The sequence below is a fragment of the Streptomyces sp. DH24 genome, assembly GCF_029813775.1.
GTDB lineage: Bacteria > Actinomycetota > Actinomycetes > Streptomycetales > Streptomycetaceae > Streptomyces.
Window position 1 is genome coordinate 57,672 of record NZ_JARVKW010000023.1, and the last position, 57,375, is coordinate 115,046.

48 protein-coding genes and 1 riboswitch (1 of these 49 cut by a window edge) are annotated in these 57,375 nt (G+C 72.2%); of the genes, 20 read left to right on the forward strand and 28 right to left on the reverse strand.

Translation table 11 applies throughout. The features are described from left to right. The 5 genes from ligA to QC282_RS19690 all read right to left on the reverse strand — a co-directional run. Window positions 1-268, reverse strand: partial view of an NAD-dependent DNA ligase LigA gene (gene ligA, locus QC282_RS19670; protein WP_279550811.1) — the 5' portion only. 1,928 nt of this gene lie to the left of the window's left edge; only the first 268 of its 2,196 coding nucleotides appear in the window; the start codon lies at window positions 266-268; its stop codon lies off the left edge, out of view. A gap of 15 nt (window positions 269-283) precedes the next feature. Continuing rightward, window positions 284-1,240 (reverse strand): methionine synthase, encoded by a 957-nt coding sequence (locus QC282_RS19675; RefSeq protein ID WP_279550858.1) that lies wholly within the window; start codon window positions 1,238-1,240, stop codon window positions 284-286. A 142-nt stretch (window positions 1,241-1,382) separates the two neighbouring features. Then, the gene (locus tag QC282_RS19680; protein ID WP_279550812.1) at window positions 1,383-2,081 is read right to left on the reverse strand and encodes an SDR family oxidoreductase; all 699 of its coding nucleotides are present in this window, start codon (window positions 2,079-2,081) and stop codon (window positions 1,383-1,385) included. 17 nt (window positions 2,082-2,098) lie between these two features. Then, window positions 2,099-2,638: a TIGR00730 family Rossman fold protein gene (locus tag QC282_RS19685; protein ID WP_279550813.1), complete on the reverse strand. Its 540-nt coding sequence runs from the start codon at window positions 2,636-2,638 to the stop codon at window positions 2,099-2,101. Next, the gene (locus QC282_RS19690) at window positions 2,635-3,438 is read right to left on the reverse strand and encodes a class I SAM-dependent methyltransferase (protein ID WP_279550814.1); all 804 of its coding nucleotides are present in this window, start codon (window positions 3,436-3,438) and stop codon (window positions 2,635-2,637) included. Before QC282_RS19690 ends, QC282_RS19685 begins: the two co-directional genes overlap by 4 nt. A 75-nt stretch (window positions 3,439-3,513) precedes the next feature. On the opposite strand from QC282_RS19690, the gene QC282_RS19695 reads away from it, so the two are divergent. Together QC282_RS19695 and QC282_RS19700 are read left to right on the forward strand one after the other, a co-directional pair. Then, on the forward strand, window positions 3,514-3,837 hold the full coding sequence (locus QC282_RS19695; protein WP_279550815.1) for a DUF427 domain-containing protein: 324 nt from the start codon (window positions 3,514-3,516) through the stop codon (window positions 3,835-3,837). A gap of 54 nt (window positions 3,838-3,891) precedes the next feature. Continuing rightward, window positions 3,892-4,671: an alpha/beta hydrolase gene (locus QC282_RS19700; RefSeq protein ID WP_279550816.1), complete on the forward strand. Its 780-nt coding sequence runs from the start codon at window positions 3,892-3,894 to the stop codon at window positions 4,669-4,671. A 66-nt stretch (window positions 4,672-4,737) separates the two neighbouring features. On the opposite strand, the gene mnmA is transcribed toward QC282_RS19700, so the two are convergent. Next, window positions 4,738-5,871, reverse strand: coding sequence for a tRNA 2-thiouridine(34) synthase MnmA (gene mnmA / locus QC282_RS19705; protein WP_279550817.1), 1,134 nt, complete (start codon window positions 5,869-5,871; stop codon window positions 4,738-4,740). A 60-nt stretch (window positions 5,872-5,931) separates the two neighbouring features. On the opposite strand from mnmA, the gene QC282_RS19710 reads away from it, so the two are divergent. Continuing rightward, the gene (locus tag QC282_RS19710; RefSeq protein ID WP_279550818.1) at window positions 5,932-6,597 is read left to right on the forward strand and encodes a peptidoglycan recognition family protein; all 666 of its coding nucleotides are present in this window, start codon (window positions 5,932-5,934) and stop codon (window positions 6,595-6,597) included. Window positions 6,598-6,712: 115 nt separating this feature from the next. Here QC282_RS19710 and QC282_RS19715 read toward each other — a convergent pair whose 3' ends face one another. From QC282_RS19715 to QC282_RS19725, 3 genes are all read right to left on the reverse strand, one after another. After that, complete coding sequence (locus QC282_RS19715) at window positions 6,713-7,876, reverse strand: cysteine desulfurase family protein (RefSeq protein WP_279550820.1); 1,164 nt, start codon at window positions 7,874-7,876, stop codon at window positions 6,713-6,715. A 116-nt stretch (window positions 7,877-7,992) separates the two neighbouring features. Next, window positions 7,993-8,259, reverse strand: coding sequence for a DUF4190 domain-containing protein (locus tag QC282_RS19720; protein WP_279550821.1), 267 nt, complete (start codon window positions 8,257-8,259; stop codon window positions 7,993-7,995). A gap of 44 nt (window positions 8,260-8,303) precedes the next feature. Further along, window positions 8,304-8,471, reverse strand: coding sequence for a hypothetical protein (locus tag QC282_RS19725; RefSeq protein ID WP_279550822.1), 168 nt, complete (start codon window positions 8,469-8,471; stop codon window positions 8,304-8,306). Window positions 8,472-8,586: 115 nt separating this feature from the next. On the opposite strand from QC282_RS19725, the gene QC282_RS19730 reads away from it, so the two are divergent. After that, window positions 8,587-9,213, forward strand: coding sequence for a TetR family transcriptional regulator (locus QC282_RS19730; RefSeq protein ID WP_279550823.1), 627 nt, complete (start codon window positions 8,587-8,589; stop codon window positions 9,211-9,213). A 201-nt stretch (window positions 9,214-9,414) separates the two neighbouring features. Here QC282_RS19730 and QC282_RS19735 read toward each other — a convergent pair whose 3' ends face one another. From QC282_RS19735 to QC282_RS19780, 10 genes are all read right to left on the reverse strand, one after another. Further along, the gene (locus QC282_RS19735) at window positions 9,415-10,260 is read right to left on the reverse strand and encodes a thioesterase family protein (RefSeq protein WP_279550824.1); all 846 of its coding nucleotides are present in this window, start codon (window positions 10,258-10,260) and stop codon (window positions 9,415-9,417) included. A gap of 69 nt (window positions 10,261-10,329) precedes the next feature. After that, window positions 10,330-11,010 (reverse strand): trimeric intracellular cation channel family protein, encoded by a 681-nt coding sequence (locus tag QC282_RS19740; protein WP_279550825.1) that lies wholly within the window; start codon window positions 11,008-11,010, stop codon window positions 10,330-10,332. Window positions 11,011-11,073: 63 nt separating this feature from the next. Beyond that, window positions 11,074-12,321: a dipeptide ABC transporter ATP-binding protein gene (locus QC282_RS19745; protein WP_279550826.1), complete on the reverse strand. Its 1,248-nt coding sequence runs from the start codon at window positions 12,319-12,321 to the stop codon at window positions 11,074-11,076. Between the two features lie 23 nt (window positions 12,322-12,344). Beyond that, on the reverse strand, window positions 12,345-13,442 hold the full coding sequence (locus QC282_RS19750) for an ABC transporter ATP-binding protein (RefSeq protein ID WP_279550827.1): 1,098 nt from the start codon (window positions 13,440-13,442) through the stop codon (window positions 12,345-12,347). After that, window positions 13,439-14,437, reverse strand: coding sequence for an ABC transporter permease (locus tag QC282_RS19755; RefSeq protein WP_279550828.1), 999 nt, complete (start codon window positions 14,435-14,437; stop codon window positions 13,439-13,441). Before QC282_RS19755 ends, QC282_RS19750 begins: the two co-directional genes overlap by 4 nt. 113 nt (window positions 14,438-14,550) lie before the next feature. Beyond that, window positions 14,551-16,332: an ABC transporter substrate-binding protein gene (locus QC282_RS19760; protein WP_279550829.1), complete on the reverse strand. Its 1,782-nt coding sequence runs from the start codon at window positions 16,330-16,332 to the stop codon at window positions 14,551-14,553. Window positions 16,333-16,402: 70 nt separating this feature from the next. Next, on the reverse strand, window positions 16,403-17,410 hold the full coding sequence (locus QC282_RS19765; protein ID WP_279550830.1) for an ABC transporter permease: 1,008 nt from the start codon (window positions 17,408-17,410) through the stop codon (window positions 16,403-16,405). Window positions 17,411-17,722: 312 nt separating this feature from the next. After that, on the reverse strand, window positions 17,723-18,520 hold the full coding sequence (locus QC282_RS19770; RefSeq protein ID WP_279550831.1) for an enhanced serine sensitivity protein SseB C-terminal domain-containing protein: 798 nt from the start codon (window positions 18,518-18,520) through the stop codon (window positions 17,723-17,725). Between the two features lie 148 nt (window positions 18,521-18,668). After that, window positions 18,669-19,460 carry an enhanced serine sensitivity protein SseB gene (locus QC282_RS19775; protein ID WP_279550832.1) on the reverse strand — a complete coding sequence of 264 codons (792 nt, stop codon included), beginning with the start codon at window positions 19,458-19,460 and terminating at the stop codon, window positions 18,669-18,671. Window positions 19,461-19,529: 69 nt separating this feature from the next. Next, window positions 19,530-20,198, reverse strand: coding sequence for an AAA family ATPase (locus QC282_RS19780; protein ID WP_279550833.1), 669 nt, complete (start codon window positions 20,196-20,198; stop codon window positions 19,530-19,532). 179 nt (window positions 20,199-20,377) lie between these two features. After that, window positions 20,378-20,472: riboswitch (glycine riboswitch) on the forward strand. Between the two features lie 154 nt (window positions 20,473-20,626). Here QC282_RS19780 and gcvT point away from each other — a divergent pair. The 5 genes from gcvT (at window position 20,627) to QC282_RS19805 (ending at window position 26,850) form a co-directional block, all read left to right on the forward strand. After that, window positions 20,627-21,754, forward strand: a complete 1,128-nt coding sequence (gcvT, locus tag QC282_RS19785; protein ID WP_279550834.1) for a glycine cleavage system aminomethyltransferase GcvT — start codon at window positions 20,627-20,629, stop codon at window positions 21,752-21,754. Window positions 21,755-21,961: 207 nt separating this feature from the next. Beyond that, a complete protein-coding gene (gcvH, locus tag QC282_RS19790) occupies window positions 21,962-22,339 on the forward strand; it encodes a glycine cleavage system protein GcvH (protein WP_279550835.1) in 378 nt (125 codons plus the stop codon). Between the two features lie 15 nt (window positions 22,340-22,354). Next, window positions 22,355-23,617, forward strand: coding sequence for a serine hydroxymethyltransferase (glyA, locus tag QC282_RS19795; RefSeq protein WP_279550836.1), 1,263 nt, complete (start codon window positions 22,355-22,357; stop codon window positions 23,615-23,617). A gap of 74 nt (window positions 23,618-23,691) precedes the next feature. Further along, on the forward strand, window positions 23,692-25,059 hold the full coding sequence (locus tag QC282_RS19800) for an L-serine ammonia-lyase (RefSeq protein ID WP_279550837.1): 1,368 nt from the start codon (window positions 23,692-23,694) through the stop codon (window positions 25,057-25,059). A 27-nt stretch (window positions 25,060-25,086) separates the two neighbouring features. Then, window positions 25,087-26,850 (forward strand): hypothetical protein, encoded by a 1,764-nt coding sequence (locus QC282_RS19805; RefSeq protein ID WP_279550838.1) that lies wholly within the window; start codon window positions 25,087-25,089, stop codon window positions 26,848-26,850. 13 nt (window positions 26,851-26,863) lie between these two features. On the opposite strand, the gene QC282_RS19810 is transcribed toward QC282_RS19805, so the two are convergent. Beyond that, window positions 26,864-29,284: an NB-ARC domain-containing protein gene (locus QC282_RS19810; RefSeq protein WP_279550839.1), complete on the reverse strand. Its 2,421-nt coding sequence runs from the start codon at window positions 29,282-29,284 to the stop codon at window positions 26,864-26,866. A gap of 210 nt (window positions 29,285-29,494) precedes the next feature. On the opposite strand from QC282_RS19810, the gene QC282_RS19815 reads away from it, so the two are divergent. After that, window positions 29,495-30,052, forward strand: coding sequence for a glycoside hydrolase family 25 protein (locus QC282_RS19815; RefSeq protein WP_279550840.1), 558 nt, complete (start codon window positions 29,495-29,497; stop codon window positions 30,050-30,052). A 49-nt stretch (window positions 30,053-30,101) separates the two neighbouring features. On the opposite strand, the gene QC282_RS19820 is transcribed toward QC282_RS19815, so the two are convergent. The 7 genes from QC282_RS19820 to QC282_RS19850 form a co-directional block, all read right to left on the reverse strand. Next, window positions 30,102-30,314 carry an EF-hand domain-containing protein gene (locus QC282_RS19820; RefSeq protein ID WP_279550841.1) on the reverse strand — a complete coding sequence of 71 codons (213 nt, stop codon included), beginning with the start codon at window positions 30,312-30,314 and terminating at the stop codon, window positions 30,102-30,104. 97 nt (window positions 30,315-30,411) lie between these two features. Then, on the reverse strand, window positions 30,412-31,029 hold the full coding sequence (locus QC282_RS19825) for an ADP-ribosyltransferase (protein ID WP_279550842.1): 618 nt from the start codon (window positions 31,027-31,029) through the stop codon (window positions 30,412-30,414). Between the two features lie 95 nt (window positions 31,030-31,124). Further along, window positions 31,125-32,336 (reverse strand): hypothetical protein, encoded by a 1,212-nt coding sequence (locus tag QC282_RS19830; protein ID WP_279550843.1) that lies wholly within the window; start codon window positions 32,334-32,336, stop codon window positions 31,125-31,127. 105 nt (window positions 32,337-32,441) lie between these two features. Continuing rightward, entirely contained in the window at window positions 32,442-32,945 is a 504-nt protein-coding gene (locus QC282_RS19835) for an ATP-binding protein (protein ID WP_279550844.1), read from the reverse strand. A 300-nt stretch (window positions 32,946-33,245) separates the two neighbouring features. Beyond that, entirely contained in the window at window positions 33,246-34,013 is a 768-nt protein-coding gene (locus tag QC282_RS19840; RefSeq protein WP_279550845.1) for an enoyl-CoA hydratase/isomerase family protein, read from the reverse strand. A gap of 77 nt (window positions 34,014-34,090) precedes the next feature. Next, window positions 34,091-35,338, reverse strand: coding sequence for an Ig-like domain-containing protein (locus QC282_RS19845; RefSeq protein WP_279550846.1), 1,248 nt, complete (start codon window positions 35,336-35,338; stop codon window positions 34,091-34,093). A gap of 164 nt (window positions 35,339-35,502) precedes the next feature. Beyond that, on the reverse strand, window positions 35,503-36,741 hold the full coding sequence (locus QC282_RS19850) for an Ig-like domain-containing protein (RefSeq protein ID WP_279550847.1): 1,239 nt from the start codon (window positions 36,739-36,741) through the stop codon (window positions 35,503-35,505). A gap of 151 nt (window positions 36,742-36,892) precedes the next feature. Here QC282_RS19850 and glgX point away from each other — a divergent pair, with 151 nt between their 5' ends. From glgX to QC282_RS19890, 8 genes are all read left to right on the forward strand, one after another. Then, window positions 36,893-39,157 (forward strand): glycogen debranching protein GlgX, encoded by a 2,265-nt coding sequence (glgX, locus tag QC282_RS19855; protein WP_279550848.1) that lies wholly within the window; start codon window positions 36,893-36,895, stop codon window positions 39,155-39,157. A gap of 60 nt (window positions 39,158-39,217) precedes the next feature. Next, a complete protein-coding gene (locus tag QC282_RS19860) occupies window positions 39,218-41,026 on the forward strand; it encodes an ABC transporter ATP-binding protein (RefSeq protein WP_279550849.1) in 1,809 nt (602 codons plus the stop codon). Further along, window positions 41,023-42,882 (forward strand): ABC transporter ATP-binding protein, encoded by a 1,860-nt coding sequence (locus tag QC282_RS19865; protein WP_279550850.1) that lies wholly within the window; start codon window positions 41,023-41,025, stop codon window positions 42,880-42,882. Before QC282_RS19860 ends, QC282_RS19865 begins: the two co-directional genes overlap by 4 nt. Continuing rightward, complete coding sequence (locus QC282_RS19870) at window positions 42,879-44,672, forward strand: ABC transporter ATP-binding protein (RefSeq protein WP_279550851.1); 1,794 nt, start codon at window positions 42,879-42,881, stop codon at window positions 44,670-44,672. Before QC282_RS19865 ends, QC282_RS19870 begins: the two co-directional genes overlap by 4 nt. Beyond that, entirely contained in the window at window positions 44,669-46,510 is a 1,842-nt protein-coding gene (locus QC282_RS19875; protein WP_279550852.1) for an ABC transporter ATP-binding protein, read from the forward strand. The genes QC282_RS19870 and QC282_RS19875 overlap by 4 nt, the downstream gene beginning before the upstream one ends. Before the next feature lie 351 nt (window positions 46,511-46,861). Further along, the gene (locus QC282_RS19880; protein ID WP_279550853.1) at window positions 46,862-48,913 is read left to right on the forward strand and encodes a M4 family metallopeptidase; all 2,052 of its coding nucleotides are present in this window, start codon (window positions 46,862-46,864) and stop codon (window positions 48,911-48,913) included. Between the two features lie 288 nt (window positions 48,914-49,201). Further along, complete coding sequence (locus QC282_RS19885) at window positions 49,202-50,860, forward strand: M4 family metallopeptidase (RefSeq protein ID WP_279550854.1); 1,659 nt, start codon at window positions 49,202-49,204, stop codon at window positions 50,858-50,860. A gap of 69 nt (window positions 50,861-50,929) precedes the next feature. Continuing rightward, window positions 50,930-51,439, forward strand: coding sequence for a DUF1990 domain-containing protein (locus QC282_RS19890; RefSeq protein WP_279550855.1), 510 nt, complete (start codon window positions 50,930-50,932; stop codon window positions 51,437-51,439). A 1-nt stretch (window position 51,440) separates the two neighbouring features. Here the strand turns inward: QC282_RS19890 and QC282_RS19895 are convergent, their stop codons facing one another. Next, window positions 51,441-54,050, reverse strand: a complete 2,610-nt coding sequence (locus QC282_RS19895) for a glycosyltransferase family 1 protein (RefSeq protein ID WP_279550859.1) — start codon at window positions 54,048-54,050, stop codon at window positions 51,441-51,443. Window positions 54,051-54,422: 372 nt separating this feature from the next. Here QC282_RS19895 and QC282_RS19900 point away from each other — a divergent pair, with 372 nt between their 5' ends. Next, window positions 54,423-56,552: an alpha-1,4-glucan--maltose-1-phosphate maltosyltransferase gene (locus QC282_RS19900; RefSeq protein WP_279550856.1), complete on the forward strand. Its 2,130-nt coding sequence runs from the start codon at window positions 54,423-54,425 to the stop codon at window positions 56,550-56,552. After that, window positions 56,549-57,375: alpha-amylase family glycosyl hydrolase (locus tag QC282_RS19905; protein ID WP_279550857.1), on the forward strand; the 827-nt coding region annotated here is incomplete at its 3' end. The genes QC282_RS19900 and QC282_RS19905, both read left to right, overlap by 4 nt.

Consider the following 57,375-nt stretch of genomic DNA (forward strand, 5'->3'; position numbering starts at 1 on the left):
GCTGCCGGTGCTCGACCGCCGTGAACTCCGTCTCGTAGGACCCGGCGACCTTCTGCGTCGGCGAGTCCGGGGTGCGCAGCTCCGGGTACTGATCCTCCAGCGCCTCCAGGGACTTCAGGAGCCGGTCGAACTCGGCGTCGCTGACGACGGGAGCGTCCTTCACGTAGTACCGGAAGCGGTGCTCCTCGATCTGCTCAGCGAGCTGGGCGTGCTTCTCCCGCGCCTCGGCGGGCACCGCCGTGGTTTCCGCTTGCTTGTCGCCGGCCACCGTGTTGTCCTCCCGTTACTCAGGGTTGTCCGCGAGGGATCTCGCCGCCCGGGCGCAGTGGGCGAGAGCCCGGCGCGCGTACTCGGGGGACGCGCCCGCGAGTCCGCACGACGGCGTGACCGTGACCGCCTCCGCGAGAAGCCCCGGATGCAGCCCCAGCCTGCGCCACAGCGTCCTGACACCCATGACGCTACCGGCAGGGTCTGACAATGGGCCGTCCGTGCCCGGCACGACACCGGCGAAGAGCCGGGTGCCGCCTTCCACCGCCTCGCCGATGGTGTCGTCGTCACGCTCGGTGAGGAGCGCGAGGTCGAAGGAGACCGCCGCCGCGCCCGCCCGGCGCAGCAGGGCGAACGGGACGTCCGGCGCGCACGAGTGGACGACGACCGGCCCGCCGTCCTGGACGGCGACGACGTCGCGCAGCGTGGCCTCGACGGTCTGCCGGTCCACGGCCCGGTGGGTCCGGTAGCCGCTGGCCGACCTCACCCGGCCCTGCAGGACGGCGGTGAGGGAGGGCTCGTCCAGCTGGAGCACGAGCCGCGCGCCGGGCACGCGGCGGCGCAGCTCGGCGAGGTGCAGGCGCAGGCCCTCGGCGAGGGACGCGGCGAGGTCGCGGGTGGCGCCGGGGTCGGAGAGGGCGGCCTCGCCGTTCCTCAGCTCCAGGCCGGCGGCGAGCGTCCACGGCCCGACGGCCTGCACCTTCAGCGGGCCCTCGTAGCCCTGGGTGAACTCCTCCAGGGCGTCGAGGTCCTCCACGAGCCAGGCCCTCGCCCGCTTGGTGTCCCGTCCCGGCCGGTCCCCCAGCCGCCAGCCGCTGGGTTCCACGCGCGCGTACAGCTCGACGAGCATCCCGGCGGTCCGCCCGACCATGTCGGCGCCGGGCCCCCTGGCGGGCAGCTCGGGCAGGAACGGGAAGTCCTCGAAGGTCCCCGTCACGGTCTTGACGGCCTCGCGGACGTCACCGCCGGGCATGGAGCCGATACCGGTGGCCCCACCGAAGTGCGTGTTGTCGCTCGTGTCGCTCACGGTGGAAGCCTACGGTTCGCCGCGCCGGGCGGTCGGAGGTGCCCGGTCCTCCCGGCCGGCCGGACGTCCGGGCCCGGCCGGCGGGACGTCAGCGGCCCGGCCGCACCGTCAGGTCGTTGACCTCCGCGTCCCTGGGGAGGTCCAGTGCCATGACGATCGTCGTCGCGACCGACTCGGGGTCGATCCACTTCGACGCGTCGTACTCCTTGCCCTCCTGCTGGTGCACCCTCGCCTGCATCGGGCCGGCCGTGCGCCCGGGGTAGACCGACGTGACCCGGACGCCGTTCGGGTGCTCCTCGTGCCGCAGCGAGTCCGCCAGCGCCTTCAGCCCGTGCTTGGACGCCGCGTACGCGGACCAGTCCGCGTGGGCGTTCAGTCCCGCTCCCGAGTTCACGAACACGACGTGTCCGCGCGAGGTCCGCAGCTGGGGCAGGAACAGCCGGGTCAGCTCGGCGGGCGCGACGAGGTTGACGTTGAGCTGGTGCCGCCACGTCTTGGGGGTCAGCTCGCCGACCGGCCCGAGGTCGACCACGCCCGCGATGTGCAGCAGCGTGTCCACCCGTTCCGGCAGTGTCTGGTGGGAGAGCGCCCAGCTCAGCCTGTCCGGGTCCGCCAGGTCGCCGACCAGGGTGCGCGCCCCGGGAAACTCCGCGGCCAGTTCCTTCGCCCGGCCCGCGTCACGCGCGTGCAGCACGAGTTCGTCCCCGCGCGCGTGCAGCCGGCGGGCGACGGCCGCGCCGATGCCGGACCCGGCCCCGGTGATCACATGTGTAGCCATGCCCGCCATGCTCGCACCACCGGCGCTCAGGCCACGCCCCGGCTCTCCTCCAGGTAGGCCAGCGCCCCGACCGGCTCCTCGGCGAAGAACACCAGCTCGGTCAGGGGGCGGGGCAGGAAGCCCTCGTCCTCCATGCGCCGGAACTGTTCCTTCAGGCCGTCGTAGAAGCCCGCCGTGTTGAGCAGCACGACCGGCTTGTCGGTGTGGCCGTGCTTCTTCAGCTCCAGGATCTCGGTGGCCTCGTCGAGGGTGCCCGTGCCGCCCACCATGATCACGACGGCGTCGGCCTTCTCCAGCAGCAGCCGCTTGCGCTCGGCGAGGTCCTTGGCGATCACCATCTCGTCGACGCCGGGGCGTGCCTTGGCCGCCAGGAACTCCACGGAGACGCCGGTGAGACGGCCGCCGGCCTCCTGCACGCCGTCCGCGACGACCTTCATCAGGCCCACGTCGGAACCGCCCCACACCAGCGTGTGGCCGCCCTTGCCGAGCAGCTCCGCGAACTCCCGCGCGGGGCGCGTGTAACGGTCGTCGAGGTCGGCGGCGGAGAGGAAGACGCAGATGTTCATGGCGCCACCGTACGCGCCGCCCGGGACGCGGCCGTCACGCGCAGCTTCGACTGCCGGTGCGGCAGGTCCTCCCAGTCGTCCATGAACCGGGCGGTCAGGCCGTGCCGGGCGGCGAGGTCCACCAGGGTCTCGGTGCGGTAGTAGAAGTCCTCGTGCAGCACCTGGTGCTCCTCGCCCTCCGTGCGGTCGAAGGTGAAGTCGAAGAAGCCGCCGGGCGCGAGGATCCGGCCGACGTGCGCGAAACACTCCTCGATGACGTGCCGGGGCGAGTGCGAGAAGACGCTGTGCGCGTGGACGACGTCGAAGTGCCCCTCGGGCAGGAACGCGAAGGTGAGGTCGTCGGCGAGCGTCAGGTGCGGCAGCTTGGCCTGCAGCCCCTCCCGTACGAGGGTGTCCTGGGCGGCGAGCAGGATGGCCGGGGAGATGTCGATGCCGTAGTAGTTGCCGCTGTCCAGGTGGTCGATGAACAGCCGCCCGGCCCGCAGGTTGCCGCAGCCGATGTCGAGCATCCGGTGCTGCGGCTTCAGCCCGTGCCGCAGCAGGTAGTCGAACTGCATGCGGCCGATGCGTTCCCAGGACTCGGCCGACGGGTTGTGGCCGACGGCGGCCCTGGGGTCGCGGGCGGCGTCCGAGGCCATGACGGCCCGGTAGTACGCGATGTGGTCGCGGTGCCTGAGCCGCAGCCACGTGTCGCGTGCCATGCGCCGGACGTGGGCGGGGACCCTGTCCGGGTGGGACAGGGCGTACCGCACCTGATGGGCGAGGCTGCTGCGGTTCCTGGCCGGTCGGGTGGTCGCCATGGGGCCTCCTGCGGGAAGAACTCCGCTTCAGGGTGCGCTGTGCGGAAGGACTCGGCTACCCAAGGAGGGACGATCGTGACCGAAGGACACCGGATCACCGTCGAGAAGAGCGACCGGCACGTGCGCGTGGTGCACGGCGGCCAGGTCCTCGCGGAGAGCGACGAGGCGCTGGTCCTGCGGGAGACGGGCTGCCCGGACCGCTACTACCTGCCGCCCGTGGACGTCCGGCTCGACCTGCTGACGCCGTCCCGCACGCACACGTACTGCCCCTTCAAGGGCACCGCGTCCTACTGGTCCCTGCCGGACGCGGCGGACCTCGTGTGGGCGTACCCGGACCCGAAGCCGGCCGTGGCCCCGATCAAGGACCACCTGTGCTTCTACGAGGTGGAGGTGGGCTGACCGTCGCGGTGTCGTGAGGGGTGAAGCGCCCGCCGTAGGGCAGTCTGCACAGGCATGGACAAGAAGACGCTTTCCAAGGACGGCACGTCCATCGCGTACCGGCGCACCGGCCAGGGGCCCGCGGTGATCCTCGTGAGCGGTGCGATGTCGACGGGCGCCACGGTGGCACCGCTGGCCGGACCGCTCTCGCGGCACTTCACCGTCGTCGTCCACGACCGCAGGGGCCGCGGCGAGAGCGGCGACACGCAGCCGTACGAGGTGCGCCGCGAGGTGGAGGACCTGGCGGCGCTGATCGACGAGGTGGGCGGGGAGGCATCGCTGTACGGCGTCTCGTCGGGCGGCGCGCTCGTCCTGGAGGCGGCGGCGAGCGGACTGCCGGTGCGCCGGGTCGCCGTCTACGAGGTGCCGTACGCCATGGACGAGGACGCCGTGCGGCAGCGGCGGGAGTACACCGCGCGGCTGACCGAGGCGCTGGGGCAGGGCAGGCCCGGGGACGCGGTGGAGCACTTCCTGCGGCTGACGGGGCTCGCCGAGGAGATGATCCAGGGCGCGCGGCAGTCCCCGATGTGGGCCGCCATGGAGTCGATCGCGCCGAGCCTCGCCTACGACGACGCCTGCATGGGCGACGGCCGGGTCCCCCGCGACAAGCTGGCCTCGCTCACCCTGCCGGTGCTGTCGCTGGCGGGCGGGGCGAGCCCGGCGTGGATGCGGGAGGCGGCCAAGGAGATCGCCGGGGCCGCCGCGCGGGGCACGTACCGCTCCCTGGAGGACCAGACCCACGTGGTCGATCCGAACGTGCTGGCGCCGGTGCTGGCGGAGTTCTTCGCGGACTGACCGCCCGGCCGGCGGGGTCGCCTCGGCGGAGGGCCGGCACCCGTGCCGTAAGCCCGTAGGTGCCGCTCAGGCGACGCCCGCCGCCGTCGCCCGTACCGTCGACGCGATCGTCGCCGAGCCCACCACGCGCGTGCCGTCGTACAGGACGATCGCCTGGCCGGGCGCGACGCCGCGGACCGGCTCGGCGAAGCGCACCTTCAGCCCGCCGTCGGACGGCTCGGCGGTCACCTCGGTCTCGTCGCCGTGCGCGCGGAGCTGGGCCGTGTAGGTGCCGGGGCCGGTCGGGGCGGCTCCGCACCAGCGGGGCTTGATCGCGGTGAGCGCGGTGACGTCGAGCGCGGACGCGGGACCGACGGTGACCGTGTTGTCGACGGGCGAGATGTCCAGGACGTAGCGCGGCTTGCCGTCGGGGGCCGGGGTGCCGATGCGCAGGCCCTTGCGCTGGCCGATGGTGAAGCCGTACGCGCCCTCGTGCGTGCCCAGCTTGGCGCCGGACTCGTCGACGATGTCGCCCTCGGCCTTGCCGAGCCGGTTCGCGAGGAACCCCTGGGTGTCGCCGTCGGCGATGAAGCAGATGTCGTGCGAGTCGGGCTTCTTGGCGACGGCGAGGCCGCGCCGCTCGGCCTCCGCGCGGATCTCGTCCTTGGTGGTGACCGTGTCGCCGAGCGGGAACATGGCGTGCGCGAGCTGCCGGTCGTCCAGCACGCCCAGCACGTACGACTGGTCCTTGGCCATGTCGGAGGCGCGGTGCAGCTCGCGCGTGCCGTCCTCGTTCACGACGACCTTGGCGTAGTGACCGGTGCAGACCGCGTCGAAGCCCAGCGCCAGCGCCTTGTCCAGCAGGGCGGCGAACTTGATCTTCTCGTTGCAGCGCAGGCACGGGTTCGGGGTGCGGCCGGCCTCGTACTCGGCGACGAAGTCCTCGACGACGTCCTCGCGGAAGCGGTCGGCGAGGTCCCACACGTAGAACGGGATGCCGATGACGTCGGCGGCGCGGCGGGCGTCGCGCGAGTCCTCGATGGTGCAGCAGCCGCGCGCGCCCGTGCGGAACGACTGGGGGTTCGCCGAGAGGGCGAGGTGGACGCCGGTGACGTCGTGGCCCGCCTCGGCCGCGCGTGCCGCGGCGACGGCTGAGTCGACGCCGCCGGACATGGCGGCGAGGACGCGGAGGGGTCGGGTGCGCTGCGGGGTGTCAGTCATAGCCCCTCCAGGGTACGGGGGCCCGGGAACCTGGACTCCCGGGTATCCGTTCACGATCACATGGGGGAGAGACGAGCATCCAAGGACACCGACCGGCGCATGGGGCGGCGGGCGCTGATCGTCGGCGGTGCGGCGGCCGCCGTCGGCACGGCGGCGCTGGCGCGCGACGAGCTGGCCCGGCTGTGGTGGCGGACACCGGGCGTGGAGAAGCCGCGCGAGGCGGGCGAGGTGGACTTCCGGGGTGCGCGCTGGGTGGCGGCGTCGGACGCGAACTGGCGCCGCGCGGACCGGCCCGACGACTACGGCATCGACATGGTGGTCGTCCATGTCACGCAGGGCAGCTTCGACAGCGCGGTGAGGGCGTTCCAGGACCCGGGGCACCGGGCGGCCACGCACTACATCGTCGGCCAGGACGGCCACATCGCGCAGATGATCCGCGAGCTGGACGTGGCGTACCACGCGGGCAACCGCGCCTACAACGAACGCAGTGTCGGCATCGAGCACGAGGGTTTCGTGGACCGGCCGCAGGACTTCACGGACGAGATGTACGAGGCGTCGGCCCGCCTCACTGCCCGGATCTGCGCCCGGTACGAGATACCCGTGGACCGCGAGCACATCATCGGCCACGTGGAGGTGCCGGGCACCGACCACACGGACCCGGGCCCGCACTGGGACTGGGACCGCTACCTGAAGCTCGTCCGGCGGGCACGGACCGCCGTGGCGTGAGCCGGCCGGGGGCGGCGGCGAGGAGGGCGCGGGCGAGCCCTGACGGGGCATCCGTCCCGCCGCTCATCCTGAGCGCCCCGCCACTCACCCTGAGGCGGCCCGGCCCGCCGCTCCGCTACGTCAGCCCCGCCGCCCGTGCCCGCTCCACCGCCGGTCCGATGGCTTTGGCGAGCGCCTCGACGTCGGCCTGCGTGGAGGTGTGGCCGAGGGAGAAGCGCAGGGTGCCGCGGGCCAGTTCCGGGTCGGTGCCGGTGGCGAGCAGGACGTGGCTGGGCTGGGCGACACCCGCGGTGCAGGCGGAGCCCGTGGAGCACTCGATGCCCTGGGCGTCGAGCAGCAGGAGCAGCGAGTCGCCCTCGCAGCCGGGGAAGGTGAAGTGCGCGTTGGCCGGGAGGCGGTCCTCCGGGTCCCCGCCCAGGATCGCGTCGGGCACGGCGGCCCGGACCGCGGCCACCAGGGCGTCGCGCAGGGCGCCGATCTCGCGGGCGAACCACTCGCGCTGCTCGGCGGCGAGCCGTCCGGCGACCGCGAACGAGGCGACGGCGGGCACGTCGAGGGTGCCGGAGCGCACGTGCCGCTCCTGGCCGCCGCCGTGCAGCACGGGCACGGGCGTGTACTCACGGCCGAGCACCAGGGCGCCGATGCCGTACGGGCCGCCGATCTTGTGCCCGGACACCGTCATCGCGGCGAGCCCGGAGGCGGCGAAGTCGACGGGCAGCTGACCGAAGGCCTGCACCGCGTCGGCGTGCAGCGGGACGCCGAACTCGCTGGCGGCGTCGGCGAGTTCACGGACCGGCATGATCGTGCCGATCTCGTTGTTGGCCCACATCACGGTGGCGAGGGCGACGTCGTCGGGGTCGCGGGCGATGGCCTCGCGCAGCGCGTCGGGGTGGACGCGGCCGTAGGAGTCGACGGGCAGGTACTCGACGGTGGCGCCCTCGTGTTCGCCGAGCCAGTGCACGGCGTCGAGGACGGCGTGGTGCTCGACGGGGCTCGCGAGGACGCGGGTGCGGGCCGGGTCGGCGTCGCGGCGGGCCCAGTACAGGCCCTTGACCGCGAGGTTGTCGGCCTCGGTGCCGCCGGAGGTGAGCACGATCTCGCTGGGGCGGGCGCCGAGGGCCTCGGCGAGGGTTTCCCTGGCCTCCTCTACGGTGCGCCGCGCGCGGCGGCCCGCCGCGTGCAGCGAGGAGGCGTTGCCGGTGACGCCGAGGTGTGCGGTGAGTGCCTCGACCGCCTCGGGCAGCATCGGGGTGGTCGCGGCGTGGTCGAGGTAAGCCATGGTGAGCCCGATTCTACGGGGCTGCTCCGCGCGCCCTTCCGGCCCTGCCCCGCCCGCCCCCCCCGTGCCGCCCCGCGGTCCTCGCGGCCGGGGCCCGCAAGCTCCCGGTGACGGGCTCAGAAGCTCCAGGAGATGGTGTGGTCGGCCTGCATGAACGCCGCCAGGACGACGAGGTCGGCGACGCCGAGTCCGAGGCCGAGGAAGGCCCGGCCGCGACGGGCGGTGCCGCGCCGCAGGGCGACGCCGGCCAGCGCGATGGCGATCGGCCCGAGGAACACGTTGAGGACGAGCAGACCGAGCAGGCCGAGGACGAAGGACGCGACGGCCATGCCGTCGGTGTCGCGGATGCCGGTGCGGTGCGTGGCCGGTGCGGTCAGGTGCATGGCGGGTCAGCTCCCGAGGGTCGGTTCGGGGTCGGACGTGCGGGTCAGCCGGCGGAGGTGCCGCGGCGGCGGGCGTGGCGCTCACGGAGGGCGAAGACGCCCAGCCACGCGGCGATCACGACGGCGGCGACGAGGGTGAAGGACAGGGGCGCGTGGGCGACGGTGCCCAGCACGACGCCGAGCAGCAGGAGCGCTGCGACCAGGAACAGCATGGAATTTCCCCCTACGGTCGGGTGAACAACATGCAGTTACACTTGTTCACTGACTTCCCAGTCTAACGCGGCCCATGACTTTCCCCTTGCGGAGAACGGTTGTTAACTGCATGTCATGAGTCACACCCTCGGCGTCCGGCAGGCCCGGAAGCAGAAGACCCGGCAGGCGCTGCTGGACGCGGCGTTGGGGCTGCTGGAGGAGCAGAGCCTGAGCAGCCTGGGGCTGCGCGAGGTCACGCGGGCCGTCGGCGTCGCCCCGACCGCCTTCTACCGGCACTTCCGCTGCACGGCGGACCTGGGCGTGGCGCTGGTCGAGGAGGCCCTGGGCAGTCTGCACCCGATGATCCGGACGACGGTGGCCACGACGGGCGACAGCGACGAACGCATCGACCGCGCCGTCGGGTTGATCGCCGGCCACGTGGCCGCGCACCCGGCGCACGTCCGGTTCGTCGCGCGCGAGCGGCACGGCGGCGTACAGCCGGTGCGGGAGGCCATCCGGGCCCAACTGGCGCGGTTCGCCGGGGAGGTGAAGGCCGAGCTGGCCAAGGACCCGGTGTCGGCGGGCTGGAACGACGACGACCTGCTGATGCTCGCGCACCTCTACGTCGACCAGATGCTCGTCACGGCGTCACTGTTCCTGGAGGCGCTGGAGGCCCCGGCCCCGGAACGCGAGCGCGTCAGACGGCTCGCCGCCCGCCAGTTGAGACTGATCAGCCTCGGGCGGCGGCACTGGCTGGACTGACGCCCACTGCCCGGCCGGCGGCAGCGGGACGAACGCACCGGCCGAGCCGCACCCGCCGCGCGGCACGCGGCACGCGTACGGCCACGCCCGCCGAGCCGGCACACACACGCGGCACGCGTACGGCCACGCCGACCGCGCCGCCCGGCCGACCACGCCGATGCCTGCGTCACACCGGCAGAGCCGCCGCTCCCCCGCGCCTCCTCAGCCGAGCCGGACCCGCGCGAGCTGGCGGGACTGGGCCACCAGCCGGTCGGCGCCGTCCCAGACCTCGGCGTCCTCCTCCAGGAAGCCGCCGGCGAGGTTGCGCGTGGTGATCGCCACCCGCAGCGGGCCCGGCGCCGGGCGGCACCGCACGTGCACGGTCAGCTCGACCGTGGGCACCCAGCCGGACAGTCCGAGCTCGAAGGCGGTGGGCGGCAGCGCGTCGACCGCGAGGAGCAGCGAGAAGGGGTCGGCGTCCCGGCCGTCCTTGAGGCCGAACCAGGCGCGCATCTCGCCCTTGCCGGACGGCTGCCCGAGCGCCCAGCCGAGGGTGGCCGGGTCCAGCTTGATCATCAGCCGGTCGGCGATGGCCGAGCTGCCGGGCACGGGCGCCGGTCCGTCCTCGGGTCCGAAGCACTGGTCCATCGGCGGGATCGCGGGCGGCAGCGCCGAGGTGCGGACGTCGTCGGGGAGTGCGTCGAGGTCGCCGTAGGAGGCGAGGACGCGGATCCGCTCGACCTCGTTGCCCTCGTCGTCGTACTGGAACAGCGAGGCCTGGCCGGTGGAGAGGGTGCGGCCGGTGCGGACGGTCTCGGTGCGCACGACCGCCGGGCCAGGCCGGGAGGCGGTGAGGTAGTGCGCGGAGACGGTGAACGGGTCGGGATGCGGCAGCGCGTCCGAGAGGGCGCGGCCCAGTACGGCCAGCAGGTAGCCGCCGTTGACGGCGTTGATGATCGTCCAGCCGGCGGACAGGTCGATGTCGTAGACGCCTTCCGCGCGCCGGGTGACGGCGGTGTCGCGGTCGAACTCGCTGCTGCCGATGGTCGCCTGGGATGCCTGAGCCATGGCGGTACGGTACAACAAGTAACTACTGAGCGGTAGCTTTCTGTATGTCGGCCGTGTGAACGCCGGTGGTCAGGTGAACGACGAGGCCCCGCGGTCCTCCTCGCTCACCGTCGACCTGCGGTTCCAGGCGCGCGGCGCCCGCCAGTGGTAGCGCATCGCGAGCAGCCGCAGCACGAAGGCCGTGACGACCGCGAGGCCGCTGGTGACCGGCGTGAGCACGTCGTGGCGGATGCACAGCGCGACCATCGTGGCGCCCACGATCGCCGGGACCGCGTACAGGTCACGGTCCCAGCGCAGCAGGGACGGCACCTCGTTGGCGAGGACGTCCCGCAGCACGCCGCCGCCCACCGCGGTGGCGAGGCCGAGGCAGGCGGAGGCGGTCAGGCCGAGCCCGTACTCGTACGCCTTCGTCGTCCCGGCGACGCAGAACAGGCCGAGGCCCGCCGCGTCGAAGACGTTCACCCCGGCCTGGATGCGCTCGACCTGGGGGTGCAGGAAGAAGACCAGCGCGGCGGCGAGCAGCGGGGTGAGGAAGTAGCCGAGGTCGGTGAAGGCGGCGGGCGGCACGGCCCCGATGATCAGGTCGCGGAACAGCCCGCCGCCCAGCGCGGTGACCTCGGCGAGGACGGCGATGCCGAACACGTCGAAGTTCTTCCGGACGGCCAGCAGGGCGCCGGAGATCGCGAAGACGAAGATGCCGATCAGGTCGAGCGTGTGCTGGACGGACGGGCTGAACAGTTGCTGAAGCACCCTGCCATTCTCACCCGACAGCGAGCCCCCGCCTTACATTGCAAGGCGGGGGCTCGGTCAGGCTTACTTCTCGGTGGAGTCCTCGGAGGAGGCGTCCTTGGCGGGAGCGTCCTTGGAAACGGCGTCCTCGGGCGAGCTGTCCGCGGAGGCGGTGTCCCTGGTTGCCTCGGCCACCGCAGCCGACGTCTCCGCCGACTCCTCCAGCACCGCCTCGCCGACCAGCTCGCCGGCCTCCTTCGCGGCCGACAGCAGGACCGTGTCCTGGGGCGCCTGGTCCGCGAAGTTCTCCGGGTGGTGGCAGGCGACGCGCTGTCCGGGCCGCAGCTCCAGCAGCGGCGGCTCGGTCGTACGGCAGATCTCCGTCGCCTTCCAGCACCGGGTGTGGAAGCGGCAGCCGCTCGGCGGGGCGATCGGCGAGGGCACGTCGCCCTTGAGCAGGATGCGCTCGCTCTTGGCGGCCCTGCGCCGCGGGTCCGGGATCGGCACCGCCGACATCAGCGCCTTCGTGTACGGGTGCATCGGCGCCCTGTACAGCGAGTCGCGGTCGGCCAGCTCGACGATCTTGCCGAGGTACATCACCGCGATACGGTCCGAGACGTGCCGGACGACGGAGAGGTCGTGCGCGATGATCACGTACGTCAGGCCGAGCTCCTGCTGGAGGTCGTCCAGCAGGTTCACCACCTGCGCCTGGATCGACACGTCCAGCGCCGACACCGGCTCGTCCGCCACGACCAGCTTCGGGTTGAGCGCCAGGGCGCGGGCGATGCCGATGCGCTGGCGCTGGCCGCCGGAGAACTCGTGCGGATAGCGGTTGTAGTGCTCGGGGTTGAGCCCCACGACCGACAGCAGCCGCTGCACTTCCTTCTTGATGCCGCCCTCGGGCTCGACGCCCTGGAGCTTGAAGGGAGCGCCGACGATCGTGCCGATGGTGTGCCGGGGGTTCAGCGACGAGTACGGGTCCTGGAAGATCATCTGCACGTCGCGGCGCAGCGGGCGCATCCCGCTCACACCGAGGTGCGTGATGTCCTTGCCCTCGAACTCCACCGTGCCGGCGGTCGGTTCGAGCAGCCGGGTGATGAGCCGGCCCATCGTCGACTTGCCGCAGCCCGACTCGCCCACGACGCCCAGGGTCTCGCCCGAGCGGACCTCGAAGTCGATGCCGTCGACCGCGCGCACCGCGCCGACCTGCCGCTGGAGCAGGCCCTTGCGGATCGGGAAGTGCTTCTTCAGGCCGGTCACCCTCAGCAGGACCTCGCCGGGGGCGGCGTCCTTGGTGAGCGTCGCACCGTCGCTCTTGGCGGGAGTGGTCACCACTGTGTCCTCGGAGTTCTCGCTCACAGCTTCGGCGCAATCTCTTCGGTCCAGATACGCTCCCGCTGCTCCGTGCTCATGTGGCAGGCGGCCCAGTGCCGGCTGCCGACCTCGGCCAGCTCGGGACGGACCGTGCGGGTGACGTCGTCCTTCGGGACGTCCGCGTAGGGACACCGCGGGTTGAAGGCGCAGCCCGACGGGATGTTGATCAGCGAGGGCGGGGAGCCCTTGACCGGGATGAGCCGGTCCTGCTGCTCGCGGTCCAGGCGCGGCATCGAGCCGAGCAGCCCCCAGGTGTAGGGGTGGCGCGGCTCGTAGAAGACCTTCTCGGCGGGCCCGCGCTCGACGCAGCGGCCGCCGTACATCACCAGGATGTCGTCGGCCAGTTCGGCGACGACGCCCAGGTCGTGGGTGATGACGATGACCGCGGAGCCGAACTCCTTCTGCAGATCGCGGATCAGGTCGAGGATCTGCGCCTGGACGGTGACGTCCAGGGCGGTGGTCGGCTCGTCCGCGATGAGCAGTTCGGGGTTGTTCACCAGCGACATGGCGATCATCGCGCGCTGGCGCATGCCGCCGGAGAACTCGTGCGGGTAGCTGTCGACGCGCTTGTCCGGCTGCGGGATGCCGACCCGGTCGAGCATCTCGACGGCACGCCGCTTGGCGGTCTTCTTGTCGACGTCGTGGTGGATGCGGTACGCCTCCACGATCTGCGCGCCGATCGTGTAGTACGGGTGCAGCGCGGACAGCGGGTCCTGGAAGATCATCGCCATCTCGCGGCCGCGCAGCCGTCGCACGTAGTCCGGGTCGGCGGACAGCAGTTCGGTGCCGTCCAGCCAGATCTCCCCGGAGATCTGCGCCTTGCGCTTGCCGTACTGGCCGGCGGTGTGCAGGCCCATGATGCCGAGCGAGGTCACCGACTTGCCGGAGCCGGACTCGCCCACGATGCCGAGGGTCTTGCCCTTCTCCAGCTGGAAGCTGAGCCCGTCGACGGACTTGACCAGGCCGTCGTCCGTCGGGAAGTGCACCTTGAGGTCGCGCACCTCCAGGAAGGCGCCGGGCGCCCGCGAGGTGCCGGTGGGCTCGCCCACGGCCGCTCCGGTCTTGCTGAGTCCGGTCATGAGAGCCTCACTCGGGGGTCGATCACGGCGTACAGGATGTCCACCACGAGGTTGGCGATGAGCACGGCGAGGGACGTGATCAGGGTGACGCCCAGGATGAAGGGCAGGTCCTGGTTCTTGATCGCGTCCAGCACCTTCTGGCCGAGGCCGGGGAGGCTGAACGTGGTCTCGGTCAGGATCGCCCCGCCCATGAGGGCACCGATGTCCATGCCGAGCATGGTGAGGATCGGCGTCATCGTCGAGCGCATCGCGTGCTTGCGGATCACGACCTGCTCGCGCAGGCCCTTGGCACGGGCCGTGCGGATGTAGTCCTCGCCGAGGATCTCCAGCATGGTGGCGCGGGTGATACGGGCGTACATCGCCGCGTACAGGAACGCCAGGGTGACCCACGGCAGGATCATGCCGCCGAGCCAGCCGGTGAGGCTGTCCTCCAGCGGCACGTACTCGCCGTCGATCCAGCCCAGTCCGTAGGAGAAGATCGCCAGGCTGAGCAGACCGGTGAAGTAGATGGGGAGGGAGACGCCCGCCAGGGCAACGACCATCGCGCTGCGGTCCCACACGCTGCCCCGCTTGAGCGCGGAGAGCACGCCGGCCGCGACGCCCATGAGCAGCCACAGCAGGGCGGCGCCGAGCGCGAGTCCCAGGGTCACCGGGAAGCGGTCGGTCAGCACCGGCCAGACGGCCTGTTCACTGCGGAAGGAGTACCCGAAGCAGGGCGCGGCGCACTGGGTGACGTCGCCGCCGGCCGCGTAGGTGCGGCCCACGAAGATGCCCTTGAAGAACTCCCAGACCTGGACGTAGACCGGGTCGCTCAGGCCCAGCTTCTGCCGCACCGCCTCGACGGCGGCCGGGTCGGCCTGCTTGCCCACGAAGCTCGTGGCCAGGTCGACTCCCGCCCACTTGGGGACGAGGAAGAAGATGCTGAAGACCACCAGGATGATGACGACCAGCATCACTGCGGCGGCGAACAGCCGCCTGATGAGGTAAGCGAGCACAGCTCTCGGCCCGGCGGCGGACCGGGGCCACCGGAGGTCCTCCGGTGGCCCGCGGTCACACCGCCCCGGCCTTCACCTGCCTTTCGTGCCGTATGGCGGGTGTGCCGGCCGGGTTACTTCTTGACGCCCAGGTTCACGAAGTCGTACTGGCCGTTGTAGGCATCGGTCGTGTACACGTTCGCGAGCTCGGACGAGCGCCAGTTGATGAACTTCTCGAACACGAAGGGCAGGTAGTACGCGCCCTCCATGACCTTGTGGTTGATCTCCGTGGCGATTTGGGCCTTCTTCGCCTCGTCGAGCTCCGTAACGTAGTCGTCGAAGAGACCGTCGATCGTCTTGTCCTTGATCAGGGCGTAGTTGTTGTTGCCGCTTTCAAGGATGTACTTGCTGCTCCACAGCGGCAGACCGAAGCCCTGCACCGTGGCGAAGTCCGGGCCCCAGCCCATGACGATGATGCCGTAGCCCTTCTTCTTCACGTTCGAGGGGCTGCCGATGATGCCGGAGGTCTGCGAGCCGTCGTACTGGTCGATCTCGGCCTGGATGCCGACCTTCTTCAGCGACGCCTGCATCGACTCCGCGGTGGCCACCTCGACCGGCTTGTTGTTGCGGACCGCGATGCGGGTCTTGAAGCCGTTGGGCTGACCGCAGGCCTTCAGCTCTTCCTTGGCCTTGGCGATGTTGCCCTTCTTGTTGGCACCGGCCATCTCGTACGGGTCGTACTTCTGGCCCTCGGAGCCCGGCACCGACGGGGGCAGCATGTTGGTGCCGATGTCACCGCCGGCGATGGGGCCGCCGCGCGCGTTCTGCAGCGAGACGTGGTCGGCGCCGTACAGCACGGCCTTGCGGCAGTGGATGTTGTCGAACGGCTTCACGCTCTGCGGGAAGACCGCGTAGCGGATGTAGCCGGTGACCGGGTTGTCCAGGTTCTCCTTGTGCTGCTTCAGGGCGGTGGTGCGGCCCTGCGGAGACATGCCGGTCTGGTTGATGTCCAGGTGGTAGTCGCCGTTGATGAGGCGCTGGTCCATGTCGTTGGCGTTGGTGAAGAACCGGACGCTGATCTTGTCCGGCAGCGCCTTGCGGATCGGGTCCGAGTCCTTCTTCCACTCCGCGTTGCGGACGAGGGTGAGGGACTTGCCCGGGGAGTACGACTGGAACTTGTACGGGCCGCTGGAGAACGGCTTCAGGCCGTACTTCGACTTGGTGTCCTTGTCCTGGCGGACCGGGGACGCCGACGGCATCGCGAGCATCTCGGGGAAGTCGCTGTTGGCCGAGGGGAGCTTGAAGACGATGGTCTTCTCGTCCGGCGTCTCGATGGCCTTCAGGCCGAGCTTGTCGGCGGACTTGTCCTTGTACGGGCCCGGGTACTCGCCCTTCGGGTCCAGGATGTCCTTCAGGTAGACCGGACCGCCGGACAGCACGTCCTGCGCCCACTGGCGCTCGATGCCGTACTTCACGTCCTGGGACGTGATCGGCTTGCCGTCCTCCCAGGTGATGCCGTCGCGCAGGGTGAACGTGTAGGTCTTGCCGTCGTCCGAGACCTTGCCCGCGTCGGTGGCCAGGTCCGGCGTCAGCTCGGCGCCCGTCTTGCCCGGCTCGGTCTTGAAGCTGAGCAGCTGGCGGCTGTAGTAGCGCATGAAGTTCCAGGCGAAGCCGTAGTAGCCGCGCGTGGTGTCCCACGAGTCGGCGTCCTGGGCGCCCGCGAACTTCAGCTCGCCACCCTTCGTGGTGGACGCGTTGGCCAGCTTGTTGTTGGCCGCGTCGAAGCCGGCCGCCTTCGTGCCGTCGCCGTCGCTGTCGTCGCCGCCGCCGCACGCTGCCGTGGCCAGCAGCGCGGCGACCACGGCGGCAGCGGCCATGGCCTGCTTGCGCCGCCCTGAGGTGCGTTGGGTAGTCACGATCTCGGATCCTCCGGTTTTGATGAGAGGTCCCGTGCCAGATGCCACGGGTCGCTTGGGGTACGGCAGTTCAGCGGGAGCCCTTCGGGTCGAGCGCGTCACGCACGCCGTCGCCGAAGAGGTTGAAGGCAAGAACGGTGATGAAGATCGCCACGCCCGGGATCACCATGTACATGGGGTCCGAGTCGTAGTAGTCGATCGCGCTCGAGAGCATCTGGCCCCAGGAGGCCGTGGGCGGCTTGACGCCCACGCCCAGGAAGCTGAGTGCCGCTTCGGTGAGGATGTTGGTCGGGATCATCATCGTCGTGTAGACGATGATCGGCGCGACGAGATTCGGCAGCAGTTCCTTGAAGAGGATGTAGAACCGCCCCGCGCCCAGCGATCGGGCCGCCTCGACGTACTCCCGTTCGCGCAGGGAGAGCGTCTGGCCGCGCACCACGCGTCCGATGTAGGGCCAGCCGAAGAAGCCGATGACGAGGATCATCACGAACAGGCGGACGCCCGTACCGGTCAGTCCCAGCATCTCGTTCGGCATGACGGAGACCAGCGCGATGATGAACAGCAGCTGCGGGAAGGCCAGCAGACCGTCCATCACACGGCTGATCGCGGCGTCGACCCACCCGCCGAAGAAGCCGGCGAGAATACCCAGCACCGTACCGATGACCACCGCCACCAGCGCCGACAGGAAGCCGACGAGGAGCGAGATCCGGGCGCCGTAGACGATGCGGGCGAAGATGTCGCGGCCGTTGACCGGCTCGACGCCCAGCAGGTGCTCACTGCTGATGCCGCCCCAGGAACCCGTCGGCGTGCCGAACAGCGGGTCGATCAGCTCCTCGTGGTGCGCCTCGGGATCCTGCCCGACGAGGCTCGTGATCACGGGCGCGAGTAGTGCGACGGCGATCAGGAACAGCACGACGACGCTGCCCGCGAGGGCGAGTTTGTCCCGTTTCAGGCGCTCCCAGGCGATCCGGCCCAAGGAGCGTCCCTGCACGGCCTTCGCGTCGGACTTGCCTACCGCCGCTTCCTCGGCCGCACTCGGGGCCGCTTCCGCGGTCGGCTCGTGCAATGGTGCCGTCATCTGGCAGGGACCCCTCTCAACCGGCGGTGGCCGGCCCGCACTTGCCGCTGTGGCGGCGATTCAGTCCGTCGTACACAGGGGTGAACACCCCTGGTGCGGGAGTCTTCAACGCTTCGGCGTTTTGTTGCCAGACTTGACGGAGAAAGGATGCGCAACCGTGATGCTGTCCGGGGGTTTCCGTTATCCGAACAGACGGTTGCGGCCGTCGGACGCAGGCGAGTCAGGACATTCGGCACAGACCGGAACCTACCGCCCTTCTCTACGCGCGGAGAGTCGGCCCGGCCGACCCGCCCGCTCGTTGTCCGGAACGGATCAGTAGCGGCCCTGCGCCGGCGGGAATCCGTACCCCGCCGCGGGCGCCTGGGCCGGGCTCGCGTGCGCCTCGCGGTCGTAGAAGGGCCGGGCGTTCGCGCGCAGCCACATCGCCACCGGGTCGTGCTCGTCGGACAGCGCGACCGTCGACACCGGCAGGCCCTCCGGGACCGCGCCGATCGACTGCTGCATCATCGCGCGCACCGCGTCCACGGCCGGCGGGCTCGTGTCGTACACGTCGAGACCGATGGCGAGGTACGGCGCGCCCAGCGCCGGCTGCACCCACGCGCGGCGCAACGAGCGGACCGCCGGGGTGCGGTGGGCGTTCTGCGCGATCAGGGCGTAGAACTGCGGGATCTCGATGGCCGGTTCGGACAGCCGCAGCGGGCCCGCGGGCTGCCGGTCCAGGCCGGTGGCGATGCGGCGCAGATCGAGCCACGGGATGCCGACGCCGCCGCCCGGGGCGTGCGGGTTGAGCCAGAGGCCGAAGTGGTCCGGGTAGAGCGCGCGGGCCACCTCCAGGCCGTCGACCACCTCGTACGACCGGTTCCAGCCGCTGGCCGACAGCTCCTGGGCGGAGGTCACGCAGGGCGCGTAGCCGTGGCCGTCGACCTCCATGTTTCCGTACTGGGCGTCCGGTGAGCCGGCCTGGCCGTGCCACAGCAGCATCCAGATCTGGCCGGAGGACGGGCTCGCGAGCGCGCGGAGCAGCGCCTCGTAGGCGTCGTAGCGCCCGGGCGTCACCTGGCGCAGCATGTGCTCGACCTGTCCGGCCGCGGCTGTGCCGCTCGCGCTCACGTTGTGCCCCTTCGGAAAAGTGCCGTGGGTTATGAAACCAGATTAAGTGTGGCCGACGCCGGTGTGGGAGTTCGGTGCCCGGTGGTGTGCTCCGGGCGCCGGTCGTGAAGGTCTCGTCGCGCCCTTCGGGACGTCCGGCGCGCGTTCCTCACATGGCCCGCTGGTAGAAGGGCCGTACGTTCTCCCGGAGCCAGTCGCCCACCGGGTCCTGCGCCACGTCCAGGAGGACCAGGTTGACCGGCCACTTGACCGGGGACGTGCCGAGCGCGCGGCCGAGGGCGTCCATGGGCAGGGCCCGCAGGTCGCCCTCCCACTGGGAGAGTTCGACGCCGACGAACATGACCGGGTCGGCCGTCTCGATGGCGGCGAGGCAGCGGCGGGCCGTGCGGACCACACCGATGCCCTCGAACTCGGTCCCGGCGGCGGACAGGAAGTCGACCGGGTCCTCCTGCCAGTCGGGCTCGAACAGCCGGACCCGGCCGCCGCTCGCGGGACCGTCCAGCGGGGTGCGCCCGGCCCGGCACAGCTCGGCGACCGCGGGCGGCGGCAGGGGTATGCCGACCACACCGCCCGGGTTGACGGCGATGCCCGCCTGCGGGGGCAGACCACGCGCGAACTCCACGGCGGGCGCGACGGCGTACGACATGTGGGCGCCGACGACCTGGCGGAACTGCTCCTCGGAGCTGAACACCGGCACATAGGCCTGGCCCTCCAGCTCCAGCGTGGGCAGGTCCAGCGGGCCGGTGTGCGGACCGCCGCCGCCCGGCAGCGGGACCCAGAGGAAGCTGCGGCCGAGCACCTCGACGATCCGGCCGCCGGCCGAGGGGACGCCGAGGGAGGCGGAGAGCACCTCCTCCAGTTCGTTGCCGGGCCATCCACCGTGCGGATGGGGGTGCGCCTGCGCCGGGAAGTCCGCGGAGAATTCCGCCGGGAAGTCCATCTCTGCCTACCGCCTGACTGGTGCCACTGCTGTGGCTGAAAAGGCTAACGGGTGCCGGGCCCGGCCGGGTCAGCCCGTGAAGCCGATCCGGCGCAGCGCGTTCGCCGCGTCCCGGTCCACGAGGACCGCCGAGCCGCAGCCGGCCGGCAGGTCGCCCTCGGTGATCGCGCGCAGCAGCCGTGTGGTGGCCGTGCGGTGCCTGCGGAAGGCGTAGCGGGAGACGCCCCGGCCGCGGTCGCGCTGGCCGGCCAGCGCCTCCCGCGGTGTGACGTCGAGCAGCAGCAGGTGCAGCTTGCCGCCCCGGCGGCGGGCCTCGCGGGCCAGCCAGGCGCGCACCCAGGCCTGGGTGCCGCAGTCGTGCACGACGACGCCCTCGCCGGAGCGCAGCGCCCGCCGCAGCCCGGCGTAGTGCGCGAGGCGGACCAGCGGGCGGTAGACGGCGTACGGCAGGAAGCGCGGCATGCGCCGGTCCCAGCGGTCCCGGGTGTCCTGGGAGTCGACGCGCCGGCCGGGCACGGCGCGCCGCATCAGCGTGGACTTGCCGCTGCCGGGCAGGCCGGTGACCACGACGAGGTCGCGGGGCCCGAAGAGCAGGGCGTGCGGGCTGTGTCCGCCGCGGTCGCGAAGATCGCGGACGACGGGTGCGGACTGCGGGCCGCACGCCTCCCGGGCCGGAGCGGCGGCCTGCTTGGGCAGCGCGACGCCCGAGGTCGTGGCGTACACCGTGGTCCTGTTCACCGTGATCGTCCCCCCTGGGGTCGGGTACGGAGTCCCATCCCCGCCGAGTGTAAAGAAAAGGTAATTCAGACTGTCCCGCATTTTCGTTCGCTTACTGCCACAAGCCGGCTACAAGTGCGGCCTGTCGGCGAGCCGACCCGGCGTGCAATGATGTGGCCGCCAACTGCATACCGGCCGCTTGAATCCGCGCGGGAGAGTCCCCGGCACTGCCCGGGGCGCCGAAGGAGCAAGTCCCTCCCTTGAATCTCTCAGGCCCCGTTACCGCGCGGGCGAGGCACATCTGAAAAGCGGGCCGCTGTGTCAGTGGCTCCACCCAAGGTGCAAGCCATTGCCCATCCCTTTCCCGGGCTGGTCATGGCGAACCTCTCAGGTTCCGATGACAGATGGGGAGGAACGACCCCCTGTCATGCCTTGGAGACGACCGTCCGATGAGCAGTAACGAACCTCGCCGTACCGCGCTGGATGCCCTGCACCGCTCGCTCGGCGCGACCATGACCGACTTCGCCGGCTGGGACATGCCCCTGCGCTACGGCTCCGAGCGCGACGAGCACAACGCCGTGCGCACCCGGGCCGGCCTGTTCGACCTCTCCCACATGGGCGAGATCACCGTCACCGGCCCGCAGGCCGCCGCGCTGCTGAACTTCGCCCTCGTCGGCAACATCGCCTCCGTCGGCGTCGGCCGGGCCCGCTACACCATGATCTGCCGGGCCGACGGCGGCATCCTGGACGACCTGATCGTGTACCGGCTCGCGGAGACCGGGGCCCCCGAATATCTGGTGGTCGCGAACGCCTCCAACGCCCAGGTCGTGCTGGACGCGCTCGTGGAGCGTTCGGCCGGCTTCGACGCCGAGGTGCGCGACGACCGGGACGCCTACGCGCTGCTCGCCGTGCAGGGCCCCGAGTCGCCCGGCATCCTCAAGAGCCTGACCGACGCCGACCTCGACGGCCTGAAGTACTACGCCGGGCTGCCCGGCACCGTCGCGGGCGTCCCGGCGCTGATCGCGCGCACCGGCTACACCGGCGAGGACGGCTTCGAACTGTTCGTGAAGCCGGAGCACGCCGCCGAGCTGTGGCAGGCGCTGACCAAGGCCGGCGAGAGCGCCGGTCTGGTGCCCTGCGGCCTGTCCTGCCGGGACACTCTGCGTCTTGAGGCCGGCATGCCGCTGTACGGGCACGAGCTGACCACGGAGCTGACGCCCTTCGACGCCGGGCTCGGCCGGGTGGTGAAGTTCGACAAGGAGGGCGACTTCGTGGGCCGCGAGGCGCTGGCCGAGGCCGCCTCCCGCGCCCGGGAGAACCCGCCGCGCGTCCTGGTCGGCCTGGTCGCCGAGGGCCGCCGTGTCCCGCGCGCCGGGTACCCCGTGGTCGCCGGCGGCGAGGTGATCGGCGAGGTCACCTCCGGAGCCCCCTCCCCGACGCTGGGCAGGCCGATCGCGATGGCGTACGTCGACGCGGCGCACGCGGCGCCGGGCACCCCCGGGGTCGGCGTGGACATCCGCGGCAGTCACGAGCCGTACGAGGTCGTGGCGCTGCCGTTCTACAAGCGCCAGAAGTAGACACTTCTGCGGGCACCGGAAGGCCACGCCTCGCCGGGCGCCGGACCGGAAGTGACGCTTTTCCCGGCGCCCGAAGCGGACACTGAAGCACGGGTCCGTGCCCGGCAGGCGTGACGGCGTGGCTCCGCGCACACTTCCGCTGTTCACCAGCGGTCCCAGCAGTCCCTCATTCACCAGCACTCCCTCGCGTACAGGAGAATTCAGGCCATGAGCAACCCCCAGCAGCTGCGCTACAGCAAGGAGCACGAGTGGCTGTCGGTCGCCGAGGACGGCGTCTCGACGGTCGGCATCACGGAGCACGCGGCGAACGCGCTCGGCGATGTCGTCTTCGTCCAGCTCCCGGAGGTCGGTGACACCGTGACCGCGGGCGAGACCTGCGGCGAGCTGGAGTCGACCAAGTCGGTCTCCGACCTGTACTCCCCCGTCTCCGGCGAGGTCACCGAGGTCAACGAGGACGTCGTCAACGACCCGTCGCTGGTGAACTCCGCGCCCTTCGAGGGCGGCTGGCTGTTCAAGGTGCGCGTCGCGGAGGAGCCGGCCGACCTGCTCTCCGCCGACGAGTACACCGCCTTTTCCGCCGGCTGAGAGGTCGTAGCACACATGTCGCTTCTGAACACGCCCCTGCACGAGCTCGACCCGGACGTGGCCGCCGCGGTCGACGCCGAGCTGGACCGCCAGCAGTCCACCCTGGAGATGATCGCCTCCGAGAACTTCGCGCCGGTCGCGGTCATGGAGGCGCAGGGCTCGGTCCTGACCAACAAGTACGCCGAGGGCTACCCCGGCCGTCGCTACTACGGCGGCTGCGAGCACGTCGACGTGGTCGAGCAGATCGCCATCGACCGCGTGAAGGCCGTGTTCGGCGCCGAGCACGCCAACGTGCAGCCGCACTCGGGCGCCCAGGCCAACGCGGCCGCGATGTTCGCGCTGCTCAAGCCGGGCGACACCATCATGGGTCTGAACCTCGCGCACGGCGGGCACCTGACCCACGGCATGAAGATCAACTTCTCCGGCAAGCTCTACGACGTCGTCGCCTACCACGTCGGCGACGACGGCCGGGTCGACATGGCCGAGGTCGAGCGCCTCGCCAAGGAGGCCAGGCCGAAGCTGATCGTCGCCGGCTGGTCGGCCTACCCGCGGCAGCTGGACTTCGCCGCGTTCCGCCGGATCGCCGACGAGGTCGGTGCCTACCTCATGGTCGACATGGCGCACTTCGCCGGTCTGGTCGCGGCGGGCCTGCACCCGAACCCGGTCCCGCACGCGCACGTGGTCACCACGACCACCCACAAGACGCTGGGCGGCCCGCGCGGTGGTGTGATCCTGTCCACCGCCGAGCTGGCCAAGAAGATCAACTCTGCGGTCTTCCCCGGTCAGCAGGGTGGCCCGCTGGAGCACGTGGTCGCCGCCAAGGCCGTCGCGTTCAAGGTCGCCGCCTCCGAGGACTTCAAGGAGCGCCAGCGCCGTACCCTGGAAGGCGCCCGCATCCTCGCCGAGCGTCTCGTCCGGGACGACGTACGGGCCGTCGGCGTGGACGTGCTGTCCGGCGGCACGGACGTGCACCTGGTCCTGGTGGACCTGCGCGACTCCGAGCTGGACGGTCAGCAGGCGGAGGACCGGCTCCACGAGGTCGGCATCACCGTCAACCGCAACGCGGTCCCGAACGACCCGCGCCCGCCGATGGTGACGTCCGGCCTGCGGATCGGCACGCCCGCCCTCGCCACCCGCGGCTTCACGGCCGAGGACTTCGCCGAGGTCGCGGACGTGATCGCCGAGGCGCTGAAGCCGTCCTACGACGCCGAGGCGCTCAGGGGCCGCGTGCAGGCGCTGGCCGCCAAGCACCCGCTGTACCCCGGGCTGAACAAGTAACCCCCTCGGGCACCGCGCGCGGCGACGCGCGCGGTGCCCGGCACCCCGCACCACCCCCGCTGTAAGGAGTCCCCGTGGCCATCTCGGTCTTCGACCTGTTCTCGATCGGCATCGGCCCGTCGAGCTCCCACACGGTGGGCCCGATGCGGGCGGCGCGCATGTTCGCCCGGCGCCTGCGCAACGACGAGCTGCTCGGCTCCGTCGCCTCGGTGCGGGCCGAGCTGTACGGCTCGCTCGGCGCGACCGGACACGGCCACGGCACGCCCAAGGCCGTCCTGCTCGGCCTGGAGGGCGACTCGCCCCGCACGGTCGACGTGGAGACGGCCGACGAGCGCGTGGAGCGCATCAAGGACTCCGCCCGGATCCGCCTCCTCGGTGACCACGAGATCGCCTTCTCCTACGACGACGACATGGTCCTGCACCGCCGCAAAACCCTCCCGTACCACGCCAACGGCATGACCCTGTGGGCGTACGACGCCTCCGGGGCGGAGCTGCTGTCGAAGACGTACTACTCGGTCGGCGGCGGCTTCGTCGTCGACGAGGACGCGGTCGGCGCGGACCGCATCAAGCTGGACGACACGGTCCTGAAGTACCCCTTCCGCACCGGCGACGAACTGCTGCGCCTGACGCGGGAGACGGGCCTGTCCATCTCCGCGCTGATGCTGGAGAACGAGCGGGCCTGGCGCACCGAGGACGAGATCCACGAGGGCCTGCTGGAGATCTGGCGGGTCATGCAGGCGTGCGTCAGGCGCGGCATGTCCCGCGAGGGCATCCTGCCCGGCGGCCTCAAGGTGCGCCGCCGCGCCGCGAACACCGCGCGCAAGCTGCGCTCCGAGGGCGACCCGAAGGCCCTCGCCATGGAGTGGATCACCCTCTACGCGATGGCCGTGAACGAGGAGAACGCGGCCGGCGGCCGGGTCGTGACCGCCCCGACCAACGGCGCGGCCGGCATCATCCCGGCGGTCCTGCACTACTACATCAACTTCGTGCCCGGCGCCGACGAGGAGGGCGTGGTCCGCTTCCTGCTGGCGGCCGGCGCGATCGGCATGCTGTTCAAGGAGAACGCCTCCATCTCCGGCGCCGAGGTCGGCTGCCAGGGCGAGGTCGGCTCCGCCTGCTCGATGGCGGCGGGCGCGCTCGCCGAGGTGCTGGGCGGCAGCCCCGAGCAGGTGGAGAACGCGGCCGAGATCGGCATGGAGCACAACCTCGGCCTGACCTGCGACCCGGTCGGCGGCCTGGTGCAGATCCCGTGCATCGAGCGCAACGGCATGGCCGCGGTGAAGGCCGTGACCGCCGCCCGCATGGCGATGCGCGGCGACGGCTCCCACAAGGTGTCCCTGGACAAGGTCATCAAGACGATGAAGGAGACCGGCGCGGACATGTCCGTCAAGTACAAGGAGACGGCCCGGGGCGGGCTGGCGGTCAACATCATCGAGTGCTGAGGGAACGGTCGAGGGGGCGCACCGGCGGTGACGGGCGGAGCAGGGCGGTTGCGGGTGCCGGTGGGGGCCGACGCGGAGCGGTGGGTCACGCGGGCCGGGTGCCGGCGGGTGCTGTTCGTCGTGCACAACGTGACCTCCGCGACCCGGCTGCTGGACGTGCTGCCGCTGTTCCACAGCGACGTCCGCGTGCAGTTGTTCGCCACCTGCACCGGGTCCTCCCCGTTCCTGTCCGGCGTGCCCGAGCTGCTGGCGCGGGCCGGGCTGCCGGTGCTGCCCTGGGAGCAGGCCAGGGACACGGCGTTCGAGCTGGCGGTCACGGCCAGCTACGGCGGTGAACTGGACGAGATACAGGGCGAGTTGGTCGTCCTGTCGCACGGCGTCGGATACAACAAGCGGCTGGCGAGAACGGGCACCCCCCCCCCAGCGGAAAACCCCGTTTTCGGCCTCGCGCCGGAGTGGCTCCTGGTGGACGGACGTCCGATCGCCACCGCGACCGTCCTGTCCCACCCCGAGCAGCTCGACCGGCTGCGCGCGTCCTGCCCGGAGGCGGCGCCCACGGCCGTCCTCGCGGGTGACCCGTGCTACGACCGCGTCCTCGCCGCTCTCCCCCAGCGCGACCGCTTCCGCCGCGCGCTGGGCGTGGCGCCCGGCCAGCGGCTGATCGTCGTCGGCTCGACCTGGTCGGCGCGGTCCCTCTTCGGCGCCGACCTGCTGCCCTGGCTGCTGTCCCGGCTGGCCTGCGAACTGCCCGCCGACGAGTACCGGACCACCGCCGTCCTGCACCCGAACATCTGGCACGGTCACGGCCCCGGCCAGGTCCGCGCCTGGCTCGACAGCGCCCGGCGCGCCGGCCTCGACGCCATCGACCCGCTCGACGGCTGGCGGCAGGCCCTGATCGCGGCCGACTGCGTCATCGGCGACCACTCCAGCGTCACCTACTACGCGGCGTCCATCGGCGTCCCCGTCCTGCTCGGCGCGTTCCCGCAGGAGGACCTCGACCCGCTCTCCCCGGTGGCCGCCCTCGGCCGTACGGCTCCCCGGCTGGACCGCGCCGGGAGCCTGCGGGCACAGATCGACCGGACGATCGCCTCGCACGAGCCGGACCGGTACAAGAACCTCGCGGAGCAGACCAGTTCGTCGCCCGGGGAGTCGGCCGCCCTGCTGCGCCGGCTGTTCTACGACCTCATGGGCCTCCCGGAACCCGAGGGCCGCCCCGCGCTGCTCGAACCCCTGCCGCTGCCGCCCTTCCGCCCCGCCCGCCGCACCGCCCCGGTGCGCGTCCTGACCGGCCCCGTCGACACCGGCCCGCCGGGGGTCACCGTCGTCCGGTACGCCGTCGCCGACGACGCGCCCGACCCCTCGGAAGGCCCCGCCGGGCACGACCGCTCCGCCCACACGGCGGTCGACGAGGAGACCCGGGACACCGGCAGGCTGCGGATCGCGGACCTCGTCGTCCGGTACGCCGCCGCGGACGACCCACGCCTCGGACCGCCGTCCGCGTGGACGTCGGAGGCGCTCGCGCGCCACTCGTACTGCTCCCTGGCCGTCTATGTGGACGGCCCGGACCGCTGCGTCGTCCGCACCCGCGAGGGAGACCTCCTGCGGCTCACCGCCGCCCCGGGTCCCGACGGGCGGCCCGACCTGTGCGACCCCGCCGCCTACGCCTCCGCGCTGCACGCCTGGCTGTCCGACGGCAGGCCCCTGGCCGGCGTCCTCCCCGGCATCACCGTACGCACCGGCTCGACGGCCCACCGCGTCGCCGTCGAACCGCTGTCCGTTCCCGCGCCGTGACCCGCCGGGCGGCTCACGCTCCCAGTTCGGAAAGGCGCGCCCGCACCCGGTCGAGGCCGACCCGGTCGCCGTTGTCCTCGTAGCGCGCGGCGGCGGCCCGCAGATCCCCGGCCTCCCGCGCGGGGCGGCCCGCGAGGCGGTGGCAGCGGGCGCGCAACTCGGTGGCGTCCGCGAGCTGGAGCCCGGCCCCGGCCGTCTCCATCGTCTCGACCGCCCGGTCCAGGCACACCAGCGCGAGTTCCGTGTCCCCCGCGTCCAGGTGCGCCTCGCCCAGACTCATGTAGACGCGGCCCGCGTTGTACGCGTCGCCCCCGCCCGGCAGCCGGCGGAAGCGCGCCAGCGCGTCGTTCAGCCGGGTGACGGCTGCCGTGAAGTGCCGCTGCCGGGCCTCGGCCCGCCCGATGTGGTGCTCCAGCAGGGCCGTGGCACGGGGCACGTCCCGCCACCCGTCGTCACCCTCGCGGATCAGGCCCAGGACGTCCCGCGCCTCCTCGAAGCACCGCTGGGCCTCCGCGTACCGCCACTGCTTCAGACGCAGCAGCCCCAGCGCCTCGACGGCACTCGCCCGGCCGCGATGGTGCCCGCACGCCCGGTCCGCCTCCGCGGCCTGTACGAGCGCCGCCTCGGCCTCGTCCGGCTGCCCGGCGCCCATGTGCCCGAACGCGAGCTGCACCAGCATCCGGCCCACCGCGCGCGGATCGCCGAACTCGGCCGCGCAGCGCCGGGCGGCCTCCACGCCGAGCCGGTGCGTGTCGATCCACTGGGCGTGGAAGCCGAGCAGCAGATGCAGACCCCACATGGCCTCGCACAACTGCCACACGAGCTCGTCGAAGCCGTGGTGCCCGGCAGCCCGGACGACCGCGGCCAGGTTCTCCCGCTCCTCACGCAGCTCCGCCAGCGCCAGCTTCCCGTCGGACGGATCACGCTCCTGCGGCAGTTCGAGTCCGCGGTACGCGGGGCCGAGCCGCCAGCGCAGCGGCATGACCCGGAAGTCCGCCGCCACGGCGAACCGCAGCTGCGCGACGGTCACCCGGCGCACCGCGGCGGCCATCCACCCGTGCCCGTCCTCGGCGAGCGCCAGCTCACGGGCGTGCGCCCGCCCCAGGTCGTGGAACCGGTAGCGCTCCTCACCGACCTCCGTCAGCAGATGCACCCTGGCCAGTTGCTCCAGCAGCTCCCGGGCCCGCTCAGGGCTCACGTCGGCAGCGGACGCGGCGCACCTGACGGTCACCGTCGGCCAGGGCCACACCGCGAGGGCGCGGTAGAAGGCGGCGCATTCGGGGGCGAGTTCGCGGTAGGAGACGTCCTGCGCGAGCCGCACCGGATCGTCGGCGGGCCCGCCGCCGGGACCCCCGTCTGCCATGCCGCTGCCTCCCGGGCCGTGCGTACGGTCGGACAACTCCCGCGCGACACGCTCCCACGCCAGGTGTTCCCGGACGGCGAGCCCCGCGCCCGTGGTGCACACCGCGAGCGGGATGCCGCCCGTACCCTCGGCCACGGCCCGCACGACCGCGTCCGGGGCGGCAGCGCGCTCCCCGCCGACGACGCGCCGGATCAACGTGACGGAGTCCGCCGTGGACAGCGGCGGCAGGGTGAGATGCCGGGCGCCGTGCTCGGCGACCAGCGCGCCCAGCCGGTGCCTGCTGGTCACCAGGACGAGACAGCCGGGCGCGGCCGGGAGCAGGGGGATCACCTGGGCGTCGCTGTGCGCGTTGTCCAGGACGACGACCATGCGGCGGTCCGCGGTGCAGTCGCGGTACAGGTCCCGCTGCCGCGCCTCGTCGCCCGGCACCATCGCGGGCGGCACCCCGAGCCGCTCCAGGAACCGCGCGAGCGCGTCGGACGGCGAGAGCGCCGTACCGGCGGAGGCACCGGCCAGATCCACGAACAGCACCCCGTCGGGGAACCGTTCGCGCAGGGCGTGCGCGCAGTGCACGGCCGCGGCGGTCTTGCCGATGCCACCGGGGCCGGTGAGGGCGACGACGGCCGGCGCGCCCGAGGGGCGGTCCTCCTCGTCCAGCAGTGAGGTGATCCGCGCGAGCACGTCCTCGCGGTCGGTGAACACGGCGGTCACCGGGGGCAGCATCTGCGGGCGGGAGGCGTCGTGGGCGACCGCGGGCACGGCACGCGGCGCCAGCCAGGACGCCTCGCGCACCCACTCCGCGACCTCGCGGGCGAACTCCGGTGAGCTGCGGGCCACTTCCACGAGCCGTAACGCGGCGGCGGTCTGCTCGGGCTCGGTGACGGGCAGGGTCGGTTGCCGCTCACCGTCGGCGGACCCGGGGCCGGCCTCCCCGGGCCCGGTGCGGGTCCGGCTCAGCAGGCCGAAGAGGCGCTCGGAGGTCCGTCTGCCCATCTCGCCGCCCGCTCCGGACAGCGCGCCCGAGGCGACGGTCCCCACGGCCGAGAGCACCATTCCCATCAGCGGTTCCACGCAGAACTCCCCCAATTCCCTGTGGCCGCAATGCTATCGACAAGGTCCGGTGGACGGACGGGAACGATCCCGCCTGCGCGGTGGGCCGGATGTGCCCGTCCGACGACCGAAGTCGACAACATCGGGCGGACGTGGGGTCGGCCGCGCCGGCAGGGGGCATACAACTATCCCGACTCCTCTCCCCGCGACCGCACCTCAAGGGGGTCCCGCATGCTGCGCGGCATCGACGTGAGCGCCTACCAGCCCTCGTCCTACGACACCGACGGCCTGTCCTTCGTCTTCGTCAAGGCGACCGAGGGCCGTACCTACGTCAACCCCAGACTCGCGGCCCAGACGAAGACGGCCCGCGACGCCGGACTCGTCGTCGGCTTCTACCACTTCCTCTGGCCGGGCAACCTGGCGGCCCAGGCCGAGTACTTCGTGAGCAAGGCCCCGGAGAAGGCCGGCGACATCCTCGCGGTCGACTGGGAGACGACCGGCGAGGGCACGCACGCGAGCAACTCCGAGAAGGACCGCTTCATCAGGAAGGTGAGGGAACTCCGCCCGGACCACCGGGTGGTGCTGTACTGCAACCGCCATTTCTGGCTGAACATCGACACGACCTCGTACGCCGGCGACGCCCTCTGGATCGCGGACTACGTCACCGCGGGCAAGCCCCGCATCAAGGCCAGGTGGCGTTTCCACCAGTACACCGACAACCCGCTGGACAAGAACGTGGCCGACTTCGAGAGCCGGGCCGCCCTGCGCGAGTGGGCGAAGAAGGGCTGACGGCAAGGCCCGGCCGGATTGTGCCGGCCGGGCGATGCTTCCGGGGCGGCTACTTGTTCAGGTACGCCCAGAACTCGTCGAACGACATGACCTTGTCGCCGTTCAGGTCGCGGCTGTTGATGATCGCCTCGGCGACCGACTCGGTGACGTGCCAGTCGCCCTGCTGCGCCAGGGCGCTCTTGAACTCGGCGGCGGTGATGAGGCCGTCCCCGTCCAGGTCGATCCGCTCGAACTGCTTGCGCGCTTCCTCGATGTCGGCCACCGGCCCGCCCCTCATTCCATGCTGTGATCACGTGATCGTCCTACTGACGCAGGTCAGATTAACCGGCGATCACAGCACGGCCGGGGCGGGGTCCGGGTCAGTGCCAGGGCTTGTAGTGCGGGTTGCTCTCGCAGTCGCTCATGATCTCGACCTTGGTCTTCTTGTCGACCGGGCAGACTCCGACGACGTACTCCCGGGCGATGCCGCCGGGGAAGGCGACCTCCATCTGGTCGGCCCACTTGTGCCGGTCGCCGATGGTCTTGTTGACGTCGACGCCGCCCGGGGCGTCGATGTAGTAGTTGTAGCCCGCCTTGTACCAGGTCTTGTAGAGGTCGTGGTCGTACGTCGTCGACACGTACGGGGAGGGCTGGTTGACCAGCACGTACTTCTCGATGTCGTACTGGCCGTTCACCACGTCCTTGGGGTGGAAGCCCTGCTCGAAGACGACCGCCGGGCCGCGGCTGTCGCTGCGGTAGAGGGTGCCGCAGGTGGCGCGCCACACGGGCTCGGGGGTGATGCGGTCGACGTCGACGGCACGGTTGGCGGCCGCCTTCAGCTTGTCGTCGAACGTCGGGCACGCCGGGGCCGCCTTGGCGGGGGCGGCGGGCTGCGCGGGGGCGGCCGGTCCGGCGTTGGTGGCCGCCGTGGTGGCGAGGACGGCGGCGAGGGAGACGGCGGCGGCAGCGGTCCGCCGCCGCAGACGAGTTGTGATCATGGCAGCACCCTGGCCGTCGGGCTGCGGCACGTTGGGGATCATCACCCCATCGGGGGCGTGTCCCGTGCCCCTCCTGCCTTGCGCGGGCCGGTCGTTCAGCGGAAGACGCCGGTGTGGCCGAGGGAGTAGCGGCCGGGCTGCGGGTAGACGGCGAGGCCGTGCGGTCCGTGGCCGACCTTGATGCGGGCGAGCTGGATGCCGGTCCGGGTGTCGATGGCGTACACCTCGGCGTCGTAGCGGCCGGAGAGCCACAGGACCTTGCCGTCGGCGGAGACGCCGCCCATGTCGGGGCTGCCGCCGTCGGGCAGGCGCCACTTCTTGGTGAGCTTGGCCCGGGTGAAGTCGAAGACGGAGACGGTGCCTTCGCCGCGGTTGGACACGTACATCTCGCGGGAGTCGCGGCTGACGTAGAGGCCGTGGCAGCCCTTGCCGGTGGGCAGGAACGTGGGCTTGCCGAACCTGTCACCGTCCACGATCCACATGCCGTCGGCCATCATGTCGGCGATGTAGAACTTCTTGCCGTCGGGCGAGACCTTGACGTCCTGCGGCATGGCCCCGTCGAAGGGCAGCCGCTGCTGTCCGACGACCTTCATCTTCTCGGTGTCGACCTTGAGCAGTTCGCCGCTGAACTCGCAGGAGACGATGAAGTAGCGGCCGTCGAGGGAGAAGTCGGCGTGGTTGACGCCGTAGCAGGTCACCGGCACGGTCTTCTTCCGCTTCATGGTGTGCGGGTCGCGGAAGACGAGCTCGCGGTCGAGGGAGGCCATCACGACGGCGTACTTGCCGTTCGGCGTGAAGTAGAGGTTGTACGGGTCGTGCACCTCCACCGGCTTGCCCGCCTTGCCGGTCTTCGGGTCGACGGGGGTGAGGGTGTGGCCGCGGTTGTTGTTGACCCACAGGGTCTTCAGGTCCCAGCTCGGGACGACGTGCTGGGGCTGGCGGCCGACGCGGAGGGTGTCGACGACCTCGTACGTCTCGGGGTCGATGACGGTGACGGTGTCGGACTCGGTGTTGGGGACGTAGACGCGGGACGGGAAGTCCTTCACGACCGGGGACAGTTTGCCGGGGCGGTCGGCCGCGTAGACGTCCTCGGGGTCGAGCACGGGCGGCATGCCGGGCAGCCCGTCGATCCGCTTCTCGCGCGGCGCGGGTACGGCGGCCTCGGTGCCGCCGGCCCGCGCGGCACGGTCCCGGGCGGCCCGGTCCTCGGTGCCCGCGCCGCAGGCGGCGAGGGCGAGGAGCGCGGTGCCCGCGAGCAGGGCGCGGGTGAGGGCGGCGCGGTTCTTGCGACGTGAAGTCGTGGTCACGCGCACCATTTAAGGTGCGCCGCAGCCGAAAACGGGTCATTCACCCGGTCGGCGGCCCACCGGGCGTCGGCGTCCCGAGCCGCGGCCGTACGCCCCGTGGCGCCCTCACCGGTCGGCGACCCTCATCTCGAACCACGTCGTCTTGCCGCGCGGCAGCAGGTCCACGCCCCAGCGGTCGGACAGCTTGTCGACGAGGAACAGCCCCCGGCCACTGATGTCCATCTCCTGCACCGGCATCAGACAGGGCAGCCCCCGGGACGGGTCCCGCACCTCGAACCGCACCCAGCCGGGACGGCGCTTCATCCGGAGCACGAAGACCCGGGCGCCGGTGTGCCGTACGGCGTTGCCGACGAGTTCGGAGACGAGCAGGACGACACCCTCGGCCAGCCTCGGCGTGAGTCCCCAGTGACGCAGGACGACGACCTGGGCGAGGCGGCGGGCGGTGGCGGCGGACTCGGGGAGGGACGGCAGCGGCACGTCCCGCTCCGCGGGGTTGCCGTACAACTCCAATGCTTTCAGGGCGCGTTCGTCCTCGACAGCCGGCGACCAGCGCGCCGCGGTCGCACCTGCGTCTCCCCGCGGCTGATCCATGCCTTCCAGCCCCGCCATGCCCCCATCATGGCCGCACGATGACGGCTCCGGGGCCGTTCCGGGGGAACGCGCTCCCCGGAACGTCCCGGTTCGCGACCGCTGATCGGCGTGTGCCGGCGACACTGCGGTATCGATGGCATCCCGCCCGACCTGCGGCAACGGCTCGGTAGGAGGCAATCGACGGACTCCCTCGACAAGGCAGGGGTGAGGCAGGCTCAAGGCTGCCACAAACCACCCCGCCGAGGGACCCGGATCAGACATCGCGTCAATTGCAAGTGCTTCGGCCGAAGTCCGGGGAAAGCACCAGCACGGCCGGTCTCAGAGGAACTTGGCCTTGCCGGGGCCCTCCTCGACGAAGCTGCGCATGCCGCGCGCCCGGTCCTCGGTGGCGAACAGGCCCGCGAACCAGTTGCGCTCGACGGCGAGCCCGGTCTCGATGTCGGTCTCCAGGCCCGTGTCGACGGACTCCTTGGCGGCGCGCAGGGCGATGGCCGGTCCCCGCGCGAGCTTCGCGGCCCAGGCGTGCGCCTCGGTGTACACGTCGGCGGCCGGGACGACGCGGTCCACGAGGCCGATCGTGAGTGCCTCGTCGGCCTTGACGTGGCGGCCGGTGAAGATGAGGTCCTTGGCCTTGGAGGGGCCGACGAGCCGGGCCAGCCGCTGGGTGCCGCCGGCGCCCGGGATCAGCCCGAGCAGGATCTCCGGCTGGCCGAGCCGGGCGTTGTCCCCGGCGACGCGGAAGTCCGCGCACAGCGCCAGTTCGCAGCCGCCGCCGAGGGCGTAGCCGGTGACGGCGGCGACGACCGGCTTGGGGATGCGGGCGACGGCGGTGAAGGAGTCCTGCAGGGCGCGGGCGCGCAGGACCATCGCGATGTGGTCCATGGCCTGCATCTCCTTGATGTCCGCGCCGGCCGCGAACACCTTCTCGCCGCCGTAGATCACCACGGCGCGCACGTCGTCGCGGCGCGTGGCCTCCTCGGCGAGTTCCTTGAGCCGGTCCTGCGTGGCGATGTCCAGGGCGTTCATCGGCGGGCGGTCCAGGCGGAGCGTGCCGACGCCTTCGGCGACTTCGAGATTCACGGTCATGCAGGCAGGTTAACGGGCACTAACGGCGGCGGGCCCGGTGCCGTACCTCACACCGGGCCCGCCGTCTCGCGCGAGGCTCAGGCCTTCCACTTCTCCCACGGCATGTTCCAGCCGTTGAGCCCGTTGTCGGGGGCGACAGTCCTGTCGTCGGAGTTCTTGACGATCACGACGTCGCCGATCATCGAGCGGTTGAAGAACCAGGCGGCGGGCGCCTTCTTGTCCCAGCCGCCGCGCACGTCGCGCAGGCCGACGCAGCCGTGGCTGGCGTTGTAGTTGCCGAAGGCGTCGCCGCCCCAGTAGTTGCCGTGCAGGAAGGTGCCGGAGGTGGTCAGGCGCATGGCGTGCGGGACGTCCTTGATGTCGTACTCGCCGCCGTAGCCGACCGTTTCGCCGTTCATGCGGGTCACGGTGAGCTTCTCGCTGATGACCATCTGGCCGTTCCAGGTGTCGTAGCCGGGCTTGCCGGTGGTGACGGGGATGGTCCTGATCAGTTTGCCGTCGCGGACGACCTTCATCTTCCTGGTCTTGACGTCGACGGTGGAGACCTGGCTGCGGCCGATGGTGAACTTCACGGTCTTGGCCTGCTCGCCGTACACGCCGGGGCGGCCTTCGACGCCGTTGAGGTTGAGTTCGACGGTGACCTCGGTGCCGGCCTTCCAGTACTTCTCCGGGCGGAAGTCGAGGCGGTCGTTGCCGAACCAGTGGCCGGCGACCTCGACGGCCGGTTCGGTCCTGACGGTGATGGCCTTCTCCACGTCCTCGGGCTTGGTGATGCCCCGGGTGAAGCGCAGGGAGAACGGCATTCCGACGCCGACGGTGGAGCCGTCCTCCGGGGTGAAGTGGCCGATGAAGGTGTTCTGTGGCGTGAGGGTGGTGAAGCCGGACTCGGCGGCGGCCGCGCGACCCTCGGAGTCCTTGGCGACCGCGTGCACCGAGTACTTGGTGGCGGCGGCCAGGTGGGTGGACGGCGTCCAGGTGGCGCCGTCGCCGGATATCTTCCCGGCTATCCGGCCGCCGTCGGAGTCCTTGACCACGACCTCGGTCAGCCGGCCCTTGGCGGCGGTGACCTTGAGGGCGCCGCTGGTGTCGACGGACTTCGCGCCGTCCTTCGGGGCGATGGTGACGACCGCCTCGGACTGCTTGCTCTGCGCGGCGCCGGCGCCGTTGCCCTTGCCGTCCTCGCCGCCCGAGGCGGAGTCCGGACCGCCGCCCCCGCACGCGGTGACGGCCAGCATCAGGACCCCGAGTGTCAGCGCCAGGACGCCTCGGCCCCGGTGTCGCCCCCGCGCGTCAACCGAAGCCCCCGGTATCGGTCGCACATTCACTTGTTTCTCCCCTCACAGGGCCCCGTCGGGGCCCACCCCCAAGCGCGTCCCGCGCGCACTTGGCGCATATTAACCGCATGGTCAGGGGCGTTGACGTGGTGCGACTGTCACTGTTCCGTACCGACTTCGGCGGCACCGGCGCGTTTCGCCGCGGCCGTTCCACTTCACCTCTGCTTCACCGCGCTGCCCGCCTTCCACGCCCGCCAGCCCAGGTTCCAGCCGCCGAGGCCGTTGTCGGGGGCGACCTTCCGGTCCTTGCTGCCCACGACCTCGACGACGTCCCCGATCAGGCTGCGGTCGAAGAACCAGCCGGCCGGGGTGTCCGCGCCGCCGCCCTTCACGTCGCGCAGTCCGACGCAGCCGTGGCTGACATTGGTGCGTCCGAACACACTGGACGGCGCCCAGTAGTTGCCGTGCAGGAAGGTGCCGGATTCGGTCAGGCGCATGGCGTGCGGGACGTCGGGGATGTCGTACTCGCCGCCGAAGCCGACCGTGCGGCTGTCCATGCGGGTCACGTCGAGCATCTCCGTGACCACCATCTTCCCGTTGTACGTGGTGGTCTTCGGCGCCCCGGCCGTGACCGGCACGGTGGCGAGGAGTTCGCCGTCGCGCCGGACCCGCATGGTGTGCCGGGCGGCGTCCACCACGGAGACCTGGCTGCGGCCGACGGTGAAGGTGAACGTCTTGTCCTGCAGGCCGTAGACGCCGGGCGCGCCCTCGACGTCGCGGAAGCGGAGGTCGACGGTGACGCGGGTGCCGGGCTTCCAGTAGTGCTCGGGGCGGAAGTCGAGGCGGTCCCTGCCGAACCAGTGCGGGCGGATCTCGGCGGCGGGGCTTGCGGTGACGCGGACGGCGCGTTCGACGGCGGCGCGGTGCGTGATCTCCCGGTTGAACTCCAGGGAAACGATCATGCCGGTGCCGACGGTGGCGCGGTTCTCCGGGGTGACGTAGCCAATGAAGCGTTCCTCGGGCACGTGGGTGGTGAACGTGGTGTGCCGGGCCGAGCGGCGGCCGTGGCCGTCCAGGGCGACGACGTCGACCGTGTACCGGGCGGCGAGCGCCAGCCGGTCCTCGGCGGGCTCCCAGCGCAGCCCGTCGGCGGAGATCCGGCCGGGCACCGGCGTCTCCCGGGCGTCCTGGGACCTGACCACCCTCACCCTCTCCAGCCGCCCGCCGGGCACCCGTACCCGCAGCTTCTCGTCGGGCCGGACGCCGCGGGTGCCGTCGTCGGGCGTGATCCGGATGTGTTCCTCGGGTCCGGGCGGCTTGCCGAGTCCGCCCATGCCGATGCCGCCGGGGGTGTCACCCGTGCAGCCGACGGCCCCGGCCAGCAGCCCTGCCCATGTCAGTACGGCGGCCAGTGCGGCCCCCGCGCGCCGCGCGCGCCCTTGTACGTGCCTCACGTGAGGGCACAACGATCAGCCCCGCCCCGGGGAAACGTGAGTGCGAGCCGTGCGGTGGGCAGACTGAGGGGAAGGACGACGCGACGGGAGCCCCGGGCCGGGACGCCGGGGGCCCGTGCGGACCGTTCCGGGAGCCGTGGGAGGCGGATAGGTGTCCAGCGCAGCCGAGCAGGAGGCGGTGGCCGGCGGGCCCGCCACGGGGAACGGGCGCCCCGCCGCCGTCGTGGTGAACGGCGCCCCGCGCCGGGCGCCGGCGGTGGCCCCGCGGCCGGGGGCGCCGACGCCGCTGGGCGCCCGGTACCGGGTGGGCCCGGACGGGGTGGCGGGCACCAACTTCGCCCTGTGGGCGGGCGGCGCCGAGGCGGTCGACCTGTGCCTGTTCGACGAGGACGGCACGGAGACGCGGCTGCGGCTGACCGAGCTGACGCACGAGATCTGGCACGGGTTCGTGCCGGGCGTGCTGCCGGGGACGCGGTACGGCTACCGGGTACACGGCCGCTGGGACCCGTGGACCGGCGCCCGCTGGAACCCGGCGAAGCTGCTGCTGGACCCGTACGCGCGCGCGGTGGACGGCGACTTCCGGCTGCCGCCCGAGGTGTACGGGCACGTGCGGGACTGGCCGGAGCAGCACGTCGCCGACACGGTGCGCGACAGCCGTGACTCCGCGCCGTACGTCCCGAAGGGCGTCGTCGTCCACGACGACGCCACCGACGACGAGTGGATGGACGACCGGCGGCCGAAGACGCCGTGGGCCGACTCGGTAATCTACGAGCTGCACGTGCGCGGCTTCACCATGCGCCACCCGGGCGTCCCCGAGGAGCTGCGCGGCACCTACGCGGGCCTGGCGCACCCGGCGGCGGTCGAGCACCTGACGAGGCTGGGCGTGACGGCGGTGGAGCTGCTGCCGGTGCACCAGTTCGCGCACGAGGACCACCTGCTGCGGCGGGGCCTGAAGAACTACTGGGGCTACAACTCGATCGGCTACTTCGCCCCGCACGCCGCGTACGCCGCCTCCGGGACGAGCGGGCAGCAGGTCGGCGAGTTCAGGCGGATGGTGCGCGCGCTGCACGCGGCCGGCATCGAGGTGATCCTCGACGTGGTCTACAACCACACCGCGGAGGCGGGCGAGCTGGGGCCCACGCTGTCGCTGAAGGGAATCGACAACCGCGGCTACTACCGGCTCCAGCCGGACGCGCGCCGGTACGCCGACTACACGGGCTGCGGCAACACGCTCCACGTGGTGCAGCCGCACGTGCTGCGCCTGATCACGGACTCGCTGCGCTACTGGGTGACCGAGATGGGCGTGGACGGCTTCCGCTTCGACCTGGCGGCGGCGCTCGCCCGGTCCATGCACGACGTGGACATGCTGTCGCCGTTCCTCGCGGTGATCGCCCAAGACCCGGTGCTGCGCCGGGTGAAGCTGATCGCCGAGCCGTGGGACGTCGGCTCGGGCGGCTACCAGGTGGGCGCGTTCCCGCCGCTGTGGACGGAGTGGAACGACCGCTACCGCAACGCCGTGCGGGACTTCTGGCGCCACGCGCTGCCGGACGTGCGGGAGATGGGCTACCGCCTGTCGGGCTCCAGCGACCTGTACGCGTGGGGTGGGCGCCGCCCGTACGCCTCCGTCAACTTCGTCACCGCGCACGACGGTTTCACGCTGCGCGACCTCGTCTCCTACGAGCGCAAGCACAACGAGGCCAACGGCGAGGGCAACCGGGACGGCACCGACGACAACCGGTCGTGGAACTGCGGCGCCGAGGGCGAGACGGACGACGAGGCCGTACGGGCGCTGCGGCGCCGCCAGGCGCGGAACCTGCTGACCACGCTGCTGCTGTCGACGGGTGTGCCGATGCTGGTCGCGGGCGACGAGATGGGCCGGACGCAGGGCGGCAACAACAACGCCTACTGCCAGGACAACGAGATCGGCTGGCTGGACTGGGGTCTGCTGGAGGAGCCCGGCTGGCGGGCGCTGTCCGACCTGGCGGCCCGTCTGATCGCGCTGCGCCACCGGCATCCGGTGCTGCGCCGCCGGGCGTTCTTCTCGGGTCGGCCGCACTCCGCGGACGGGCTGCGGGACCTGGCCTGGTTCACCCCGCGGGGCGCGGAGATGACGGAAGGGGACTGGTACGCGCCCGCGGCCACGCTCGGCATGTATCTGTCCGGCCGGGACATCCCGGGCCGGGACGAGCGGGGCGACCCCGTCGTGGACGACAGTTTCCTCGCCGTGCTGCACGCCGGGGAGGCGCCGGTGGACTTCGTGCTGCCGGGCCCGCCGTGGGCGCGGCGGTACGAGGTGGTCGTGGACACCTCGCGCGAGGACCAGGACGTGGAGCCGGGCGTGACGCATCCGGCGGGCGCGCCGATCACGGTGCCGGGGCGGGCGGTGCTGCTGTTGCGGGTGGCGGTACAGGCCTGACCTCGAACCCGGCCAAAACTCGGTGGGCAGTGTCAGTGGCGTTCCGTAGGCTCGCGCCTGATGCCGACCCAACCCGCCGCCGCCGAGGACCGTTCCGCCGTTCGTGCCCTGCTGCGCCTGTGGCCGTACGTGCGGCCGGTGCGGGTGCGGCTGTTCACCGCCGCGTTCGTCGCCGTCACCGCGTCCTGCCTGGGCCTGGTGATCCCGCTCGTCCTGAAGTGGATGGTGGACGGGCCGATCGCCGACCGGGACCCGGCGGGCGTGTGGCTGGGCGCGCTGTACCTGCTGCTGCTCGGGCTCGGGGAGGCCCTGCTGTTCGGGCTGCGGCGCTGGCTCGTGGCGCGGCCCCTGTCGCGCGTCGAGGCGGAGATGCGGGCCGACCTCTACCGGCATCTGCAGCGGCTGCCGGTCGCCTTCCACGACCGGTGGCCGTCGGGGCAGTTGCTGTCGCGGGCGACCACCGACCTGATGCTGCTGCGCATGTTCCTCGCCTTCCCGTTGACGTTCCTCCTGGTCAACGGCGTGACGATCGTCGTCGGCGTGATCATCATGCTGATGCAGGACTGGACCCTCGGGCTCGTCATCCTCGGGCCCGCCGTCCCCCTGATGGTCACCTGCGTGATCTTCGAGAAGCGGTACGCGCGCGTGGCGCGGCTCGCGCAGGACCAGGTCGGGGATCTGACGACGGTCGTCGAGGAGAGCGTGCTCGGCATCCGCGTCATCAAGGGCTTCGGCCGGCACCGCAGCCAGGCCCGCGCCTTCCGCGAGCTGTCGGACACCCTGCGCGGCACGGAGCTGCGCAAGGCGGGCCTGCTGGCGACGATCTGGGGCGTCATCGTCACCCTGCCCGAACTGGCCATCGGCGCGGCCCTGGTGGTGGGCGCCGTCCAGGTCGCGGACGGCGAGCTGTCCGCGGGCACGCTGGTCGCGTTCCTGTCCACGGCGCTGGCGCTGCGCTGGCCGATCGACTCCATCGGCTTCCTGCTGGCCATGAGCCAGGAGGCGGCGACGGCGACGGAGCGCTACTTCGAGGTGATGGACGCCGAGGAGGAGTCGCAGGTGCGGGCCCGCCCCGAGGCCGGCCGCCCCGACGGCATCCGCTTCGACGACGTCACCTTCCGCTATCCCGACGCCGCCCCCGGCTCCCCGCCCGTCCTGGCCGGCGTGACGCTGCACATCCGCCCCGGCGAGTCGATGGCCCTCGTCGGCGCGACCGGCAGCGGCAAGACCACCCTCACCGCCCTGGTCCCCCGCCTCCACGAGCTCACCTCGGGCCGCATCACCCTCGACGGCGTCGACATCACCCGCATGTCCCGCGAGACGCTCCGCTCCCAGGTCGCCGTGGCCTTCGAGGAGCCCACGCTCTTCTCGGCGACCGTCGGTGAGAACGTCCTGATGGGCGCCGGACCCGACGCCGGCGAGGAGGAGCTGCGCCGCGCCCTCGACGTCGCCCGGGCCGACTTCGTGCACGCCCTGCCGCGGGGCGCGGACACCCAGGTCGGCGAGCAGGGCCTCAGCCTCTCCGGCGGCCAGCGTCAGCGCCTCGCCCTGGCCCGCGCGGTCGTCGGCCGCCCCGGCTTCCTCGTCCTGGACGATCCGCTGTCCGCGCTGGACGTGCACACGGAGGCCGCCGTGGAGGCCGCGCTGCGCCGGGTGCTCGCCGACACGACCGCGCTGATCGTCGCCCACCGCCCGTCCACGGTGCAGCTCGCCGACCGCGTCGCCCTGTTGTCCGGGGGCCGGATCGCCGCCGTCGGCACCCATCACGAACTGCTGCGCACCAACGCGGAGTACGCGTATCTGATGTCCGGCCTCGACCGCACCCCGCGCGAGGCCGTGGAAGAAGAGGAAGCGGAGGCCGAGCGATGACCGCGCCGACGACGTCCGTTCCCGCCACCGACGACGGGGACCGGCCGGACCCGGCGCCCGGCGCCGGCGACGCCTTCGACCGGGACGTCCTGCCCTCCGCCCCGGGTGCGACGGGCGCGCTGCTGCGTTCCCTGCTCGCGCCGATGAAGGCGCGCGTCGCCGTGACCGCGCTCCTGCTGCTGCTCCAGCAGGCGGCGGTGCAGGCGGGCCCGCTGCTGGTGGCGTACGCCATCGACCGCGCGGTGCCCGCGTTCCGCGACCACGACCGGGGGCCGCTGATCGCGGTGGCCGTGGGCTATCTGCTGTGCGCGCTCGCCTCGGGCGTGCTCCAGTACGCGTTCATCGTCGCCTCCGCCCACGTCAACCAGGGCGTGCTGCTCGATCTGCGCGGCCGGATCTTCCGCCACGCCCAGGCGCTCAGCGTCGACTTCCACGAGCGCTACACCTCGGGCCGGCTCATCTCCCCGGCCACCACGGACGTCGAGTCGCTGCGCGAGCTGCTGGACGAAGGGCTTCAGGAGCTCGTCTCGGTGATCCTGTCCTTCGTCTACATCTCGGCGCTGCTGCTCTGGCTGGACCTGGGGCTCGGCGCGGTCGCGGTGGCGTCGTTCGGGCCGCTGTACCTGCTGGTGCGGGTCTACCGGCGGCGCGCGGGCCGGGTGTACCGGGCCCGGTCCACGGCCATCGCGGCGGTGATCGTGAAGTTCGTGGAGACGATGAACGGCATCCGGCCGGTGCGCGCGTTCCGCCGCGAGACCGTCAACGACGCGGACTTCCGGGTCCTGAACCGGCGGCACGAGCGGACGAACGGCGACGCGCTGCTGGAGATGGCAAGGTACGTGGTCGGCTCGCGGCTGGTCGCGAACACGGCGGTCGCGCTGATCGTGCTGTGGGGCGCGCACCGGGTCGCGCAGGACACGCTGGCCCTCGGTGTGCTGGCGGCGGCGGTGCTGTACCTGCGGCGGCTGTACGACCCGATCGACCGGCTCGGCATGTTCCTGAACTCGTACCAGTCGGCGGCGGCCTCGCTGGAGAAGATCGCGGGGCTGCTGGCGCAGACGCCGTCGGTGCCGGAGCCGGTGGCACCGAAGGAGCTGCCGCCGCCGGCGGGCGACCGGCCCGGCCGCACGGTCGTCTTCGACGGGGTGAGCTTCGGCTACCGCACCGGCGGCGAGGTGCTGCCCCGCTTCGACCTGACGATCCCGGCCGGGCAGACCGTCGCCGTGGTCGGCTCGACCGGCGCGGGCAAGTCGACGCTGGCGAAGCTGCTCGCCCGCTTCTACGACCCGTCCGGCGGGCGGGTGCTGCTGGACGGCGTGGACCTGCGGGACCTGGCCTTCCCGGAGCTGCGGCGCGGGGTGGTGATGGTGACGCAGGAGGCGTTCCTGTTCTCCGGCACGGTCGCCGAGAACATCGCCATCGGTCGCCCGGACGCCTCGCGCGAGGACATCGAGCGGGCCGCGAAGGCGATCGGCGCGCACGACTTCATCAGCGCCCTGCCCGACGGCTACGACACCGACGTCCGCAAGCGCGGCGGCCGGATCTCCGCCGGGCAGCGGCAACTCGTGGCGTTCGCGCGGGCGTTGCTCGCCGACCCGGCGGTGGTGATCCTGGACGAGGCGACGAGTTCGCTGGACGTCCCCGGTGAGCGGGCCGTGCAGCGGGCGATGGCGACGGTGCTGAAGGGGCGTACGGCGGTCGTCATCGCGCACCGGCTGTCCACGGTCGAGATCGCGGACCGGGTGCTGGTCATGGCGCGGGGCCGCGTCGTCGAGGACGGCACCCCGGCCGAACTCGTCGGCGGCACCGGCAGGTTCGCGGATCTGCACCGGGCGTGGCGGGACAGCCTGGCGTGACGCGGGTCAGGGGGATCGACGCGTACGAGGACCCCGGCACGCCCGACACCCGGGGCGGGGCGCGGTACCTGTGGTGGCTGGTCGGGCGGCAGCGCGCGCGATGCGCGGCGGGGGCGCTGATCGCCAGTGTGTGGATGGTGCTGCTGGCGGCGACGCCGTATCTGATGTCCCGGGCGATCGACGAAGGGCTGGAGGCGGGCGACACGGGTGCGCTGGCCCGGTGGTGCGCGGCGCTGGTCGCGTTCGGGGGTCTGTCGGCGTGGCTGGGCATCATGCGGCACCGCACGATGACGCGGGTGCGGATGGACGCCAACTTCCGCACCGTGAAGGTCGTGGTGGGCCAGGCGGTGCGGCTGGGCTCGGCGCTGTCGCGGCAGGTGGGCGCCGGGGATGTCGTCACGATCGGCGTGGGCGACGTCCAGACGATCAGTCAGGCGCTGACGGTCGTGGGGCCCGGGGTCGGCTCGGTCGTCGCCTATGTGACGGTCGCCGTGCTGCTGGTGTCGCTGTCGCCGCTCATCGCCGTGCTGGTGCTCCTCGGCATCCCGGTGATCGTGCTGCTGGTGGGGCCGCTGCTGCGCCGGTTGCAGGGCGCGGAGACCGAGTACCGGGAGCGGCAGGGGGTGCTGACGGAGCGGATCGGCGACCTGGCGGGCGGGCTGCGGGTCCTCAACGGGCTGGGCGGCAAGGGCCTGGTCGCCGACGCCTTCCGGGCGGACTCCCGGCGGCTGCGCGAACAGGGTTACCGAGTGGGGGCGGTGACCAGCTGGGTGCAGGCGCTCGGCGTCGGACTGCCGACGCTGTTCCTGGCCGTGGTGACGTGGCCGGCGGCCCGGCTCGCGGCGCGTGGGGAGATCAGCCTCGGCGAGCTGGTGTCGGTGTACGGGTATGTCGCGGTGCTGGTGGGGCCGGTGGCGTTCTGGGTGGAGTGCGGCTACCAGATCAGCCGCGGTCTGGTGGCCGCGCGCCGCGTCGTGCGGTTCCTGCGGCTGGAGCCCGCGGCGGACACCGGCACGCGGGACGCCCCGGCCGAGCCGTCGGTGCTGCACGACCCGGCGTCCGGGGTGCGGGTGCTGCCCGGCCGGCTGACCGCGCTGGCCTGCGCCCGGCCCGCCGACGCGGCCGCCGTGCTGGACCGGCTCGGCCGCTGCGCCCCGTCGGACGCCACCTGGGGCGGGGTGCGTCTGGACGGGATCGCGCTGCCCCGCGTACGGGAGCGGATCCTGGTCGCCGACCACGAGGCCGACCTGTTCGCCGGGCCGCTGCGTGAGCTGGTCGGCGGGCGGTGGGGGCCGCAGGGCCGGGGCGAGGACGCGATCCGGCGCGCGCTGCACGCGGCGGCGGCCGACGACATCGTTCCCGGGCTGCCCGACGGGCTGGACTCGGCGGTGGCCGCCCAGGGCCGCAGCCTGTCCGGCGGGCAGCGTCAACGCGTCCGGCTGGCGCGGGCGTTGCACGCCGACCCGGAGGTGCTGCTCGCCGTGGAGCCCACGTCCGCGCTGGACGCCCACACGGAGGCCACGGTCGCGGACCGGCTGGGGGCGGCCCGGACCGGGCGTACGACGGTGCTGACGACGACGTCCCCGCTGGTCCTGGCCCGCGCGGACACGGTCACGTACCTGCACGACGGCAAGGCGGTCGCCACGGGCACCCACCTGGAACTGCTGGACCGCGAGCCGGGCTACCGCGCGCTGGTGGCGCGGGACACGGAGGGGCCGGGGGACGAGGGGACGGCGGGCCGGACGGCCGGACCGTCCGACGAGAGGGCGGCGGGAGGACCGGTGCGATGACAACGGCGACGACCGGGAGCCCGGAGAAGAAGGACACGTCCGCCGGTTCCCCGCGCCGGCCCCTGGCCGGGGCGGCGGCCGACGGCCGGCTTCCCGTCGCCACCCGGCGGGACGTGCGGCGGGCCGCCGCCGGGCTGGTGCGCGCGGACGGACGCGCCTTCGCCACCGTCCTGGTCCTCAACGGCCTCGCCGCCGTCGCCGGGCTGGCCGGGCCCTGGCTGCTCGGGCGGATCGTCGACGAGGTGCGGGCCGGGAGCGGGGTCGGCGCCGTGGACCGGATGGCGCTCGCCATCCTGCTGTGCACCCTGGCCCAGTTGCTGCTCGCCCGCTGGGCCCGTTACGTCGGTCACCGCTTCGGGGAGCGCACGCTGGCCCGGGTCCGGGAGGGGTTCGTCGACCGGGCGCTGGCGCTGCCCGCGTCCGTGGTGGAGCGGTCCGGCACCGGCGACCTGACGGCGCGCGGCACCGCCGACGTGACCGCCGTCGGCACGACGCTGCGCGACGCCGGGCCCGAACTGCTCGTCAACGCCGTGCAGGCGCTGTTCATGACCGGCGCGGTCTTCGCCCTGGACCCGCTGCTCGGCGTCGTCGGCGTGCTCGGCCTCACGCCGGTCTGGTTCGCCCTGCGCTGGTATCTGCGGCGGGCGCGGGACGGTTACCTCGCCGAGGGCGCGGCCACCTCCGACGTCGCGGAGATCCTCGCGGCGACGGCGTCGGGCGCCCGCACGGTCGAGGCGTTCGGGCTGCGGGAGCGGCGGATCGCGGCGAGCCGTGACGCGCTGGAGACGTCCCGGCGCACCCGCTTGCGCACGCTGTACCTGCGCACGGTGCTCTTCCCGTCGGTGGAGGTGTCCTACGTCCTGCCGGTGGCCGGCGCCCTGCTGGTGGGCGGGCTGCTGCACGCGCGGGGCGCGGTGTCGCTCGGCGCGGTCGTGGCGGCCGCCCTGTATCTGCACCAGCTGAACGCGCCCCTGGACGAGATCCTGGTCCGTGTCGAGCAACTGCAGGCCAGTGGCGCCTCGTTCGCCCGCGTGGAGGGCCTGGCCCGTGCCCCGCGTTCGGCCGCGGACGGCGACTCCCCCACGCCGTCCGGCGACCGCATCGACGTGACCGGCGTGCGCTACGCCTACGAGCGCGGCGGCGAGGTGCTGCGCGGGGTGGACCTGACGGTGCGGCCCGGGGAGCGGCTGGCCGTCGTCGGGCCGTCCGGGGCGGGCAAGACCACGCTGAGCAGGCTGCTGGCGGGGGTCGACGCGCCGACCGGGGGCACGGTCACGGTCGGCGGGGTGCCGGTCGTCGCGCTGGGGCCCGAGGCGCTGCGCCGTCAGGTCGTCCTGGTCACGCAGGAGCACCATGTGTTCCTCGGCACGGTCCGCGACAACCTGCGCATCGCCGAACCGGCCGCCGGTGACGCGGAGTTGTGGGCCGCGCTGGACGCGGTCGGCGCCGGCGACTGGGTGCGTGAGCTGCCGGCCGGTCTGGACACGCGGCTGGGGCAGCGGGGGCACCGCACCGACGGCTCGCAGGCCCAGCAGCTCGCCCTGGCCCGCGTGGTGCTGGCCGACCCGCACACGCTGATCCTGGACGAGGCGACGGCCCTGCTGGACCCGACGACCGCCCGGCACACCGAGCGGGCGCTGGCGGCCGTGCTGGAGGGACGGACCGTCATCGCGATCGCGCACCGGCTGCACACCACGCACGACGCCGACCGGGTGGCGGTGATGGAGGACGGGCGGCTCACCGAACTGGGCACGCACGACGAGCTGGTGGCGGCCGACGGCGCGTACGCCGCGCTGTGGCACTCCTGGCACGGCGACCGGCCGTCCGGCGCCGCCTGAGCCGTACGGCGTCCCCGCCCCGCGGAACGGCACAGCACCCCCAAAGCACCCCCGCCGCACGCGGTCGCTCCCCCGCACTCCCGTAACGCGTCCGTTTATCGAACGTGAACGCCCGGACAACGAACCGTTTCCGGCCAACTTTCTGACGCGGCCCTGACAGACCTGGGAGTCTCCTGCCACGCTTCCCACGGCCGCTTCACAGCAACCCCACAGTTTCACGACCCGGCGCTGCGCGGGCGGCCGAAGCTCCCGCACGTGGTTCTGCGCAACACCCCGTTGTGTCCGGCCGGCCCACCCGCCGACCGGTCTCCCCTGGCCGCGTGACCCGCGGCCACGCAGAAGGAGTCAGTGTTGAGAAGCAGGTCCTCCCACAGACGCACCTCCCACACCGCATCTCGCACCGCCCCGCGCCGTCGCACCGCGGCCGTCGCGCTCGCCGGTGTCGCCTCCCTGATCGCCGCGGCCGTCCAGACCGGCACCGCCACCGCCGCGCCCGCGCAGGCCCCGAAGGCGGCGCCGGGCTCCGAGTCCGTGCGGCTGTCCCCCGCCGAGCGGGCGGAGCTGCTGCGCGGCGCCGACGCCCGCGCCGCGGAGACCGCACGCGACCTGGGCCTCGGCGCCAAGGAGAAGCTCGTCGTCCGTGACGTCCTCAAGGACCGCGACGGCACCTTGCACACCCGCTACGAGCGCACCTACGACGGCCTGCCGGTCCTCGGCGGCGACCTCGTCGTCGAGACCTCGAAGTCGGGCGCGACCGAAGGCGTCGTCAAGGCCACCCGCGCCGCCGTGAAGCCGGCGACGACGAAGGCCGCGCTGCCCGCCGCCGACGCCGAGCGGCAGGCCCTGAACGCGGCGAAGGCCGAGAAGGCGCAGAGCCCGGACGTCGACCGCGCGCCCCGCAAGGTGATCTGGGCGGCCGACGGCAAGCCGGTCCTGGCGTACGAGACGGTCGTCGGCGGCCTCCAGCACGACGGCACCCCGCAGGAGCTGCACGTCGTCACCGACGCCACCACGGGCGAGAAGCTGTACGAGTGGGAGGCCGTCGAGACCGGCACCGGCCACACGGTCTACAGCGGCACGGTCCCCCTGACCACCACGCAGTCGGGGTCGGCGTACAACCTGACCGACGGCGCGCGCGGCGGCCACAAGACCTACAACCTCAACCGCGGCACCTCGGGCACCGGCACGCTGTTCTCCGGTCCGGACGACGTGTGGGGCAACGGCAGCCCGTCCAACCTGGAGTCGGCCGCCGCCGACGCCCACTACGGCGCCGCGCTGACCTGGGACTACTACAAGAACGTGCACGGCCGCAGCGGCATACGCGGCGACGGCCGGGCCGCCTACTCGCGGGTCCACTACGGCAACAACTACGTCAACGCCTTCTGGTCGGACAGCTGCTTCTGCATGACCTACGGCGACGGCTCGGGCAACGCCAACCCGCTGACCTCGATCGACGTGGCCGCGCACGAGATGACGCACGGCCTGACGTCCAACACCGCAGGGCTCGTCTACTCGGGCGAGTCCGGCGGCCTGAACGAGGCCACCAGCGACATCTTCGGCGCCACGGTCGAGTTCTACGCCAACAACTCCTCCGACGCCGGCGACTACCTCATCGGCGAGAAGATCAACATCCGCGGCGACGGCACCCCGCTGCGCTACATGGACAAGCCCAGCAGGGACGGGTCCTCCAAGGACGCCTGGTACTCGGGCATCGGCTCGATCGACGTGCACTACTCCTCGGGCCCGGCCAACCACTTCTTCTACCTGCTGAGCGAGGGCAGCGGCACCAAGACCATCAACGGTGTCACCTACAACTCGCCCACCTCCGACGGCCTTCCGGTGACCGGCATCGGCCGCGCCAAGGCGGAGAAGATCTGGTTCCGCGCGCTGACCACGAAGTTCACGTCGACCACCAACTACGCGGGCGCCCGCACCGGCACCCTCGCGGCGGCCGGTGAGCTCTACGGCACGACCAGCGCCGAGTACAAGGCGGTCCAGGACGCGTGGGCGGGCGTCAACGTCGGCGCGCGGTCCGGCGGCGGCGGTGGCGGCGGCACCTCCTTCGAGAACACCGCCGACGTGTCGATTCCGGACAACGGCGCGGCCGTGACCTCGTCGATCACCGTGTCGGGCCGGACGGGCAACGCGCCCGCGGGCCTCCAGGTCGCGGTGGACATCGTGCACACCTGGCGCGGTGACCTGGTGATCGACCTGCTGGCCCCGGACGGGACCGCGTACCGCCTGAAGAACTTCAGCTCCTCCGACTCGGCGGACAACGTCAACCAGACCTTCACGGTCGACGCGTCCTCCGAAGTCGCCAACGGCACCTGGAGTTTGCGGGTGCAGGACCAGGCGGCGCAGGACACCGGCCACATCAACAGCTGGAAGCTGATCTTCCCGTAGAGCGCTCCGCGCCTCCCGGACAGGGCGCCGCCCCGGTGGTTCGACTCCCCGGGGCGGCGCCCGCTTTTTGCCAAGTCCATACACCCGGACTGTTGGGCCTTTACCGAGGTCACGGCTTTTCACACGCCCGCAACATTCACTCGGAGGGCACTTTTCGGCCAACATCACTTTGGGGTCATGACATGTACGCGCCGCGAATGTCACTCTTCCGTCACTCACCGCACAACCTCACCCCCACTCCGGCCCGGTGCCCCGCAGGCGGCCGGACCTCCCCACCAAGGAGCTTGCGTGACCCCCCACTTCGCGCGTCGCAAGCGCACCACGCCGGCCATCGCGACCACCGTCGCGGTCGGCGCCCTCCTCGCCACCGGTGTGACCACCAGCGCCGGCGCGCAGAGCCCGGCCGACACCACCGCCCGGCCCGCCCTCGCCGCCGCGCCGATGCTGCTGTCGAACGCCGCGCGCACCTCGCTCATCCGGGAACAGCAGCGGTCCGCGCCGCAGACGGCCCGCGAGATGGGCCTCGGCGCGCAGGAGAAGCTGATCGTCAGAGACGTCGTGAAGGACGTCGACGGCACGGTCCACACCCGCTACGAGCGCACCTACGAGGGCCTGCCGGTGCTCGGCGGCGACCTCGTCGTCCACACCGCCGCCTCGGGTGAGACCAAGGGCGTCACGAAGGCCACGAAGGCCGCCGTCAAGGTCGCCTCCCTCAAGGCCGCCGTCCCCGCGGCCGAGGCCGAGCAGCGGGCCGTGACGCTCGCCAGGAAGGCCGGCTCGGAGAACACCGACGCCGACCAGGCCCCGCGCAAGGTCGTCTGGGCGGCCGACGGCGAACCCACCCTCGCCTACGAGACGGTCGTCGGCGGCCTCCAGCACGACGGCACCCCGAACGAACTGCACGTCATCACCGACGCGGCCACCGGCGAGAAGCTCTACGAGTACCAGGGCATCGAGACCGGCAGCGGCAAGAGCCTGTACTCCGGCACCGTCACCCTCGGCACCACCCAGTCGGGCTCGGCGTACCAGCTGTACGACCCCACGCGCGGCGGCCACAAGACGTACAACCTGGCCCGCTCCACCTCGGGCACCGGCACCCTGTTCACCGACGCGGACGACGTGTGGGGCACCGGTGTGGCCTCCAGCTCGTCCACCGACCAGACCGCGGCCGTGGACGCCGCCTACGGCGCCCAGGTGACCTGGGACTTCTACAAGAGCACCTTCGGCCGCAGCGGCATCAAGAACGACGGCAAGGCCGCCTACTCGCGGGTCCACTACGGCAACAACTACGTCAACGCCTTCTGGTCGGACAGCTGCTTCTGCATGACCTACGGCGACGGCTCGGGCAACACCCACCCGCTGACCTCGCTGGACGTCGCCGGCCACGAGATGACCCACGGCGTCACCTCCAACACCGCGGGCCTCAACTACTCGGGCGAGTCCGGCGGTCTGAACGAGGCCACCAGCGACATCTTCGGCACCGGCGTGGAGTTCGCCGCGAACAACGCCGCCGACCCCGGTGACTACCTCATCGGGGAGAAGATCAACATCAACGGCGACGGCACCCCGCTGCGTCACATGGACAAGCCCAGCAAGGACGGCGCCTCCAAGGACGCCTGGTACTCGGGCATCGGCTCGATCGACGTGCACTACTCCTCGGGCCCGGCCAACCACTTCTTCTACCTGCTGGCCGAGGGCAGCGGAGCCAAGACGATCAACGGCGTGAGCTACAACTCGCCCACCTCCAACGGCTCCACGGTCACCGGCATCGGCCGCGCCAAGGCACTGCAGATCTGGTACAAGGCGCTGACCACGTACATGACGTCGACGACGAAGTACGCGGGCGCCCGCACGGCGACCCTGAACGCGGCGTCGGCGCTGTACGGCGCCACCAGCACCGAGTACAAGACGGTCGCGGCCGCCTGGTCCGCCGTGAACGTCGCCTGACCCTCCCGCGTTGCCACGGGCGGCACCCGGAACACCACGCTTCCGGGTGCCGCCCTACGCTTGGGCCCCATGTCCTTCACGTACGACGACGTCGGCGCCACCCGGGACCAGGGCTTCTGCCCGCCCGGCTTCCACTCCCTGCACGTGCGCACGCGCCTGGGCGAGGGCCACGACGTCTTCCGCCGGGCGGCCGACGCGGTCCTCACCTGGGAGATGCACCGCACACTGGGCGTCGGCATCGACGCGGGCGCGGACCGTGCCGCCCCCGGCGTCGACGTCACCGTCACCCTCGCCGGCGTGATCAAGGCCCCGTGCCGGGTGGTCTGGACGGTGGAGGAACCCCGCCGCGCCGGCTGGGCGTACGGCACGCTGCCGGGCCACCCGGAGTGCGGCGAGGAGTCCTTCGTCGTGGACCGCACGGGCGACGGCACGGTGTGGCTCACCGTGTCCGCGTTCAGCCGCCCGGCCAAGTGGTACGCGAAGGCGGGCGGCCCGGCCACGCGGGGTTTCCAGCACGCGTACGCGCGCAGGTGCGGGAGCGTGCTGCGTCAGCTGTGCGAGCAGGGCCCGAAGGACTGACTCACCGCATCAGCACCCCCGCCGCCTCCACCACGTCGTCCGACGGGACCGCCATCAGGCCGAGTTCCGCGCTCGACGCGAGCAGGGGGTGCGCGGGCAGGATGCGGACCGTGTAGCCGTAGGGTCCGGTGCGGTCCAGGGAGAGCGGGCCCTCGTACACCCAGCGCCCGTCCTGGTCGGGGCCGCCCGCCGGCTTCAGCGGCACGGACGTCGCGTCGGCGATGCGGTCCTCGGAGTCCACCCGGCCCGACACGGCCTGCACGTCGACGTCCTCCGGCCCGAGCCCGCCGAGCCCGACCCTCACCCGCAGCCCCAGCGTGGCGCCGAGCTCGGCGGTGCCCATGACCGCCGACGTCTCGACGTGGTCCACGGTCACGTCGTGCCAGGCGTCGCGCACCCGGGCCTTCCAGGCGGCGAGGTCACGGGCGGCGTCCGGGGTCATGGCGCGGTGCGCGCGGGCCGCCGGCTCGTACAGCCGCTCGACGTACTCCCGGACCATGCGGCCCGCCAGCACCTTCGGCCCGAGCAGGGACAGCGTCCGCCGGACCATCTCGATCCAGCGGTCGGGCAGCCCGCTGTGCCCGCGCTCGTAGAAGCGCGGCGCGACCCGCTGCGCCAGCAGGTCGTAGAGCGCGTCGGCCTCTATGTCGTCGCGCCGGTCCGGGTCGGTACCGGCACCGTCGGCCGTGGGGATGGCCCATCCGAAGTCGGGCTGGAACCACTCGTCCCACCACCCGTCGAGCACCGACAGGTTGAGGCACCCGTTGAGCGCGGCCTTCATCCCGCTGGTCCCGCAGGCCTCCAGCGGCCGCAGCGGGTTGTTGAGCCAGATGTCGCAGCCGGGGTAGAGCTTCTCCGCGAGACCCATGCCGTAGTCGGGCAGGAACACGATCCGGTGCCGCACGCGCGGGTCGTCGGCGAACCGCACCAGCTCCTGGATGAGCCGCTTGCCGCCCTCGTCGGCGGGGTGGGCCTTCCCGGCGACGACGACCTGCACGGGCCGCTCGGGATGCAGCAGCAGCTCCATCAGCCGGTCCCGGTCCCGCAGCATCAGCGTCAGCCGCTTGTACGACGGCACCCGCCGGGCGAACCCGATGGTCAGCACGTCGGGATCGAGCACCTCGTCGATCCACCCCAACTCCGCGGTCCCGGCGCCGCGTTGCCGCCAGGACGCGCGCAGCCGCCGCCGGACCTCCTGGACCAGCTGCTCCCTGAGGCACCGCCGCAGGTCCCAGATGTCCTGGTCGGCGATCTCCGCGACGGAGTCCCACCGGTCGGAGCCGCCGACGGTCAGCGCCTCCTCGGCACGCCGGTCGCCGATCTGCCGGGCGCCCAGCCGGAACACCTCGGGCGCCACCCAGGTCGGCGCGTGCACGCCGTTGGTCACCGAGGTGATCGGCACCTCGTCGGGGTCGAAGCCCGGCCACAGCCCGGCGAACATCTCCCGGCTGACCTTGCCGTGCAGCAGCGACACCCCGTTGGCGCGCTGGCCGAGCCGCAGCCCCATGACGGCCATGTTGAACAGGTTCGGCTCGCCGCCCGGATAGGTCTCCATGCCGAGCCGCAGGATGCGCTCGACGTCGATGCGGGGCAGCTCGGCCTGCGGTCCGAAGTGCCGGGCCACCAGTTCCCGGTCGAACCGGTCGATGCCGGCCGGCACGGGGGTGTGCGTGGTGAACACGGTCCCGGCCCGCACGGCCTCCAGCGCGGAGTCGAAGTCCAGCCCCCGGTCGCACAGCTCGGCGATGCGCTCCAGGCCCAGGAAGCCGGCGTGCCCCTCGTTGGTGTGGAAGACCTCGGGTTCGGGGTGCCCGGTGAGCCGGCAGTACGTCCGCACGGCCCGCACACCTCCTATGCCGAGCAGCATCTCCTGGAGGAGCCGGTGCTCGCTGCCGCCGCCGTACAGCCGGTCGGTGACGCCGCGTTCGCCGAGGTCGTTCTCCTCGACGTCGGAGTCCAGCATCAGCAGCGGAACCCGGCCGACCTGGGCCAGCCAGATCCGGGCCCGCAGGGACCGCCCGCCGGGCAGGGCGAGGACGACCTGCGCGGGGGTGCCGTCCTCCTCCTCGACCGGCGTGAGCGGCAGCTCGTTGGGGTCCAGGACGGGATAGTGCTCCTGCTGCCAGCCGTCCCGGGACAGCGACTGCCGGAAGTACCCGTGCCGGTACAGCAGTCCGACACCCACGAGCGGCACTCCGAGATCGCTGGCGGCCTTCAGATGGTCACCGGCGAGGATCCCCAGCCCGCCGGAGTACTGCGGCAGGGCCGCGGTGATCCCGAACTCGGGGGAGAAGTAGGCGACGGCGGCGGGGAACTCGGCGGACTGCTCCTGGTACCACCGGGTGCCGTCGACGTATTCGCGCAGGTCGTCGGCGACGGCCGTGAGCCGTTCGAGAAAGACGGCGTCGCGGGCCAGCTCGGCGAGCCGTACGGGCGACACGCTGCCCAGCAGCCGCACGGGGTCGCCGTCCCAGCGTTCGGGGTCGACGGACCGGAAGAGTTCGCGGGTTTCCGCATGCCAGGACCAGCGCAGATTACGCGCCAGATCGCTGAGGGGCCGGAGCGGTTCGGGGAGGACGGGACGGACGGTGAATCGACGGATCGCCTTCACATTCCACCTCGGCGCGTTGGAGAGGACGCGGTCTGCGTCCCGCACGACAGTACCGGCGACGACGCCGCCGACACGGGAGCTCGGGGAGCCCGTAGGGTCGAATCCGGCGCACGGGGGGAGCGAACCCGGGGCCGCGCGGGGCGGGACGGGGCCGTGCCCGGGGGGGCGGGCGCCCCGGCCGCCCGGACGAGGCCGGTCTTGTGTGTCGACATACGCGCGAGTAGTTAACAAAGCGCCGGATTGCCCACCCGGAGTGGGTGGGAAGGCTCCTCCGGGAAACCCAGCAGGTACCACCGCAGGACCAGCAGAACACGCAGGACCCACCTCCCCACAGTCATCCGCCCACCATCGTTGACGCGGACAGGAGCGGTCATGCCCGCCAAGCACCACTCGTCACCACCACGCGGCACCACCCCCGGCACCACCCCCGGCGCCGCCCGCCCGGCCGGCCGGGCGCCCGAAACACCCGGGGCGCCCGCCCCGGCACCACCCCCGGCCCCCCGGTCCCGCCCCACCGCCACGGCGGTGGGCCGCATCCCCGTCCTGGACGTCCGCCCGATGGTCCAGCACGGCCGCCGCCCCGCGAAGGCGGTCACCGGGGAGACGTTCGAGGTCACCGCCACCGTGTTCCGTGAGGGTCACGACGCGGTCGCGGCGAACGTCGTCCTGACCGACCCGCACGGCCGGCCCGGCCCCTGGACACCGATGCGGGAGCTGGTCCCCGGCACCGACCGCTGGGGCGCCACGGTCACCCCCGGCGAGCCGGGCCTGTGGACGTACACCGTGGAGGCGTGGGGCGACCCGGTCACCACGTGGCGGCACCACGCGGAGATCAAGATCCCGGCGGGCATGGACACGGACCTGGTCCTGGAGGAGGGCGCGAAACTGTACGAGCGGGCCGCCGAGGGCGTCCCCGAGGACACCGGCCGCGACGTGCTGCGGGCAGCCGTGGCGGCGCTCCGCGACGGCTCACGCCCCCCGGCGTCCCGGCTGGCGGCGGCGCTGACCCCGGACGTGGACGCGGTCCTCGCCCGGCATCCGCTGCGGGACCTGGTCACGGCGTCCGATCCGCTGCCGTTGCTGGTGGAGCGGGAGCGGGCGCTGTTCGGTTCCTGGTACGAGTTCTTCCCCCGGTCGGAGGGCACGCCCCAGCAGCCGCACGGCACGTTCCGCACCGCGGCCCGCCGGCTGCCGGCGATCGCGGCGATGGGGTTCGACGTGGTCTACCTGCCCCCGATCCATCCGATCGGCACCACGTTCCGCAAGGGCCGCAACAACACCCTCTCCCCCGGCCCCGACGACGTGGGCGTGCCCTGGGCGATCGGCTCTCCCGAGGGCGGCCACGACGCCGTCCACCCCGACCTGGGCACGCTGGAGGACTTCGACGCGTTCGTCGCCGCCGCCCGTGAGCTGGGCATGGAGATCGCGCTCGACTTCGCCCTGCAGTGCTCGCCCGACCATCCCTGGGTGCACAAGCATCCCGAGTGGTTCCACCACCGTCCCGACGGGACCATCGCCCACGCCGAGAACCCGCCGAAGAAGTACCAGGACATCTACCCCATCGCCTTCGACGCCGACATGGACGGCCTGGTCACCGAGACCCTGCGCGTCCTGCGGCACTGGATGGACCACGGCGTGCGGATCTTCCGCGTCGACAACCCCCACACCAAGCCGGTGGTGTTCTGGGAGCGGGTGATCGCGGACATCAACCGCACCGACCCGGACGTGATCTTCCTGGCCGAGGCGTTCACCCGGCCCGCGATGATGCACACCCTGGCCCAGATCGGCTTCCAGCAGTCCTACACCTACTTCACCTGGCGCAACACCAAGCAGGAGCTCACCGAATACCTGACCGAGCTCTCGGGCGAGGCGGCGGCCTACATGCGGCCGAACTTCTTCGCCAACACCCCCGACATCCTGCACGCCTACCTCCAGCACGGCGGCCGGCCCGCCTTCGAGGTCCGCGCCGTCCTCGCCGCCACCCTCTCCCCCACCTGGGGCATCTACAGCGGCTACGAACTGTGCGAGAACACCCCGCTGCGCGAGGGCAGCGAGGAATACCTCGACTCGGAGAAGTACCAGCTCAAACCCCGCGACTGGGCCGCCGCCGAACGCGACGGACGCACCATCACCCCCCTCATCACCCGGCTGAACACCATCAGGCGGGAGAACCCCGCGCTGCGGCAGCTGCGCGATCTGCACTTCCACCACGCGGACCAGGACGCGGTGATCGCGTACTCGAAGCGGCGGGGGGCGAACACGGTCCTGGTGGTCGCGAACCTCGACCCGCACCGCACCCAGGAGGCCACGGTCTCGTTGGACATGCCGCAACTCGGCCTGGAATGGCACGAGTCGGTGCCGGTGAGGGACGAGCTCACCGGAGAGACCTATCACTGGGGCAGGGCCAACTACGTGCGTCTCGAACCGGGCCGGCGTCCCGCGCATGTGTTCACGGTTCTGCGACCGTCCACCCCGCAGATCGGAGGGTCACCCACACGATGATCGTCAACGAACCCGTTCAGGACACCTTCGAGGACACCCCGGCGAAGGACCGGGACCCGGAGTGGTTCAAACGAGCCGTCTTCTACGAGGTCCTGGTCCGTTCCTTCCAGGACAGCAACGGCGACGGCGTAGGCGACCTGAAGGGCCTGACGGCCAAACTCGACTACCTCCAGTGGCTGGGCGTCGACTGCCTCTGGCTGCCGCCGTTCTTCAAGTCCCCCCTGCGCGACGGCGGTTACGACGTCTCCAACTACACGGCCGTGCTGCCCGAGTTCGGCGACCTCGCCGACTTCGTGGAGTTCGTGGACGCCGCCCACCAGCGCGGCATGCGCGTGATCATCGACTTCGTCATGAACCACACCAGCGACCAGCACCCGTGGTTCCAGGAGTCCCGCAAGGACCCGGACGGGCCCTACGGGGACTACTACGTGTGGGCCGACGACGACAAGCAGTTCCCCGACGCGCGGATCATCTTCGTCGACACCGAGGCCTCCAACTGGACCTACGACCCGGTCCGCAAGCAGTACTACTGGCACCGGTTCTTCTCCCACCAGCCGGACCTCAACTACGAGAACCCGGCGGTGCAGGAGGAGATGATCTCCGCGCTGAAGTTCTGGCTGGACCTCGGGATCGACGGGTTCCGGCTCGACGCGGTGCCGTACCTCTACCAGGCGGAGGGCACCAACTGCGAGAACTTGCCCGCCACCCACGACTTCCTGAAGCGGGTCCGCAAGGAGATCGACGCCCAGTACCCGGACACCGTCCTGCTGGCCGAGGCCAACCAGTGGCCCGAGGACGTCGTCGACTACTTCGGCGACTACCC

Coding starts and splice junctions, on each gene's coding strand:
- QC282_RS19765 (WP_279550830.1), bottom strand. CDS start 17,410: ATGACGGCACCATTGCACGAGCCGACCGCGGAAGCGGCCCCGAGTGCG.
- QC282_RS19700 (WP_279550816.1), top strand. CDS start 3,892: ATGGACAAGAAGACGCTTTCCAAGGACGGCACGTCCATCGCGTACCGG.
- QC282_RS19825 (WP_279550842.1), bottom strand. CDS start 31,029: ATGATCACAACTCGTCTGCGGCGGCGGACCGCTGCCGCCGCCGTCTCC.
- QC282_RS19685 (WP_279550813.1), bottom strand. CDS start 2,638: ATGAACATCTGCGTCTTCCTCTCCGCCGCCGACCTCGACGACCGTTAC.
- QC282_RS19720 (WP_279550821.1), bottom strand. CDS start 8,259: ATGCACCTGACCGCACCGGCCACGCACCGCACCGGCATCCGCGACACC.
- mnmA (WP_279550817.1), bottom strand. CDS start 5,871: ATGACTGACACCCCGCAGCGCACCCGACCCCTCCGCGTCCTCGCCGCC.
- QC282_RS19750 (WP_279550827.1), bottom strand. CDS start 13,442: ATGACCGGACTCAGCAAGACCGGAGCGGCCGTGGGCGAGCCCACCGGC.
- QC282_RS19725 (WP_279550822.1), bottom strand. CDS start 8,471: ATGCTGTTCCTGGTCGCAGCGCTCCTGCTGCTCGGCGTCGTGCTGGGC.
- QC282_RS19865 (WP_279550850.1), top strand. CDS start 41,023: ATGACCGCGCCGACGACGTCCGTTCCCGCCACCGACGACGGGGACCGG.
- QC282_RS19730 (WP_279550823.1), top strand. CDS start 8,587: ATGAGTCACACCCTCGGCGTCCGGCAGGCCCGGAAGCAGAAGACCCGG.
- QC282_RS19900 (WP_279550856.1), top strand. CDS start 54,423: ATGCCCGCCAAGCACCACTCGTCACCACCACGCGGCACCACCCCCGGC.
- gcvH (WP_279550835.1), top strand. CDS start 21,962: ATGAGCAACCCCCAGCAGCTGCGCTACAGCAAGGAGCACGAGTGGCTG.
- QC282_RS19775 (WP_279550832.1), bottom strand. CDS start 19,460: ATGGACTTCCCGGCGGAATTCTCCGCGGACTTCCCGGCGCAGGCGCAC.
- QC282_RS19840 (WP_279550845.1), bottom strand. CDS start 34,013: ATGACCGTGAATCTCGAAGTCGCCGAAGGCGTCGGCACGCTCCGCCTG.
- QC282_RS19690 (WP_279550814.1), bottom strand. CDS start 3,438: ATGGCGACCACCCGACCGGCCAGGAACCGCAGCAGCCTCGCCCATCAG.
- QC282_RS19890 (WP_279550855.1), top strand. CDS start 50,930: ATGTCCTTCACGTACGACGACGTCGGCGCCACCCGGGACCAGGGCTTC.
- QC282_RS19680 (WP_279550812.1), bottom strand. CDS start 2,081: ATGGCGGGCATGGCTACACATGTGATCACCGGGGCCGGGTCCGGCATC.
- QC282_RS19835 (WP_279550844.1), bottom strand. CDS start 32,945: ATGGCGGGGCTGGAAGGCATGGATCAGCCGCGGGGAGACGCAGGTGCG.
- glyA (WP_279550836.1), top strand. CDS start 22,355: ATGTCGCTTCTGAACACGCCCCTGCACGAGCTCGACCCGGACGTGGCC.
- QC282_RS19710 (WP_279550818.1), top strand. CDS start 5,932: ATGGGGGAGAGACGAGCATCCAAGGACACCGACCGGCGCATGGGGCGG.
- QC282_RS19875 (WP_279550852.1), top strand. CDS start 44,669: ATGACAACGGCGACGACCGGGAGCCCGGAGAAGAAGGACACGTCCGCC.
- gcvT (WP_279550834.1), top strand. CDS start 20,627: ATGAGCAGTAACGAACCTCGCCGTACCGCGCTGGATGCCCTGCACCGC.
- QC282_RS19735 (WP_279550824.1), bottom strand. CDS start 10,260: ATGGCTCAGGCATCCCAGGCGACCATCGGCAGCAGCGAGTTCGACCGC.
- QC282_RS19860 (WP_279550849.1), top strand. CDS start 39,218: ATGCCGACCCAACCCGCCGCCGCCGAGGACCGTTCCGCCGTTCGTGCC.
- QC282_RS19815 (WP_279550840.1), top strand. CDS start 29,495: ATGCTGCGCGGCATCGACGTGAGCGCCTACCAGCCCTCGTCCTACGAC.
- QC282_RS19675 (WP_279550858.1), bottom strand. CDS start 1,240: ATGCCCGGCGGTGACGTCCGCGAGGCCGTCAAGACCGTGACGGGGACC.
- QC282_RS19715 (WP_279550820.1), bottom strand. CDS start 7,876: ATGGCTTACCTCGACCACGCCGCGACCACCCCGATGCTGCCCGAGGCG.